52 protein-coding genes, 1 tRNA gene and 1 pseudogene (1 of these 54 running past the window's edge) are annotated in these 55310 nt (G+C 72.4%); 18 read left to right on the forward strand and 36 right to left on the reverse strand.

Features of this window, described 5'->3' with window-relative positions:
- Window positions 1-17 precede the first annotated feature (17 nt).
- The 3 genes from mqnP to ACSNN7_RS05675 form a co-directional block, all read right to left on the reverse strand.
- Entirely contained in the window at window positions 18-929 is a 912-nt protein-coding gene (mqnP, locus tag ACSNN7_RS05665) for a menaquinone biosynthesis prenyltransferase MqnP (protein ID WP_436679568.1), read from the reverse strand.
- Entirely contained in the window at window positions 929-2389 is a 1461-nt protein-coding gene (locus ACSNN7_RS05670; protein ID WP_436679569.1) for a menaquinone biosynthesis decarboxylase, read from the reverse strand. The genes mqnP and ACSNN7_RS05670 overlap by 1 nt, the downstream gene beginning before the upstream one ends.
- 119 nt (window positions 2390-2508) lie before the next feature.
- Entirely contained in the window at window positions 2509-3090 is a 582-nt protein-coding gene (locus ACSNN7_RS05675) for a carboxymuconolactone decarboxylase family protein (RefSeq protein ID WP_436679570.1), read from the reverse strand.
- A 35-nt stretch (window positions 3091-3125) separates the two neighbouring features.
- On the opposite strand from ACSNN7_RS05675, the gene ACSNN7_RS05680 reads away from it, so the two are divergent.
- Complete coding sequence (locus ACSNN7_RS05680; RefSeq protein ID WP_436679571.1) at window positions 3126-3602, forward strand: MarR family winged helix-turn-helix transcriptional regulator; 477 nt, start codon at window positions 3126-3128, stop codon at window positions 3600-3602.
- 84 nt (window positions 3603-3686) lie between these two features.
- Here ACSNN7_RS05680 and ccsB read toward each other — a convergent pair whose 3' ends face one another.
- From ccsB to hemL, 6 genes are read right to left on the reverse strand one after another with little or no spacing between them, the layout of a single operon-like run.
- On the reverse strand, window positions 3687-4664 hold the full coding sequence (gene ccsB, locus ACSNN7_RS05685; RefSeq protein WP_436679572.1) for a c-type cytochrome biogenesis protein CcsB: 978 nt from the start codon (window positions 4662-4664) through the stop codon (window positions 3687-3689).
- A complete protein-coding gene (resB, locus tag ACSNN7_RS05690) occupies window positions 4664-6343 on the reverse strand; it encodes a cytochrome c biogenesis protein ResB (protein ID WP_436679573.1) in 1680 nt (559 codons plus the stop codon). The genes ccsB and resB overlap by 1 nt, the downstream gene beginning before the upstream one ends.
- Complete coding sequence (locus ACSNN7_RS05695; RefSeq protein ID WP_436679574.1) at window positions 6343-7188, reverse strand: cytochrome c biogenesis CcdA family protein; 846 nt, start codon at window positions 7186-7188, stop codon at window positions 6343-6345. The genes resB and ACSNN7_RS05695 overlap by 1 nt, the downstream gene beginning before the upstream one ends.
- On the reverse strand, window positions 7188-7760 hold the full coding sequence (locus ACSNN7_RS05700; RefSeq protein WP_436679575.1) for a TlpA family protein disulfide reductase: 573 nt from the start codon (window positions 7758-7760) through the stop codon (window positions 7188-7190). The genes ACSNN7_RS05695 and ACSNN7_RS05700 overlap by 1 nt, the downstream gene beginning before the upstream one ends.
- Window positions 7760-8407 (reverse strand): histidine phosphatase family protein, encoded by a 648-nt coding sequence (locus tag ACSNN7_RS05705; RefSeq protein ID WP_436679576.1) that lies wholly within the window; start codon window positions 8405-8407, stop codon window positions 7760-7762. Before ACSNN7_RS05705 ends, ACSNN7_RS05700 begins: the two co-directional genes overlap by 1 nt.
- 5 nt (window positions 8408-8412) lie before the next feature.
- A complete protein-coding gene (gene hemL / locus ACSNN7_RS05710; RefSeq protein ID WP_436679577.1) occupies window positions 8413-9750 on the reverse strand; it encodes a glutamate-1-semialdehyde 2,1-aminomutase in 1338 nt (445 codons plus the stop codon).
- Between the two features lie 141 nt (window positions 9751-9891).
- Between hemL and ACSNN7_RS05715 the strand changes: the two genes are divergently transcribed.
- Window positions 9892-10224: an STAS domain-containing protein gene (locus ACSNN7_RS05715; protein WP_436679578.1), complete on the forward strand. Its 333-nt coding sequence runs from the start codon at window positions 9892-9894 to the stop codon at window positions 10222-10224.
- 55 nt (window positions 10225-10279) lie between these two features.
- Here the strand turns inward: ACSNN7_RS05715 and ACSNN7_RS05720 are convergent, their stop codons facing one another.
- Window positions 10280-11872, reverse strand: a complete 1593-nt coding sequence (locus ACSNN7_RS05720) for an ABC transporter permease (RefSeq protein ID WP_436679579.1) — start codon at window positions 11870-11872, stop codon at window positions 10280-10282.
- Window positions 11869-12777 carry an ABC transporter ATP-binding protein gene (locus tag ACSNN7_RS05725; protein ID WP_436679580.1) on the reverse strand — a complete coding sequence of 303 codons (909 nt, stop codon included), beginning with the start codon at window positions 12775-12777 and terminating at the stop codon, window positions 11869-11871. Before ACSNN7_RS05725 ends, ACSNN7_RS05720 begins: the two co-directional genes overlap by 4 nt.
- Before the next feature lie 92 nt (window positions 12778-12869).
- Here ACSNN7_RS05725 and ACSNN7_RS05730 point away from each other — a divergent pair, with 92 nt between their 5' ends.
- Window positions 12870-13376: a GbsR/MarR family transcriptional regulator gene (locus ACSNN7_RS05730; protein WP_436679581.1), complete on the forward strand. Its 507-nt coding sequence runs from the start codon at window positions 12870-12872 to the stop codon at window positions 13374-13376.
- An 80-nt stretch (window positions 13377-13456) separates the two neighbouring features.
- Here ACSNN7_RS05730 and ACSNN7_RS05735 read toward each other — a convergent pair whose 3' ends face one another.
- On the reverse strand, window positions 13457-14017 hold the full coding sequence (locus ACSNN7_RS05735; protein ID WP_334452057.1) for a response regulator: 561 nt from the start codon (window positions 14015-14017) through the stop codon (window positions 13457-13459).
- Complete coding sequence (locus ACSNN7_RS05740) at window positions 14014-18384, reverse strand: HAMP domain-containing protein (RefSeq protein WP_436679582.1); 4371 nt, start codon at window positions 18382-18384, stop codon at window positions 14014-14016. Before ACSNN7_RS05740 ends, ACSNN7_RS05735 begins: the two co-directional genes overlap by 4 nt.
- A gap of 171 nt (window positions 18385-18555) precedes the next feature.
- On the opposite strand from ACSNN7_RS05740, the gene ACSNN7_RS05745 reads away from it, so the two are divergent.
- Window positions 18556-20625, forward strand: coding sequence for a SpoIIE family protein phosphatase (locus ACSNN7_RS05745; protein ID WP_436679583.1), 2070 nt, complete (start codon window positions 18556-18558; stop codon window positions 20623-20625).
- A 117-nt stretch (window positions 20626-20742) separates the two neighbouring features.
- On the opposite strand, the gene ACSNN7_RS05750 is transcribed toward ACSNN7_RS05745, so the two are convergent.
- Window positions 20743-22119 carry an FAD-binding oxidoreductase gene (locus tag ACSNN7_RS05750; protein ID WP_436679584.1) on the reverse strand — a complete coding sequence of 459 codons (1377 nt, stop codon included), beginning with the start codon at window positions 22117-22119 and terminating at the stop codon, window positions 20743-20745.
- A gap of 92 nt (window positions 22120-22211) precedes the next feature.
- Here ACSNN7_RS05750 and ACSNN7_RS05755 point away from each other — a divergent pair, with 92 nt between their 5' ends.
- Entirely contained in the window at window positions 22212-24308 is a 2097-nt protein-coding gene (locus ACSNN7_RS05755) for a S9 family peptidase (RefSeq protein WP_436679585.1), read from the forward strand.
- An 11-nt stretch (window positions 24309-24319) separates the two neighbouring features.
- Window positions 24320-24559 (forward strand): hypothetical protein, encoded by a 240-nt coding sequence (locus ACSNN7_RS05760; RefSeq protein WP_436679586.1) that lies wholly within the window; start codon window positions 24320-24322, stop codon window positions 24557-24559.
- 26 nt (window positions 24560-24585) lie between these two features.
- On the opposite strand, the gene ACSNN7_RS05765 is transcribed toward ACSNN7_RS05760, so the two are convergent.
- The 6 genes from ACSNN7_RS05765 to ACSNN7_RS05790 form a co-directional block, all read right to left on the reverse strand.
- Window positions 24586-26712: a bifunctional polysaccharide deacetylase/glycosyltransferase family 2 protein gene (locus ACSNN7_RS05765; RefSeq protein ID WP_436679587.1), complete on the reverse strand. Its 2127-nt coding sequence runs from the start codon at window positions 26710-26712 to the stop codon at window positions 24586-24588.
- 2 nt (window positions 26713-26714) lie between these two features.
- Complete coding sequence (locus ACSNN7_RS05770) at window positions 26715-27134, reverse strand: hypothetical protein (protein WP_436679588.1); 420 nt, start codon at window positions 27132-27134, stop codon at window positions 26715-26717.
- A 92-nt stretch (window positions 27135-27226) separates the two neighbouring features.
- Entirely contained in the window at window positions 27227-28747 is a 1521-nt protein-coding gene (locus ACSNN7_RS05775; protein WP_436679589.1) for an FtsX-like permease family protein, read from the reverse strand.
- A complete protein-coding gene (locus ACSNN7_RS05780; RefSeq protein ID WP_436679590.1) occupies window positions 28744-29445 on the reverse strand; it encodes an ABC transporter ATP-binding protein in 702 nt (233 codons plus the stop codon). The genes ACSNN7_RS05775 and ACSNN7_RS05780 overlap by 4 nt, the downstream gene beginning before the upstream one ends.
- A complete protein-coding gene (locus ACSNN7_RS05785) occupies window positions 29442-29978 on the reverse strand; it encodes a PadR family transcriptional regulator (RefSeq protein WP_436679591.1) in 537 nt (178 codons plus the stop codon). Before ACSNN7_RS05785 ends, ACSNN7_RS05780 begins: the two co-directional genes overlap by 4 nt.
- 52 nt (window positions 29979-30030) lie before the next feature.
- Complete coding sequence (locus ACSNN7_RS05790) at window positions 30031-30597, reverse strand: TIGR03086 family metal-binding protein (RefSeq protein WP_436679592.1); 567 nt, start codon at window positions 30595-30597, stop codon at window positions 30031-30033.
- A 31-nt stretch (window positions 30598-30628) separates the two neighbouring features.
- Between ACSNN7_RS05790 and ACSNN7_RS05795 the strand changes: the two genes are divergently transcribed.
- Window positions 30629-31444, forward strand: a complete 816-nt coding sequence (locus tag ACSNN7_RS05795) for an AraC family transcriptional regulator (RefSeq protein WP_436679593.1) — start codon at window positions 30629-30631, stop codon at window positions 31442-31444.
- 364 nt (window positions 31445-31808) lie between these two features.
- On the opposite strand, the gene ACSNN7_RS05800 is transcribed toward ACSNN7_RS05795, so the two are convergent.
- From ACSNN7_RS05800 to ACSNN7_RS05825, 6 genes are read right to left on the reverse strand one after another with little or no spacing between them, the layout of a single operon-like run.
- The gene (locus ACSNN7_RS05800; RefSeq protein ID WP_436679594.1) at window positions 31809-33356 is read right to left on the reverse strand and encodes a SpoIIE family protein phosphatase; all 1548 of its coding nucleotides are present in this window, start codon (window positions 33354-33356) and stop codon (window positions 31809-31811) included.
- Window positions 33353-34678 carry an ATP-binding protein gene (locus ACSNN7_RS05805; RefSeq protein WP_436679656.1) on the reverse strand — a complete coding sequence of 442 codons (1326 nt, stop codon included), beginning with the start codon at window positions 34676-34678 and terminating at the stop codon, window positions 33353-33355. The genes ACSNN7_RS05800 and ACSNN7_RS05805 overlap by 4 nt, the downstream gene beginning before the upstream one ends.
- A gap of 23 nt (window positions 34679-34701) precedes the next feature.
- Window positions 34702-35727, reverse strand: coding sequence for a SpoIIE family protein phosphatase (locus tag ACSNN7_RS05810; RefSeq protein WP_436679595.1), 1026 nt, complete (start codon window positions 35725-35727; stop codon window positions 34702-34704).
- Window positions 35715-36131, reverse strand: a complete 417-nt coding sequence (locus ACSNN7_RS05815; protein ID WP_436679596.1) for an ATP-binding protein — start codon at window positions 36129-36131, stop codon at window positions 35715-35717. The genes ACSNN7_RS05810 and ACSNN7_RS05815 overlap by 13 nt, the downstream gene beginning before the upstream one ends.
- Window positions 36128-36553: an STAS domain-containing protein gene (locus ACSNN7_RS05820; protein WP_436679597.1), complete on the reverse strand. Its 426-nt coding sequence runs from the start codon at window positions 36551-36553 to the stop codon at window positions 36128-36130. Before ACSNN7_RS05820 ends, ACSNN7_RS05815 begins: the two co-directional genes overlap by 4 nt.
- Window positions 36553-37413 carry an STAS domain-containing protein gene (locus ACSNN7_RS05825; RefSeq protein ID WP_436679598.1) on the reverse strand — a complete coding sequence of 287 codons (861 nt, stop codon included), beginning with the start codon at window positions 37411-37413 and terminating at the stop codon, window positions 36553-36555. Before ACSNN7_RS05825 ends, ACSNN7_RS05820 begins: the two co-directional genes overlap by 1 nt.
- Before the next feature lie 159 nt (window positions 37414-37572).
- On the opposite strand from ACSNN7_RS05825, the gene ACSNN7_RS05830 reads away from it, so the two are divergent.
- Window positions 37573-37929, forward strand: a complete 357-nt coding sequence (locus tag ACSNN7_RS05830) for an STAS domain-containing protein (RefSeq protein WP_334452031.1) — start codon at window positions 37573-37575, stop codon at window positions 37927-37929.
- A gap of 10 nt (window positions 37930-37939) precedes the next feature.
- On the opposite strand, the gene ACSNN7_RS05835 is transcribed toward ACSNN7_RS05830, so the two are convergent.
- Window positions 37940-39181: an MFS transporter gene (locus ACSNN7_RS05835; protein ID WP_436679657.1), complete on the reverse strand. Its 1242-nt coding sequence runs from the start codon at window positions 39179-39181 to the stop codon at window positions 37940-37942.
- A gap of 133 nt (window positions 39182-39314) precedes the next feature.
- Between ACSNN7_RS05835 and ACSNN7_RS05840 the strand changes: the two genes are divergently transcribed.
- The 4 genes from ACSNN7_RS05840 to ACSNN7_RS05855 all read left to right on the forward strand — a co-directional run bounded on the left by ACSNN7_RS05840 (window position 39315) and on the right by ACSNN7_RS05855 (window position 41269).
- Window positions 39315-39998: a FadR/GntR family transcriptional regulator gene (locus ACSNN7_RS05840; RefSeq protein WP_436679599.1), complete on the forward strand. Its 684-nt coding sequence runs from the start codon at window positions 39315-39317 to the stop codon at window positions 39996-39998.
- 39 nt (window positions 39999-40037) lie between these two features.
- Window positions 40038-40511 (forward strand): large conductance mechanosensitive channel protein MscL, encoded by a 474-nt coding sequence (gene mscL, locus ACSNN7_RS05845; protein WP_436679600.1) that lies wholly within the window; start codon window positions 40038-40040, stop codon window positions 40509-40511.
- 81 nt (window positions 40512-40592) lie between these two features.
- A complete protein-coding gene (locus ACSNN7_RS05850) occupies window positions 40593-40865 on the forward strand; it encodes a hypothetical protein (RefSeq protein WP_436679601.1) in 273 nt (90 codons plus the stop codon).
- 29 nt (window positions 40866-40894) lie between these two features.
- Entirely contained in the window at window positions 40895-41269 is a 375-nt protein-coding gene (locus ACSNN7_RS05855; RefSeq protein WP_436679602.1) for a hypothetical protein, read from the forward strand.
- A 296-nt stretch (window positions 41270-41565) separates the two neighbouring features.
- Here ACSNN7_RS05855 and ACSNN7_RS05860 read toward each other — a convergent pair whose 3' ends face one another.
- Both ACSNN7_RS05860 and ACSNN7_RS05865 read right to left on the reverse strand, forming a co-directional pair.
- The gene (locus ACSNN7_RS05860) at window positions 41566-42816 is read right to left on the reverse strand and encodes a benzoate/H(+) symporter BenE family transporter (protein ID WP_436679603.1); all 1251 of its coding nucleotides are present in this window, start codon (window positions 42814-42816) and stop codon (window positions 41566-41568) included.
- A 54-nt stretch (window positions 42817-42870) separates the two neighbouring features.
- Window positions 42871-43896, reverse strand: a complete 1026-nt coding sequence (locus ACSNN7_RS05865; RefSeq protein WP_436679604.1) for a LuxR C-terminal-related transcriptional regulator — start codon at window positions 43894-43896, stop codon at window positions 42871-42873.
- Between the two features lie 63 nt (window positions 43897-43959).
- On the opposite strand from ACSNN7_RS05865, the gene ACSNN7_RS05870 reads away from it, so the two are divergent.
- From ACSNN7_RS05870 to ACSNN7_RS05885, 4 genes are all read left to right on the forward strand, one after another.
- The gene (locus tag ACSNN7_RS05870; RefSeq protein ID WP_436679605.1) at window positions 43960-44679 is read left to right on the forward strand and encodes a PP2C family protein-serine/threonine phosphatase; all 720 of its coding nucleotides are present in this window, start codon (window positions 43960-43962) and stop codon (window positions 44677-44679) included.
- Window positions 44680-44729: 50 nt separating this feature from the next.
- Entirely contained in the window at window positions 44730-45914 is a 1185-nt protein-coding gene (locus tag ACSNN7_RS05875; RefSeq protein WP_436679606.1) for a GNAT family N-acetyltransferase, read from the forward strand.
- The gene (locus tag ACSNN7_RS05880; RefSeq protein ID WP_436679607.1) at window positions 45914-46666 is read left to right on the forward strand and encodes a ZIP family metal transporter; all 753 of its coding nucleotides are present in this window, start codon (window positions 45914-45916) and stop codon (window positions 46664-46666) included. The genes ACSNN7_RS05875 and ACSNN7_RS05880 overlap by 1 nt, the downstream gene beginning before the upstream one ends.
- A gap of 166 nt (window positions 46667-46832) precedes the next feature.
- Window positions 46833-48023 (forward strand): hypothetical protein, encoded by a 1191-nt coding sequence (locus ACSNN7_RS05885; RefSeq protein ID WP_436679608.1) that lies wholly within the window; start codon window positions 46833-46835, stop codon window positions 48021-48023.
- 9 nt (window positions 48024-48032) lie between these two features.
- Here the strand turns inward: ACSNN7_RS05885 and ACSNN7_RS05890 are convergent, their stop codons facing one another.
- From ACSNN7_RS05890 to ACSNN7_RS05900, 3 genes are read right to left on the reverse strand one after another with little or no spacing between them, the layout of a single operon-like run.
- Entirely contained in the window at window positions 48033-49115 is a 1083-nt protein-coding gene (locus ACSNN7_RS05890) for an NAD-dependent epimerase/dehydratase family protein (protein WP_436679609.1), read from the reverse strand.
- A 45-nt stretch (window positions 49116-49160) separates the two neighbouring features.
- The gene (locus ACSNN7_RS05895; RefSeq protein ID WP_436679610.1) at window positions 49161-49460 is read right to left on the reverse strand and encodes a hypothetical protein; all 300 of its coding nucleotides are present in this window, start codon (window positions 49458-49460) and stop codon (window positions 49161-49163) included.
- A gap of 45 nt (window positions 49461-49505) precedes the next feature.
- A complete protein-coding gene (locus tag ACSNN7_RS05900; protein WP_436679611.1) occupies window positions 49506-49985 on the reverse strand; it encodes a DUF1772 domain-containing protein in 480 nt (159 codons plus the stop codon).
- 146 nt (window positions 49986-50131) lie between these two features.
- Between ACSNN7_RS05900 and ACSNN7_RS05905 the strand changes: the two genes are divergently transcribed.
- Window positions 50132-50203 (forward strand) — tRNA-Lys (locus ACSNN7_RS05905).
- Between the two features lie 85 nt (window positions 50204-50288).
- On the opposite strand, the pseudogene ACSNN7_RS05910 reads toward ACSNN7_RS05905, so the two are convergent.
- From ACSNN7_RS05910 to ACSNN7_RS05925, 4 genes and pseudogenes are all read right to left on the reverse strand, one after another.
- A pseudogene (locus ACSNN7_RS05910) lies at window positions 50289-50719 on the reverse strand (tyrosine-type recombinase/integrase); the annotation flags it as partial.
- 155 nt (window positions 50720-50874) lie between these two features.
- Window positions 50875-52575 (reverse strand): ABC-three component system protein, encoded by a 1701-nt coding sequence (locus ACSNN7_RS05915; protein ID WP_436679612.1) that lies wholly within the window; start codon window positions 52573-52575, stop codon window positions 50875-50877.
- Window positions 52565-52816 carry an ABC-three component system middle component 6 gene (locus ACSNN7_RS05920; protein ID WP_436679613.1) on the reverse strand — a complete coding sequence of 84 codons (252 nt, stop codon included), beginning with the start codon at window positions 52814-52816 and terminating at the stop codon, window positions 52565-52567. The genes ACSNN7_RS05915 and ACSNN7_RS05920 overlap by 11 nt, the downstream gene beginning before the upstream one ends.
- The gene (locus tag ACSNN7_RS05925; protein ID WP_436679614.1) at window positions 52800-53744 is read right to left on the reverse strand and encodes an ABC-three component system protein; all 945 of its coding nucleotides are present in this window, start codon (window positions 53742-53744) and stop codon (window positions 52800-52802) included. The genes ACSNN7_RS05920 and ACSNN7_RS05925 overlap by 17 nt, the downstream gene beginning before the upstream one ends.
- 775 nt (window positions 53745-54519) lie before the next feature.
- Here ACSNN7_RS05925 and ACSNN7_RS05930 point away from each other — a divergent pair.
- Window positions 54520-55310 carry the 5' portion of a TIGR02391 family protein gene (locus ACSNN7_RS05930; protein WP_436679615.1) on the forward strand. 307 nt of this gene lie beyond the right edge of the window, so 791 of the gene's 1098 nt are visible here — the first part of the coding sequence; it begins with the start codon at window positions 54520-54522; its stop codon lies beyond the right edge, outside the window.

A 55310-nucleotide genomic window follows, 5' to 3' on the forward strand; every position in this document is an offset into this window, starting at 1 on the left:
GTCAAGGTCGGGTGGGGTTAGGGGTGGAGGTTGAGGCGGAGGGTCAGGTCGAGGAGAGCGAAGAGAAAGAGGGCGATGCCGACGAAGCCGTTCGCGGTGAAGAAGGCGCGGTTGACCTTGCTCAGATCGGTGGGGGTGACCACCACGTGCTGGTAGCCGAAGGCGACGGCGGTCAGCGCCAGGCCGATCCACCAGAGCCAGCCGAAGCCGATCAGCGCGCCGAACCAGATGAACAGCGCGAAGGTGATCACGTGCGCCACCGTGGAGGCGTGCAGCGCGAAGCGCAGGCCGTAGCGGGCCGGGACGCTGTGCACCCCGATCTCCCGGTCGACGTCGGCGTCCTGGCAGGCGTAGATCAGGTCGAAGCCGCCGATCCAGAGCCCCACCGCCGCGCCGAGCAGCCAGGCCGGCCAGGAGCCGTCCAGGGTGCCGGTGACCGCGAGCCAGGCGCCGACCGGGCCGACCGCCTGGGCGATCGCCAGGATGGCGTGCGGCCAGTTGGTGAACCGCTTGCCGTACGGGTAGACGACCAGCGGGATCACGGCCAGCGGCGCGAGCACCAGGCAGAGCGGGTTGAGCAGGGCGGCGGCGGCCAGGAAGACCACCAGCGCGACGGCCGCGCCGGTCCAGGCCGTGCGCACGCTCACCGCCCCGGTGACCAGCTCCCGGTTCGCGGTACGCGGGTTCCGGGCGTCGATCCGCCGGTCGAGGATCCGGTTGGCGGCCATCGCGAACGTCCGCGCCCCGACCATCGCCACGGTGATCAGTAGCAGGTCGAGCCAGCGCACCCGCCCGCCGTCGACCTGCATCGCGGTCAGCGCCGACAGGTACGCGAACGGCAGCGCGAAGACGGAGTGCTCGATCGCGACCAGCTTGAGGAAGGACTTGATCCGGCCCGGCTTCTCGGCCGGCGCGTCGAGGACCGCCATCAGATCCCGTACTCCTTCCAGCGCTTGTCGACCAGCGAAGCGACCTCCGGCGACATGGTCATCTCCTCCGGCCAGCCCCGGGTGTAGCCCTCGGCGGGCAGCTTGCGGGTGGCGTCGACGCCGGCCTTGCCACCCCAGAACTGCTGGTACGACGAGTGGTCCAGGTGGTCCACCGGGCCCTCGGTGAGCAGCAGGTCGCGGGCGTAGTCGACGTTGCCGAAGGCGCGGAAGGCGACCTCGTTGTAGTCGTGCACGTCGCAGTCCTCGTCGACGATCACGATCAGCTTGGTGAGCGACATCAGGTGCGCGCCCCAGATCGCGTTCATCACCTTCTGCGCGTGCTTCGGGTAGCGCTTGCGGATCGACACGATCGCGCAGTTGTGGAACACCCCGGCGGCCGGCAGGTCGTAGTCGACGATGTCCGGGATCAGCAGCTTGAGCAGCGGCTGGAAGATCCGCTCGGTGGCCTTGCCCAGGCCGTGGTCCTCCTGCGGGGGCTTGGAGGTGATGATCGAGTGGTAGACCGGGTCGCGCTGCATGGTCATCGTCTCGATGTGCAGCACTGGGAACGGCTCGACGGGCGTGTAGTAGCCGGTGTGGTCGCCGAACGGCCCCTCGGGCAGCCGCTCGCCGGGCTCCAGGTAACCCTCCAGCACCACCTGCGCGTGCGCGGGCACCTGCAACGGCACGGTGAGGCAGTCGACCATCTCGACCCGCTCGCCGCGCAGGAAGCCGGCGAACAGGTACTCGTCGATGTCGCCGGGGAGCGGGGCGCTCGCCGCGTAGCTGACCACCGGGTCGCAGCCGATGGCGACGGCCACCGGCAGCCGCTGGCCGAGCCGCTCGGCGACGGCGTGGTGCGCGGTCGAGTCCTTGTGGATCTGCCAGTGCATGCCCAGCGTGTTGCGGCTGTGCTGCTGGAGGCGGTAGAGGCCGAGGTTGCGCTTGCCGGTCTCCGGGTGCTTGGTGTGGGTCAGCCCGTAGTTGTGGAAGATCCCGCCGTCGCCGGGCCAGACCTGGAGACCGGGCAGCCGGTTCAGGTCGACGTCGTCGCCGCGGTAGACCACCTGCTGGCAGGGGGCGGTCTTCACCTTGCGCGGGGGCACCGACTTGAGCTGCATGACCTTGCCCAGGCCCTCGCGGATGCCGGACCAGCCGACCGGCAGCTCCGGCTTGACCAGCGCGCCGATCCGGTCGCCGATCTCGTCCAGCGACTCGACGCCGAGCGCCATCGCCATCCGCTTCTCGGTGCCGAAGAGGTTGATCGCCACCGGCATCTCGCCCCGGGTGGGCCGCTCGAAGAGCAGCGCCGGCCCGCCCGCACGGACGGTCCGGGTGACCACCTCGCTGATCTCCAGCGTGGGGTCGACCGGGACCTTGACCCGCCGCAGCTCGCCCGCGCGCTCCAGCGCCGCGAGGAAGTCCTTGAGATCGGTGTACGGGAAGCCACGAGCCGCCATGCGGCCAGTCTCCCGCACCCCGGGACGCACCGCCCACGCCGGGTGTCCCCCGGGCGGTGTGCGTCTCCCCACGCATCCGGCGCGGTCCCCCGGTCGCGCCGCCTCGCGCGCGGCGGGGATCAGGCGGCCGGCTCCCAGGCGTACCCGGCCAGGGCCGGGTCGAGCGGCGCGTCCGTGAGCCGGTTGGCGAAGGTGGAGATCGTGTACGTGCCGACGCCGAGCACCACGTCGAGGGCGTGTCGGGGACGCCAGCCGGCGGCGAGGAACGCGTGCAGCTCGCCGTCGGGCACCGCTCCCCGGTGGTCGAGGACGGCGACGGTGAACCGGCGCAGCGCCTCCAGCCGCGCGTCGGCCAGCGGCGCACCGGTCCGCAGGGCGGCGATCAGCTCCGGGCCGGCGCCGTGCCGGGTGAGGGTGGCGGTGTGCATCGCCACGCAGACGTGGCACTCGTTGCGGGTGGCGACCGTCAGCACCACGACCTCGCGTTCGACCGGGTCGAGGTCGGTGGACTCGAAGGTGGCGTTGGCGGTGAGGAACCCCTTGAGCAGTTCGGGCGACTCGGCCATCAGGGCGACGGCCGGTGGGAGGTGGCCGAGCTTGCGGTGCACGCCGGCCATGGTGGGACGGGCGGCGGCGGGCGCGGTCTCGGACGTGTGGGCGGTGAAGACGGACAAGGCGATCCCCTCGGGTAGGATGGTCAACGTGGTTGACCAAATAGTAAACCGGGTTGTCGAACGTGGCAACGCCTGACCCGGAACGCCCCGGCTTCGTGCTGCCCCTGCTGCTGCTGGCCGGCTTCCGTATCCTCATCGACGATCTGCACGCCGAACTGGCCCGGCAGGGGCACCCGGACCTGCGGCCCCTGCACGGCTTCGTCCTCCAGGCCGTCGGCGCCGACGGCACCACCGCCGGCGAGCTGGGCCAGCGCCTCGGCGTCTCGAAGCAGGCGGCCGGGAAGACCGTCGACCGGCTGGTCGCGCTCGGCTATCTGGAACGCGCCGACGACCCCACCGACGCCCGGCGCAAGCTGGTCCGGCCGACCCAGCGGGGCGTCGACGGGCTGCGCCGCTCGGCGGTGGTCTTCGACGAGCTGCGCGCACGCTGGGCGGCGACCCTCGGCGCGGACCGGGTGGACGCGATGGAGGACGACCTGCGGCGGGTCACCCCGGCCCAGTTCTTCCGCCTCGACGTCCCCGGCTGGTTCGGCGGCTGACCCGCCCCGCCCCGTACCCCGGCCAGGAATGTCAGCGGCGCTGAGCCGGTGCCGCCGAACGGCCGTGGAGGAGACGCCGCGGAATCAGTCGAGGCCGCCGTAGGAGTGCAGGCCCTCGAAGAAGATGTTCACCCCGAACAGGTTCATCAGCACGGTGAGGAAGCCGAGCACGGCGAGCCAGGCCACCACGTTGCGCTTCACGCTCGGCGTGGCCCGGGCGTGCAGGTAGCCGGCGTAGACCACCCAGGAGATGAACGCCCAGGTCTCCTTCGGGTCCCAGCCCCAGGGCCGGCCCCAGGCCGCCTCGGCCCAGATCGCCCCGGCGATCACCGCGAAGGTGAAGATCGGGAACGCGAAGGCGTGCAGCACGAAGGTCAGCCGTTCCAGGGCCGCCGCCGCAGGCATCCGCTTCGCCAGGGTGTACGGGAAGCTGCGCTTGCCCTGCTCGTAGCCGGCCCGCATCAGATACGCCACCGCCGGCACCACGCCGAGCAGCAGGATTCCGGAGGAGAAGACGATGGTCGAGACGTGGACGACGAACCAGTACGAGTTGAGCGCCGGCACCAGCGGCACGATCGGGGTGTAGAGCACCAACTCGGCGGTCGCCACCAGCAGCACCATCACCAGGGTGAGGAAGAGCCCGAGGCGGCGCAGCGACGGCCGCTTCCAGAGCACCACCAGCCAGCCGGTGACGCCGATCCAGGAGACCGTCAGCACGAACTCGTACATGTTGCCCCAGGGCATCCGGTCGGCGGCGAGGCCGCGGGTGACCAGGGCGCCGAGGTGCAGCAGGGCGCCGAGCGCGGTGGCGACGACGGCGATCAGACCGGCCAGCCGGGCGCGCCGGGCGGTGCGTTCGGCCGCCGCCGCACCGGGTGCCGCAGGTGGCTGCGGGGTCAGGCCCCCGGATCCGCCGACACCGGCGCCGACCAACTCCCGGGCGGGGACCGCCGCGGTGCGGGGGCGGGCGTTGCCGAGCGCGTACTCGACGGCGTGGCTGATCATCGCGACCAGGAACGCCAGGATCGTGAACGTGACCAGCTGGTCGGAGAGTGCGGACATCACTCGGCTCCTTCTCGCGCTCCGGCCGGGTCGCTCTCCTCGCGCTCCCGGTCGGCCCGCCCGTCACCACTGACCGCGGCGACGAGCTGCGCGAACTCGTCGGCGAACCCTGGATGGTCGGTGCGCGGCAACCCACCAGCCTCGACCAAGCTACTACCGCTCGTCGGAGATCCACCCGCGGGGTCGGCGGCACCGGCCGCGGGCGCGTCCCCGGCACCCGCCGGGAGCACCCGGAAGAAGACCCGACGACGTCGGCCGAACAGCGAACCCATCAGCCCGACCAGCAGGAATCCGGAGCTGACCAGCAGCAGCGCCTGGCCGGGGTCGTACCGCACGGAGAGGGTGATGTACGGCTCGGTGCCGAGGAACTCGAGCTTGGTGCCGTCGTCCAGCGTCCAGGTCTCGCCCGGCTTCAGCAGCTTGGTGCCGGCCTCCTTGAGCTTGCCGGCGCGCACCTGCCGCTGGTCCAGCGCGTAGACGGAGCCGGGGATGCCGGCGTCCAGCCCCAGGTTGCCCCGGTAGGCGGTCAGGTTGAGTGCCGGGTTGCGCTCGGTCGGGTACTCGGAACGCACGAAGGGGGCCGTCTGCGGGGCGGTCGGCAGGTAGAGGCCGGTGAACGCCATCTGGAGGCCCGGATCGCGCCGGCCGGTGGCCGGGTCGACGTTGGCGTCCGGGAAGGCGGCCAGGCCCTCGCTGGTCAGCCCGGCGTCGCCGGTGGTCAGGAACGGCACGGTGCTGGTCTGGCTGCGGCCGTACCGGTCGGTGTACCGGATCACCGGGGCGTAGCCGTGGCCCAGCAGGTAGACGCCGGCGCCGTCGATCCGCAGCGGCGAGTTGACCGAGAACTCGGCCGGCCGCCGCTCGCCGCCGGGCTCGTCGACGGTCACCGCGGCGTTGAAGAACTCCGGCTGCCCGGACTCCAGGAACCGGGCCTGGAAATCGTCGAGCCGAAGGCAGAAGCCGGGCAGGTCCTCGCTGCCCACCCGCGGGCCGAGCTTGGCTTCGGCGTACTGCTGGCGGGTGTTGCAGAACGCGTTCTCCTCGCCGGCCACGAGCAGCCGGTTGCCGCTCCAGCCGTACCAGGACCCCAGCGCGACGCCGACCAGCACGACCAGCATCGAGCTGTGGAAGAGCAGGTTGCCGGTCTCCTTGAGGTAGCCCTTCTCGGCGGAGACCTCGTCGCCGCGGACCACCACGCGCCAGCGGCGCCGGCGCAGCGTCTCGGCGATCGCCGCCGCCCCGCCGGCCGGCATGGGCAGCACCGCGTGCTGCGGCAGCCGGTCCAGCCGCTTCGGCGCGACCGGCGGCTTCGACCGCAGCGCCCGGAAGTGGTCGCGCAGCCGAGGGGTGATGCACCCGATCAGCGAGGTGAAGAGCAGCAGGTAGATCGCGGAGAACCAGACCGAGCCGAACGCCTCGAAGGCGCCGATCCGGTCGAGCACCGGGGCCAGGTCGGGATGTGCGGTGAAGTAGTCCCGCACGTCCTCCGGGTTGACTCCGCGCTGGGGCAGCACCGAGCCGGGGATGGCGGCGATCGCGAGCAGGAAGAGCAGCACCAGGGCGGTACGCATGCTGGTGAGCTGCCGCCATGAGTTGCGCAGCAGGGCCAGCAGCGGGTGGAACCGCCGCCGGGGCGCCTCGGCCGGTGGAGTGGCGTGCCGGTCGTCCACGGTCGTCATCAGATGCTCACCTCGCCCACGCCCACGGTGGTCTGCAACCAGATCACGAAGTTCTGCCACCCGCCGGTGACCAGCGCCAGGCCGATCAGGATCAGCAGGGCCCCGCCGATGCGGGTGACCCAGCGGCTGTTGCGCCGGACGGCGCGGAAGACCCCGAGCAGACGGTGGAAGCCCAGCCCGAAGACGACGAACGGCACCCCCAGCCCGAAGCAGTAGGCCACGGCCAGCACCACGGCCCGGTCGGTCTTGCCGGCCGCCGTGGCCATGCCGAGCACCGCGCCCAGGGTCGGACCGGTGCAGGGCAGCCAGCTCAGCGCGAAGACCGCCCCGAGGACCGGCGCCCCGAGCAGCCCGGCGGCGGGCAGCCGGTGGATGCGGAACTCGCGCTGCATGCCCGGCACCACGCCCAGGTAGCTCAGCCCGAGCACCACGACCAGCGCGCCGATGACGATCTCCAGCGTCCGCTCGTGGTCGAAGAACACCCGGCCGAAGCCGGCGAAGAGGATCGCGGTGGCGGTGAAGACCACGGTGAAACCGGCGATGAAGAGCAGCGTCCCGGCGAGCACCCGTCCCTTGACCGCGGCCACCGGCCGGGCGGTCACGGGTGCCGCGACAGCCACCGCGCCGTCGCCACCGGGTGGGGCCGCACCGCCGGCCGGCGGCTGCTCGGCCCGCGCCCGCCCCTCCAGGTCCGCGCCGGCGAGCCCGGTCACGTACGACAGGTAGCCGGGCATCAGCGGCAGCACGCACGGAGACAGGAAGCTGACCAGCCCGGCGAGTGCCGCCGCGCCGATGGCCAGCAGCAGGGGACCCGACTCGGCGACCTGGCGGAACGTCTCGCCCATCAGCGGGGACCGGCGGCCGGCTGCTCGGCAGCGATCCGCTCGACGATCGGTTGCAGGCCGTCCTGCTTGACGGCCGCCCGGATCACGGTGGCGACCCGGCCGTCGCGGTCGAGCACAACGGTGGCCGGGACGGTGTTCGGCGGGATCTCCAGGGCCAGCGCCAGCCGGCTCGGCGGGTCGAAGAGGCTCGGGTAGGTGACCCGGCCCTCCTCGAAGGCGATCGCCTTGTCCCGGCTGTCCTGCACGTTGATGCCGAGGAAGGTCACCCCGGAGGCCTTGGTGGCCTGGTAGGTGGCCTCCAGGTCGTCGGCCTCGGCCCGGCAGGGCGCGCACCACGAGCCCCAGAAGTTGAGCACGACCACCTGGCCGCGCGCCTCGGAGACGTCGTACCGGCCGCCGGTGAGCAGCTCACCGGCGATCTTCGGGGCGCTCGAGCGCTGGTCCGGCGCGCAGGCGACGATGCCGCCGTCGTTGGCGCAGCGGCTCTCCCCGCTCTCGGAGGAGCAGCCGACCAGCGCCGTCACGGCGGTGACGGCGGCGAGCAGGGCGGCGATCGGCCTCCGGGAACGCATCAGGCCCCCTTGGCCGTCCGGGCTGTCGTCGACATCGCGATCAGGTGCGCGGCGGGCTCGGAGTAGCCGATACCGGTGACCTTCGCACCGTCGAAGTGGAACGAGGTGAGGCTGGCCAGGCCGCACTGGCGGCGGCGCGGGTCGTGCCAGAGCCGCTTGCGCTCGACGTGGCGCCGCAGCGTCCAGATGGGCAGCTGGTGGGAGACGAGCACGGCCTCGCGCCCCTCGGCGGCCACCCGGGCGGCGTGCAGCGCGGCGAACATCCGCTCGGCGATGACCCGGTATGCCTCGCCCCAGGAGGGGGTGACCGGGTCGCGCAGCACCCACCAGTTGCGCGGATCGCGGAACGAGCCGTCGCCCGGCGAGACCTTCTTGCCCTCGAACCAGTTGGCGCTCTCGATCAGCCGCTCGTCCACCCCGACGGGGAGCCCGAACTGGGCGGCGATCGGCTCGGCGGTCTGCTGTGCCCGCTCCAGCGGACTCGCCACCACGTGCACGATCTCCCGCTCGGCGAGCGCCTGCGCGGCCGCCTTGGCCATCTGGACGCCCAGCTCCGACAGGCGGAAGCCGGGCAGCCGTCCGTACAGGATCTGGTCCGGGTTGTGCACCTCGCCGTGCCGCAGCACGTGGACAACCGTTGCGCTCACGTCCGTTACCCCCCCGTGCCCGCCGCTGCCGCCGCGTTCGCCGCCGTCGGCAGCGCGGCGGCGATCTGCTCCAGTGCGGCGTCGTCGATCGCCGCCGAGACGAACCACGACTCGAACGCGCTCGGCGGCAGGTAGACGCCGGCGGCGAGCATCGCGTGGAAGAACGCCTTGAAGGCGGGCACCTGCTGCGTGCGCGCGCTGTCGTAGTCACGCACCTCGGCGTCGGTGAAGAAGATCGAGAACATGTTGCCCGCGTACGACAGCCGGTGCGGGACGCCGGCGGCGGTCAGCGCGTCGGTGGCGAGCCGGCCCACGGCGGCGGCCGTGGCGTCCAGCTTGCGGTAGAGCGCGTCATCGGCCAGCCGGAGGGTGGCCAGGCCGGCGGCGCAGGCCAGCGGGTTACCGGAGAGCGTGCCGGCTTGGTAGACCGGGCCGGCCGGGGCCAGCCGGGCCATGATCTCGGCCCGCCCGCCGAACGCGGCGGCGGGCAGCCCGCCACCCATGACCTTCCCGTACGTCCAGAGGTCGGCGTCGGACGGGTCGAGGCCGTGCCAGCCGGCGCGGGAGACCCGGAAGCCGGTCATCACCTCGTCGACGATGAGCAGCGCCCCGTCGGCGTGGGCGATCGAGGCGAGCCGCTGGTTGAAGTTGTCCTGCGGGGCTACCACGCCCATGTTGCCGGCGGCGGCCTCGGTGATCACCGCGGCGATGTGCCGGCCCTCCTCGGCGAAGACCTTCTCCACCGCCGCCAGGTCGTTGTACGGCAGCACGATGGTGTCGCCCGCCGCCGCGCCGGTCACGCCGGGCGAGTCGGGCAGGCCGAGGGTCGCCACGCCGGAGCCGGCGGCGGCGAGCAGGCCGTCGGAGTGCCCGTGGTAGCAGCCGGAGAACTTGATGATCTTCGAGCGGCCGGTGAAGCCGCGGGCCAGCCGGATCGCCGACATCGTGGCCTCGGTGCCGGAGTTGACCAGCCGGACCTGCTCGACCGGGGTGCGGTCGACGATCTCGGCGGCCAGCTCGACCTCGCCCGGGGTCGGGGTGCCGAAGCTGGTGCCCTTGCCGGCGGCCTCCCGGACGGCCTCGACCACCTCGGGGTGGGCGTGGCCGAGGATCAGCGGCCCCCACGAGCAGACCAGGTCGACGTAGCGCCGGCCGTCGGCGTCGTGCAGCCAGGGACCCTCTCCCCGCACCATGAATCGCGGGGTGCCGCCGACGGCGCGGAAGGCGCGCACGGGGGAGTTCACCCCGCCCGGCACGATGGCCTTGGCGCGGTCGAACAGGGCCTCGGAGGCCGGTGCGTCGGCCGGGTAGCGGCCGGATCCGGCGGAAAAGATGTCGGTCACGATGCGGCCATTGTGTCAGCGCTGGAGCGGGAATCGGCAGCCACCCCGGGGCGGGGTTACCAGGCTCACCCCGGTGCGCGCGCCCGACGACCGAACAAGTCTCACCGGGCCGCTCGGTCGAGATCGCGATAGGCTGACCGGGTGGATCGTGCCGAACTGTCCATCACGATAGACCGGACAGGCGATGAAGCGCTGCTTCGCCTCGCCGGTGAGATCGACATGCTCACGGCCGGCCAGCTGTCGACCGTCGTCAACGAGGTGCTGGCCGATCCCCCGCCGCGCATCGTGCTCGACATGGGCGGTGTCACGTTCTGTGACTCCCAGGGCCTCGGCACGCTGGTCGTGCTCAGCCGCAAGGCCAGTCACGCCCAGACCCTCCTGGTGCTCAGCAACGTCGGCGACTTCCTGCTGCGCGTCCTGGACATCACCGGCCTGCGCTCCGCGCTGATGATCCGCAACGAGACCGCCCCCTGACCGTCGGCTCGACCGTGAGGTGGACGGCTCAGCCGCCGCCCACCTCACGACCTGATCAGGTGGTGGGGACGTCGCGGCGGCGGAAGCCCGCCAGGCCGGCCGCCGCGAGCAGGAGAGCCAGGGCGGTGAGGGCGATCAGCGGGGTGGCGGTCCACGAGTCGCCGAGCACCTGCGGGGTGTGCGTGAACGGGGACACGTCCAGCAGCCACCGGCTCAGCTCCAGCACCGCGCCGAGCTGGCCGAGCAGCACGCAGAGCACGAGCACCCCCCAGGCCACCGGGGCGTACCGGGGCAGCAGCCCGTAGAGCAGCACCGCCAGGCCGGCCAGCACCCAGGCCGCCGGCACCTGCGCCAGGCCCGCGCCGAGCATCCGGGACAGCTGGCCCGGCACGTCGCCCACGCTGATGCCGTAGGTGAGCCCGGTGGCGAGCCCGGCGACGGCCAGCACCACCACCGGCCCGGCCAGGGCGAAGAGCAGGTGCGAGGCGAGCCAGCGGGACCGGTGCACCCCGGTGGCCAGCAGCGGCTCCGCCCGTCCGGCGGCCTCCTCCGTACGCATCCGCAGCGCGGCGGCGATGCCGTAGCCCGCGGCGGCCAGCCCGACGAAGGCGAGCGTGCTGCCCAGGTACGCCTCGGCGAGCGCGGACGTACCGCCCAGCCGGCCCATGATCTCCTCCAGCTGGGCGTTGCCCTCGACCGACCGCCCGGCGGCCTCCGCCGCGCCGCCCAGGATCAGCCCGAGCAGCCCGAACCCGACCGACCAGCCGAGCAGCGCACCCCGGTGCAGCCGCCAGGCCAGCCCGAGCGGCCCGGACAGGCCCCGCCCGGCGTGGGCCGGCCCGAGCCGGGGCGGCAGCAGCCCGGCGCCGAGGTCGCGGCGCACCGACAGCGGGTACGCGAACGCGGCGAGCAGCACGGTCAACGCCACCGGCAGCGCCACCAGCCACCAGCGCTCCCCCTCGTAGGCCCGGATGCGCGGGGCCCAGCCCAGCGGCGAGAGCCAGCTCGGCCAGTCCCGCTCGGCGGTGTCCCCGGCGAGCCGGAGCGCGAAGGCCAGGCCGAGCAGCCCGACAGCGATCCCCCGCGCGCCGCCGGCCGCCTCGGTGAGCTGGGCGGCGAGACCACCCACGGTGGCGAAGACGATCCCCACCAGCGCGGTCGACAGCCCGTAGCCGAGCGAGCCGGCCATCGGCAGGCCGGTGGCGGCCAGGCCGGCCGCGGTGAGCAGGCCGAGCAGCAGGTTGGCCGCGTACGTGACCAGCAGCGCGGCGGTCAGGCCCGCGTACCGGCCGAGCACGGTGGCCCCGAGCAGTTCCCGGCGACCGTCCTCCTCCTCGGTGCGGGTGTGCCGGATGACGGTGAGCAGGCTGACCAGCCCGACGATCAGGGTGAGGAAGCCGCCCCGCTGGGCGGTGAGGGCGCCGACGCTGTCGCCGTAGACCGGCCCGAGCAGGGCGACGATCGAGGGGTTCGTCGCGGTGCCGGTGACGTACGCGGCCCGCTCGGCGGCGGTGGGGAAGAGCTCGAAGAAGCTCGTCGCGTACGTCATCGGCAGGACGGCCAGCACCAGCACCCAGAGCGGCAGCAGGACGCGGTCCCGGCGCAGGATCAGCCGGACCAGGTGGCGGGTGCCGGTGAGGGTGCTCATCGGTCCGCCCCGGCCGGCTCGTCGATCGTGCCGTAGTGCCGCAGGAACAGCTCCTCCAGCGTCGGCGGCTGGCTGACCAGGCTCCGTACGCCCAGCTCGGCCAGCCGGCGCAGCGCGGCGTCCAGCGCCGGGTTGTCCACGTCGAAGCGCACCCGGTTGCCCTCCACCCGCAGGTCGTGCACGCCCGGGAGGTCGGCCAGCCCGTCCAGCGGGGCGGCGATCTCGGCGTCGATGGAGGTGCGGTGCAGGTGGCGCAGTTCGGTCAGCGTCCCGGTCTCCACGTTCCGCCCGTTGCGGATGATGGTGACGCGGTCGCAGAGCGCCTCCACCTCGGCGAGGATGTGGCTGGAGAGCAGCACGGTCCGGCCGTCCTGGCGGGCCCGGCGCACCCACTGCTGGAAGACCTCCTCCATCAGCGGGTCCAGCCCCGAGGTCGGCTCGTCGAGGATGAGCAGTTCGACGTCGGAGGCGAGGGCGGCGACCAGGCCGACCTTCTGCCGGTTGCCCTTGGAGTAGGCCCGCCCCTTCTTGCGCGGGTCCAGCTCGAACGACTCCAGCAGCTCGGCGCGCCGCTTCGGGTCGAGCCCGCCGCGCATCCGGCCGAGCAGGTCGATCACCTCTCCGCCGGAGAGGTTGGGCCAGAGGGTCACGTCGCCCGGGACGTACGCCAGCCGGCGGTGCAGCGCGACCGCGTCGCGCCACGGGTCGCCGCCGAGCAGGCGGACGGCCCCCGCGTCCGCCCGCAGCAAACCGAGCAGCACCCGGATGGTGGTCGACTTGCCGGCCCCGTTGGGGCCGAGGAAGCCGTGCACCTCTCCGGCGCGGACGCTGAGGTCGAGGCCGTCGAGCGCCCGGGTCCGGCCGAAGGTCTTGACCAGGCCGGTCACCGCAATGGGAGTTTCCATACGTCAGAAGCTACACTCGTTTCACAAATTCGTGAATACTCTGAGAGCTGAGGCATAGTCGTTGTCCGACCCACAGTGAGGAGCACCCGCCGATGGCCGACGACCACCATCCGACCCCGGACGCCGAGGAGGTCCACCTCTTCGTCGAACGGATGGCGATGGCCTTCGCCGAGGTCGGGTTCCCCCGGATGGCCGCCCGGGTGCTGTTCACGGTGATGAGCGCCGACGAACCGCTGACCGCCGCCGAGATCGGCGAACGCCTCGGGGTCAGCGCGGCGGCGGTCTCCGGCGCCGTCCGCTACCTCACCCAGTTCGGCATGCTGCTGCGGGAGCCGGTGCCCCGTTCCCGCCGGGACCGCTACCGGGTGCCGGACAACCCCTGGTACGAGGCCACCGTCACCAAGACCGGCCTCTACAAGAACTTCATCGACATCGCCGCTGCCGGCGTCGACGCGCTGCACGGCCCGGCCACCCCGGGCGGCGAGCGGGTCGCCGAGATGCGCGACTTCTTCGTCTTCGTCCAGGAGGAGATCGACGCCCTCGGCGAACGCTGGCGCGCCCGCCGCGCCGCGACCGGCCACCCACCGCGCTCCGACTGACCCGCACCTACCGAGAAAGAGTGGCCATCCGCGCGGGAATGGCCACTCTTTCTCGGTAACTGCGGGGTCTTCGCCAGGGGTCAGGGGGTGGTGCTGCCCCAGCGGGCCTGTTCGAGGAGGTCGACGGCGCGGTCGCGGGTGTCGAGGTCGTCGTTGCCGCGCAGCAGGGAGGTGGCCTCGTCGACGGCGTCGGTGAGCACCCGCCACTGGGCGTCCCGCTCCCGCACCAGGTCGGACTGGGCGGCCAGCTGCCGGGTCTTCACCCACAGCTCCACGAAGACCGACACCTTCGCCCGCAGCACCCACGGGTCGAAGGGCTTGGTGAGGTAGTCCACCGCGCCCACCGCGTAGCCGCGCAGGGCGAGCTGCGCGTCCTTGTCGGCGGCGGTGAGGAAGATGATCGGCACGTGCCGGGTCCGCTCCCGCCGCTTGATGTGGCTGGCGGTCTCGAAGCCGTCCATGTCCGGCATCTGGGCGTCCAGCAGGATCACCGCGAAGTCGTCCACCAGCAACTGCTTCAGCGCCGCCTCGCCACTCTCCACGGCCACCGACTGCACCGGAAGCCCCTGGAGGATCGCCTCCAGGGCCATCAGGTTCTCCCGCCGGTCGTCCACCAGCAGCGCCTTGGCTGTCTGTGTCACGAATTCTCCTCGCCTCGGCGGCCGCCGATCCACGACGCCATCCGCTCAATCAGCTCGTCCAGGTCGACCGGCTTGGTGATGTAGTCACTGCCCCCGGCCGCGAGCGCCGACTCGCGGTCACCCGGCATCGCCTTCGCCGTCAGGAAGACGATCGGCAGATCCGCGAAGCGGTGGTTGCGGCGAATCTGCCTCGTGGTCTCGTACCCGTCCTGGTCCGGCATCATCGCATCCATCAACACGATGTCCACCTCCGGATGCTCGGCCAGCAGGCGGACACCGTCCGCCCCGTTGTCCGAGTACAGCACGGTCATGCCGTGCAGCTCCAACGCGGAGGTCAGCGCGAACACGTTCCGCACGTCGTCGTCGACGATCAGCACGGTGGCGCCGTCGAGCTGCCGGGTGGCCGGCGCCTCCGGCGGCTCGGGCAGCAGCTCCATCGGCGGCATCAGCAACGACGAGGGCAGGCCCGCGCGCTGCGGGGACGGGGGCTGCGGCGCCACCACCGCGTCCGGAGCCAGCACATCGGGTACGAAGAGGGTGAAGGTCGAGCCCTGACCGGGCGCCGACGTGACGGTGATCGTGCCGCCCAGCAGCCGCGCCAGGTCCCGGCTGATCGACAACCCCAGCCCGGTGCCGCCGTAGCGGCGGCTGGTGGTGCCGTCGGCCTGCTGGAACGCCTCGAAGATCAGCGACAGCTTGTCGTCCGAGACGCCGATGCCGGTGTCGATCACGGTGAACGCGATCACCTGCCGGGCGTTGGTCAGCGCCGGCACGTCGAAGACGGCGTTCTCCGGCGCCGGCGCGATCCGCAACGTCACCGCGCCGTTGTCGGTGAACTTGATCGCGTTGGAGAGCAGGTTGCGCAGGACCTGCTGCAACCGCTGGGCGTCGGTGACCAGCGCCGGCGGCAGCTCCTTGGCCACCCGTACCTGGAAGTCCAGGCCCTTCTCCTCGGCCTGCGGGGCGAACGCCTGCTCGACGTACCCGCGGATCTCGTCGAACCGGATCTCGGTCGGCTGGACGTCCATCCGGCCCGCCTCGATCTTGGACAGGTCCAGGATGTCGTCGATCAGGGAGAGCAGGTCGGAGCCGGCGCTGTGGATGGTGCGGGCGAACTCGATCTGCTTGCGGCTCAGGTTCTGCTCCGAGTTCTCGGCCAGCAGCCGGGCCAGCAGCAGCAGCGAGTTCAGCGGGGTCCGCAGCTCGTGGCTCATGTTGGCCAGGAACTCCGACTTGTACGCCGAGGCCCGGGTGAGCTGCTGCGCCTTCTCCTCCAGGCCGAGCCGGGCCAGTTCGATCTCCCGGTTCTTGGTCTCGATGTTGCCCTTCTGCTCGGAGAGCAGCTTGGCCTTGTCCTCCAGCTCGGCGTTGGTGCGCTGCAACTCGGCCGACTGGTCCTGCAGCTCCAGGGCCAGCCGCTGCGACTGCGCCAGCAGCTCCTCGGTACGCCGGTTGGCCTGGATGGTGTTGACCGCGATGCCGGTGGTCAGCACCAGCCGCTCCAGGAACGCCAGGTGCAGCTCGGAGAAGCGCGCCACGCTGGCGAACTCGATCACGCCGAGCAGCTCGCCCTCGAAGAGGACCGGGAGCACGACCAGGTCGGCCGGGGGCGTCTCGGCCAGCCCGGAGCGCAGGGTGAGCCGCCCGTCGGGCAACGCGTTCACCCGGATCGTGCGGCGCGACAGTGCCGCCTGACCGACCAGCCCCTCCCCGGGCCCGAAGGTCACGTCGTGGCCCCGGGCCACGTAGCCGTACGAGGCGGTCAGCCGCAGCCGCATCACGCCGTCGGAGGTGTCCGCCAGGAAGAACGCGCCGAGCTGCGCGTCGACCAGCGGGGTCACCTCCATCATGATCATGCGGCAGACCTCGCCGAGGTCGCGCTGGCCCTGGAGCAGCCCGCCGATGCGGGCCAGGTTGGAGTCGAGCCAGCCCTGTTCGGCGTTCTTCTTGGTCGTCTCCCGGAGGGTGACGATCATCTGGTTGATGTTGTCCTTCAGCTCGGCGACCTCGCCCTGCGCCTTGACCGCGATCCGCTGGGTCAGGTCGCCCCGAGTCACCGAGGTGGACACCTGGGCGATCGCCCGCAGCTGAGTGGTGAGCGTCGAGGCGAGCTGGTTGACGTTCTCCGTCAGGTCACGCCAGGTGCCGGAGACGCCCTTCACCTGGGCCTGACCACCCAGCTTGCCCTCGATGCCGACCTCGCGGGCCACCCGGGTCACCTCGTCGGCGAACGACGAGAGCTGGTCCACCATCGTGTTCACGGTCGACTTCAGCTCCAGGATCTCGCCCTGCGCGTCCACCGTGATCTTCTGCGACAGGTCACCCTTCGCCACCGCCGTGGTGACCGAGGCGATGTTGCGGACCTGGCTGGTCAGGTTCGACGCCATCGAGTTCACGTTGTCGGTCAGGTCCCGCCACGTACCCGAGACGCCCTTGACCTGGGCCTGACCACCCAGCTTGCCCTCGGTACCCACCTCGCGGGCCACCCGCGTCACCTCGTCGGCGAACGACGAGAGCTGGTCCACCATCGTGTTCACGGTCGACTTCAGCTCCAGGATCTCGCCCTGCGCGTCCACCGTGATCTTCTGCGACAGGTCACCCTTGGCGACGGCGGTGGAGACCTGGGCGATGTTGCGGACCTGGGCGGTCAGGTTCGACGCCATCGAGTTCACGTTGTCGGTCAGGTCCCGCCAGGTGCCGGCCACGCCGCGCACCTGGGCCTGGCCGCCGAGTTTGCCCTCGGTGCCCACCTCGCGGGCCACCCGGGTCACCTCGTCGGCGAACGACGAGAGCTGGTCCACCATCGTGTTGACCGTGGACTTCAGCTCCAGGATCTCGCCCCGGGCGTCCACCGTGATCTTCTGCGACAGGTCACCCTTCGCCACCGCCGTGGTGACCGAGGCGATGTTGCGGACCTGGCTGGTCAGGTTCGACGCCATCGAGTTCACGTTGTCGGTCAGGTCCCGCCACGTACCCAGGACGCCCTTGACCTGGGCCTGACCACCCAGCTTGCCCTCGGTACCCACCTCGCGGGCCACCCGGGTCACCTCGTCGGCGAACGACGACAGCTGATCCACCATCGTGTTGACGGTGTTCTTCAGCTCCAGGATCTCGCCCTGCGCGTCGACGGTGATCTTCTGGCTCAGGTCGCCCTTCGCCACCGCCGTGGAGACCTGCGAGATGTTGCGGACCTGGCTGGTCAGGTTGCCGGCGAGCTGGTTGACGTTCTCCGTCAGGTCACGCCAGGTGCCGGAGACCCCACGCACCTGCGCCTGACCACCCAGCTTGCCCTCGATGCCCACCTCACGGGCCACCCGGGTCACCTCGTCGGCGAACGACGACAGCTGATCCACCATCGTGTTGACGGTGTCCTTGAGCTCCAGGATCTCGCCCTGCGCGGCCACGGTGATCTTCTGCGACAGGTCACCCCGGGCCACCGCGGTGGAGACCTGGGCGATGTTGCGCACCTGCGAGGTCAGGTTCGACGCCATCGAGTTGACGCTGTCGGTCAGGTCCTTCCAGGTGCCGGCGACGTTCGGCACCTCCGCCTGGCCGCCCAGCTTGCCCTCGGTGCCCACCTCGCGGGCCACCCGGGTCACCTGCTCGGCGAAGAGCCGCAGGGTGTCGGTGAGCGAGTTCATCGTGTCGGCCAGCTCGGCGACCTCGCCGCGCGCCCCGACCGTGATCTTCTGCGACAGGTCGCCCTTGGCCACCGCCGTCGCCACCTGTGAGATCGATCGCACCTGGCCGGTCAGGTTCGACGCCATGGTGTTCACCGAGTCGGTGAGGTCCTTCCAGGTGCCGGCGACGCCCCGCACGTCGGCCTGCCCACCGAGCTTGCCCTCGGTGCCCACCTCGCGGGCCACCCGGGTCACCTCGTTGGAGAAGGACGACAGCTGGTCGACCATCGTGTTGACCGTGCGGCCGATGCGCAGGTACTCGCCGCGCAGCGGGCGGCCGTCGATCTCCAGCGCCATGTGCTGGGAGAGGTCACCGTCGGCCACCGCCACGATCACCCGGGCGATCTCGGTGGTCGGCCGCCCCAGGTCGTCGATCAGCGAGTTGATCGCCCGCTGCCCCTCCGCCCAGGAACCGTCGAACCCCTCCTCGTCCAGGCGTTCGGTGAGCCGGCCGTCCCGGCCGACGATCCGGCTGATCCGGCGCAGGTCCAGGTGCTGCCGCTCCTGGATCGACACCACGTCGTTGAAGGCGTCCGCGACCTCACCGGCCGCACCCGCCCGCCGGGGCAGCCGGACCTTGAAGTCGCCGCCCCGCACCCGGCGCAGCGCCTCCGTCAGCTCGACGAGAAGCGCCGAGTGCTCGGAAGCGGACGGATCCGCGGTCACCGACTGTTTCGCGCTCATCATTCCTCGCTCAGCTCGGGGCCTCCGGCGCTTGCCGACACGCCGCCATCCCATCATTGTGCCCGCGTAAGTGTCGATGCCACGGACGCGAAGTGCGCGCCACGCCCGGTGTGGCACCGTCCGTGCTCGGGGGTCCGGGTTGGCACCCGGCCGACGGCGGTGGAGGATACGAGGGTGTCAGCGGAGACGGGGCCCGCGACGAACGGGGGCCGGGACGAGCACGTCCGGCGCGTCCGGCTGCCCGCCGACCGGCGTACGCCGGCCGCGGCCCGGGCGCTGGTCCGTTCCGTGCTGGCCGAGGCCGACCTCGACGACCTGCTCAACGAGGCGCTGCTGCTGACCACCGAACTCTCCACCAACGCGGTGGAGCACGCCCGCACCGAACTGGACATCGAGGTCGTCGCCGACCCGGCCGGGCTCACGGTGACCGTCTCCGACTTCGCCACCGGGCCGGTGGACGAGCTGGTGGTCGGCACCCGCACCGACACCGAGGACATCAGCGAGGTCTCCGAGCGCGGCCGCGGCCTGCTGCTGGTCGACCACTTCGCCAGCCGCTGGGGGACGACCTACCTGCGCACCGGCAAGGGGGTCTGGTTCCGGCTGGACCGCCCCGGCGTCACGCCGGCCGGCCCGACGGCGATGGACCACGTCCCCGCCGGCGGCGGGGAGGGCACCGTCCCGGTGAATTCCGCGCCGAGCGCCGCCGCGATGAGCGAGCTGACCCAGACCAGTCCCGACCCGAACGCCGACGACCCGCTGCCCGACTTCGCCGCCGACCTGCTGACCCGGGTCGCCGAGATGGTGGGCGCCGCCGGCGGCGTGGTCCGGCTGGACCGGGGCGACGGGCAGGGCGTCCAGCCGCTGGCCCGGTACGGCCGCCAACCCCGCCCCGGCAACGATCTGCTCCAGGTGCCGTTGGCGGTGCACCGCCCGTACGCCGGGGAGCTGGAGCTGGACGCGGCACCCTCGGCGTACGCGCGACCGCTCGCCGTGCTCGCCGCCGAGCGGCTGTCGCTGCACCTGGAGAACGACCGGCTGCGCCGGGCGGACGTCCGCCGGCAGGCGTGGCTGACCTTCCTCGCCGAGGCCAGCGAGCTGCTCGCCCAGTCGCTGGACGTCGAGCTGACGATGGCGCTGATCCCGCAGCTGGTGGTGCCCCGGCTCGGCCAGTGGTGCGCGGTGCACACCACCGACGAGTGGGGACGGCTGCGGCTGGCCGCCTCCAGCCACGCCGACGAGTCGATGCTGCCGCAGCTGCACAAGGTGCTCGAGGAGATCGGCCCGGACTCGGTCCAGGCCCGGCTGCGGGAAGCGTCCCGCAGCGGCACGCAGGCGCCGCTGGGCCCCCCGATGGAGGGCTTCGCCGTGCCGTTGATCGCCCGTGGTCAGCGGCTGGGCACCCTGGCCGTGGGGCGGCACCTGCGGCACCGGCACGACCCGGACGAGGTCGCCGTCCTGGAGGACGTGGCCCGCCGGGCCGCCCTCGCCATCGAGAACGCCCGCATCCACGCCGAGCGGCGCCGGGTGGCCCAGACCCTCCAGCAGTCGCTGCTGCCGCCGGTGCTGCCGGTGGTGGAGGGGATCGGCTTCGCCGCCGAGTACGTCCCCACCGGCGACGACGCCGAGGTCGGCGGCGACTTCTACGACGTGCTGCCGCTGCCCGACGGGCGCTGGCTGGTGGTGGTCGGCGACGTCTCGGGCAAGGGCGTGCAGGCGGCGGCCGTCACCGGCCTGGTGCGGGACGTGATCCGGGTGCTGGTCGGCGACGGCAAGCCGCTGCCCGAGGTGCTGTCCCGGCTGAACGAGACGCTGGTGGAGCGCGGCGGCGGGCGCTACTGCACGCTCGCGCTGGCCGCCGTCGGGCCGGGCCGGTACGGGCAGCTCGACGTCGCGCTGCACCTGGCCGGCCACGACCGGCCGGTGCTGCTGCGCGGCACGGGTGGCGCCTCCTTCGTGGGCGCCGGCGGCACCGCGCTGGGCCTGATCGACACGATCACCTCGCCGACGGCGGAGATCCCCCTCGGGCCCGGCGACTCGCTGGTCTTCTACACCGACGGGGTGACCGAGCGCCGGCGTGGCCGGGAGCTGTTCGGCGTCGACCGCCTCCGGGACGCCGCCGCCCCGCTCGCCGGGTACTCGGCCGACGTGGTCGCCGCCCGGCTGCGCGCCACCGCGATCAACTTCTCGGTGGAGGCACCTCGGGACGACATCGCCATCCTGGTGCTGCGCAACGACAATCTCTGACGGTCGCGCCCGCCCGGAGACCCGGTTTGCGGCGAGTCGGGGTGTCCCGGCGGCCGGAAGCCCGACTCGCCGCAAACCGGGGGTCGAGCACCGCTCGCGCTGACCGTGCCGCGCCGCTCAGAGGCCGCCCGGCAGGCGGCCCGGGGCGAGCCGCCGGTGCGGGTCGAGATGGTCCTTCGCCGCGCGGAGCCGTGGAATCACCGCCGCCTCACCCCACACGTCGACGGCCTGCCGTACGGGCGCGGGGGCGCTGACCACCACGCACCGCCCCCGCCGGGCGAGCAGCACCCCGCGCACGGCGGCGAGGATCGAGGCGACCCGCTCGCCGGGCAGCGCCCCGGGCAGGGCCGCGTGCACCACCCCCAGGCCGGCGGAGCCGCGTACCGGGACGGGGGCACCGGCCGCGTCGCGCAGCGCGTAGACGGCGGCGTGCAGGTCGGTGATCGGCACCTCGAGGCGCAGCGCGGTGTCGCCGGGCCCGAACGGGTAGCGCCGCCACCACGGCGGAGCCGCGTCGTGCACGCTGGCCTGGCCCTCGAAGAGGGCCAGCAGCCGCTCGGTCCGCTCGGTGACGTCGGCCGGGCCTCCCTCGATCAGGACCGCCAGGGTGCCGGCGCCGCCCCGGGCCGCCGACACCCCGCCCGGCCGGCCGGCCATCGAGGGGTGGTTGGCGCGGGCTGCCGCCAGCGACGGGTGCGCCGGCCGCTGCGACCGGGAGCCGACGGCGGGCAGGTCGAGCTCGACGGCGGCCGGGTCGAGGCGGGCGGCGAGCACCGCGCGCACCAGATCGTGCACCTCCAGCGGCGTCCACACCGGCCGGGTCACCCAGACCCGGCTGGCCGGGTCGGCCTGCACCCGCATGGTGGCCGAGACCAGCACCCCGAGCCCGCCGTGTGAGCCGCAGAGCAGCCGGCCCACGTCGAGCCCGACCGGGGCGGGCCCGGCCGGCGGCTCCGCCGGGCCGGCGCTGACCAGCTCGCCGTCGGCGTCCAGCCAGCGCAGTCCGACGAGCTGCTCGCAGGCGGTGCCGTAGCGGTGGCGCAGCGGGCCGGCCTCGTCGGCGGCGAGCACCCCGCCGACGGTGGCGCCGGGCGAGGGCGGATCCAGCGGCAGCCGCCGGCCGGTGCGCTCCAGGATGGACTGCACCGCGCGCAGCGGGGTGCCGGCGCCGATCTCGGCGACCGGCGAGCCGACCGGCTGATGACCGAGGCCGGCGAGCCGGCCGGTGTCGAGCATGACGTCGACCCGCTCCGGGGCGGCACCCCAGTCGATCTTCGTGCCGGCGCCCCGGGGCACCACGCTCAGGTCGTGCCGGGCGGCCAGCCGCAGCACCTCGGCGGCGCCCTCGGCACCCCCGGGCACCGCCACCCAACGGGCCGCTCGCCCGGCGACCTCGTCGGCCGCGCCCGCGAAGCGGGCGAAGGAGGGACCGCAGATCGCGGTGAGCCGTCGGGTGATCTCCATTGCGCCGGTGGATCGTGCCGCTGCCGCCATGCCGGTCATCGTACACATGTTCGAAAGACCTGGCGGCGGGTCGGGCGACGAGGCCGGGCCACGGGCGGCGCCCGGCCGGTAACGTGACGCCCGTGACCAAGAAGACCGCCGCGCCCGTCGCGAACCGGGTGCCCGCCGAGCGCACCCACCACGGCGACACCGTCATCGACGAGTACGCCTGGCTCGCCGTCAAGGACGACCCGGCGACGATCGCCCACCTGACCGCCGAGAACGCGTACACCGAGGCCCGCACGGCGCACCTGGAGGGGCTGCGCGCGGAGCTGTTCGAGGAGACCCGCCGGCGCACCCAGGAGACCGACCTGTCGGTGCCCAGCCGCAAGGGCGGCTACTGGTACTACACCCGCACCGTCGAGGGCCAGCAGTACGGCGTGCACTGCCGCCGGGCGGTCCGCGACGGCGAGACCACCCCGCCGGTCAGCGCGGACGGCGCCCCGCTCGACGGCGAGGAGGTGCTGCTCGACGGCAACCTGCTCGCCGAGGGGCAGGACTTCTTCGCCCTCGGCGCGTTCGACGTCAGTCCCGACGGGCGCTGGCTGGCGTACTCGACGGACTTCTCCGGCGACGAGCGGTTCACCCTGCGCATCAAGGACCTGACCACCGGCGAGCTCCTCGCCGACGAGGTGCCCGGCACCTTCTACGGCACCGCCTGGTCGGCGGACGCCTCGGTGCTCTTCTACGTCACGGTGGACGAGGCGTGGCGGCCCGACCGGGTGTGGCGGCACGTCGTCGGCACCCCGTCGGGCGAGGACGTGGTGGTGCACGCCGAGGACGACGAGCGGTTCTGGGTCGGCGTCGACCTGACCCGCTCCGAGCGCTTCGTGGTCATCGACATCCACAGCAAGGTCACCAGCGAGGTCCGGGTGATCCCGGCGGGCAACCCCACCGGTGAGCCGGCCGTGATCGCCCCGCGCCGGCAGGGTGTCGAGTACACCGTGGAGCACCACGGGCACCGCTTCCTGATCCTGCACAACGACGGCGCGGAGGACTTCGCGCTGGCGTACACCTCGGCCGACGCGCCGGGCGACTGGGTGCCGCTGATCGAGCACTCCCCCGGCACCCGGCTGGAGTCGGTCGACGCCTTCTCCGACCACCTCGTCGTCTCGCTGCGCAGCAACGGCCTCACCGGGCTGCGGGTCATCCCGGTCGGCGACGGCGACGCGCACGACATCGACTTCCCGGAGCCGATCTACAGCGTCGGGCTGGACGCCAACCCGGAGTACCGCACCCGGGAGATCCGGCTGCGCTACACCTCGCTGGTCACCCCCGACTCCGTGTACGACTACGACCTGGTCACCCGGCAGATGGTGCTGCGCCGGCGCAAGCCGGTCCGGCCGGGACCGGACGGGCGGGCGTACGACCCGGCCGACTACGAGCAGCACCGCGACTGGGCGCTCGCCGACGACGGCACCCGGGTGCCGATCTCGCTGGTCTGCCGGGCCGGCACGCCGAAGGACGGCTCCGCCCCCTGCGTGATCTACGGGTACGGCTCCTACGAGGCCAGCATGGACCCGTGGTTCTCCATCGCCCGGCTCTCCCTGCTCGACCGGGGCGTCGTCTTCGCCGTGGCGCACATCCGCGGCGGCGGTGAGCTGGGCCGGCGCTGGTACGACGAGGGCAAGCTGCTCGCCAAGAAGAACACCTTCACCGACTTCGTCGCCTGCGCCCGGCACCTGGTCAAGGCCGGCTGGACGGCCACCGACCGGCTGGTCGCCCGGGGCGCCTCGGCCGGTGGGCTGCTGATGGGCGCGGTGGCCAACCTGGCCCCCGACGCGTTCGCCGGGATCGTCGCGCAGGTGCCCTTCGTGGACGCGCTCACCTCGATCCTCGACCCGTCCCTGCCGCTGACCGTCACCGAGTGGGAGGAGTGGGGCAACCCGCTGGCCGACCCGGAGGTGTACGCGTACATGAAGTCGTACACCCCGTACGAGAACGTCGCGGCCGTCGACTATCCGGCAATTCTTGCGGTGACCAGCCTCAACGACACCCGGGTGCTCTACCACGAGCCGGCGAAGTGGATCGCCCGGCTGCGGGCGCTCGCCCCGCAGGGCGACTACCTGCTCAAGACCGAGATGGGCGCCGGGCACGGCGGCCCCAGCGGCCGGTACGACGCCTGGCGCGAGGAGGCGTTCATCAACGCCTGGGTCCTCGACAAGCTCGGCCGCGCCTGAGGCCGCCCGGGTTGACCAGCCACGACCAGGGCCGGGCGGACGAGGAGCCGCCCGGCCCGGACGTACCCTCGCCGGAAGCGGAACCGGACGCGGAGGCGGAGGCGGAACCGGAACCGGAACCGGGTGCGGCCCGGCGCGGGCCGGCCTGGCTGATCGTCGGCGTGGTCGCCGGCGCCCTGCTGGTCTGCTGCTGCTCGGCGGTGCTCGGCCTGGCCCTCTCCTGGTCCGCCGGCCTCTTCGGCCCGCGCTGACCCGCCGACCTGAAGTCCCCGGCCGGTCAGCGCGGGTGGCCGGGCGGGGCCGCGCCGACCAGCGCCGCCGCCTCGCCGGTGCGGACCATCCGCTGCCACCGCAGCCGGTTGCCGATCACCGCGGTGACCGTCGACTGCACCACCACCAGGTACATCACCTGCCGGTAGACCAGCTGCTGCAGGGGCAGCGCCCAGAGCGGACCGAAGCGCTCCCGATCCAGCCGCAGCGCGTACGCGGCGGTCAGCGCCTGGAGCAGCAGCAGCCCCAGCCAGGCCAGCACCAGCGTCGACCAGGGCAGGAAGAGCAGCCCGTAGACGGCGTACACGTCGACCGCGGGGGCGGCCAGCGGCAGCACGATCTGGAACACCGTCAGGTACGGCAGGCCCCGCCGGCCCAGCTTGCCCCCGGCCCCCGGCTCGCGCAACGCGTGCCGGTGCTTCCACATCGCCTGCATGGTGCCGTAGCACCAGCGGTACCGCTGCCGCCAGAGCTGCCGCAGCGAGGAGGGCGCCTCGGTCCAGGCGATCGCCGCCTCCTCGTACACCACCCGCCAGCCGGCCCGGAGCACCTGCATGGTGAGGTCGGTGTCCTCGGCGAGCGTGTCCGAGGGGACACCGCCGACGGCGAGCAGCACCTCGCGGCGGAACGCGCCGATCGCGCCGGGAATGGTCGGCATGCACTCCAGCACGTCGTACATGCGGCGGTCGAGGTTGAAGCCGATCACGTACTCCAGGTGCTGCCAGCGGCCCAGCAGTCGGCGCCGGTTGGCGACCTTGGTGTTGCCGGAGATCGCCCCGACGCCCGGGTCGGCGAAGCCCTGCACCAGCCGGTGCACGGTGTCCGGCTGGAAGACGGTGTCCCCGTCGACCAGCACCAGCAGGCCGGCGCGCGCGACCCGGATGCCGGTGTTCAGCGCAGCCGGCTTGCCGGCGTTGGCCTGCCGGACGACCCGTACCCCGCGCAGGCCCATCCGCTCGACGATGTCGGCGGTGCCGTCGGTGGAGCCGTCGTCCACGACGATCACCTCCAGCGCCGGGTACGCGCTGGCGACCAGCGACCGGACCGTCGCCGCGATGTTCGCCGCCTCGTTGTACGCGGGCACGATCACCGAGACCGGCGCGGTGATCGGCGGCCGGGGGTGCCGGGGGCGGCGTACCCGGCGGACGTGCAGTTGCGCGCAGGTCACCTGCACGGCGAGCCGGGCGATGCCGAACACCAGCGCGACGGCGAGCAGGCCGTTCATCGCGGTGGCCGCCCACTCCGCCCCGGTCTGGGTCCAGCGCAGCGCGTGGCCACTCAGCCGGGTGCCGACGCCGGCCGCAACGGTGGACGGCGGTGCGTCGACGCCCGCGGAGACGGTGGTGAACCGGTAGCCCTGCTTCGACAGCCGGGTGAGCAGCTGGTCCACGGCCGCCACGGTCTGGGCCCGGTCACCGCCGCCGTCGTGCATGAGCACCACCGCGCCCCGTCCCGGCTGCGGAGTCGCCGACCGGACGATCGCGGGTACGCCGGGACGCTGCCAGTCCTTGGTGTCGAGGTCGGCGAGCACGGCCACGTGCCCGCTGCCGGCGGCGGCACGCAGCGCGTCGTACCCGGCGGCGGTCAGCGTCGGGGTGGTGGACGAGAAGGGAGGCCGGAGCAGGGTGACCTCCCGGCCGGTGGCCGCGGCGATCGCCTTGCGGGTCAGCGACAGCTCCAGCTCCGCCCGCCACCCGGGGACCGTGGCGAGGTCGGCGTGGGTGTAGGTGTGCGAGCCCAGCTCGTGCCCCTCGTCGAGGATCCGCCGCACCAGCTCGGGGTGCTCGTTGACCCGGGAGCCGACCACGAAGAAGGTGGCGTGCGCCCCGTGCCGGCGCAGCACGTCGAGCAGCTCGGGGGTCCACCGCGGGTCCGGCCCGTCGTCGAAGGTGAGCGCCACCGTGCGGTCGGGCATCCGCCGGCTGACCGGCTCCGGCTGGTCCAGCCGCACCACCGGCCCGCCGTCGGTGACCGTCCTCGGGCCGGGCGCGTCCGGGGCGGCGGACCGCCCCGAGCCGCCGCTGAGCCCGGTGACCAGCCCGTTGACGGTGAGCGCGGCGAGCAGCAGGAGCAGGCCGAGCAGGAGCAGCACCCAGTGGGCCCGCGGGTCTCGGCGGGCGACGTGGCGCGCCACGGTCAGCGGGGCTTGCCGGGCGAGCGGCCGGGCTTGGCGGTACGCCGCTCGTCACCCTGGCCGGGCACGTCGGCGGACGGCTGGGATCCCGGGCGGGCGGTCGTGGCAACGGACGGACCGGCCGTCCGGGTGGGCGTCGGAGCGGTGCTGGTCACGGTAGACGGTCGCGACGAGGGCGTCGGGCCGGCCGGCTGGCCCAGTTCCTCCGGGGCGTCCACGCCCGCTTCGACCGGTGGCCGCGCCCGGGGGTCGGTCCAGCCCGGCAGCGGCACGGTGCTGCCGCCGAAGATCCCGGCCGCGATCAGCCCGATGCTGGTGAGCAGGCCGAGCCCCATCGCGGTGCCGGCGATCGTCATGAGGCGGCGCCGCTTCCCGGTCCGGTCGACGAACACCGGCGGCGCGCCGCCCGGCTGGTTGTGCATCTGGTGATCTCCCTGCGCCGCCGCCCGCGGTTACACCCCGCCGGCGGGCTTCCGGAGTCACAAGCGCCGCGACCACACCCGGCGTTACGCCCTCAGGCCGTACGCAGCTCCTCGACCGCCGTGCCGGCGCGCAGGAAGAGCAGGCCGACCCCGACGGTGACCAGCACCGCGGCCAGGGCGCCGGCGCCGACCAGGGCCAACTGCCCCAGCGGTACGTCCGCCGTGACCGTCACCTCGGGCACCCACTCGGTCCGCAGGTACTGCGCCCGGGTCGCCGGGTCCGCGCAGAGCGGCCCGGCCGCGTCGCAGACCTCGGTGGAGTAGCCACCGGCGGTCGCGGTGCGACCTGCGACGCCCCGGCTGAGCAGCAGGCCCACGGTGAGCGCGAGCCCGACCGCCGGCACCGCCGGGGCCAGCGCCTGCCAGGCGATCGACCGGCCGAGGGTGCCCCGGGGCACCCCGGTGGCGACCAGCGCCGCGTACGCCCGGCGCCGCGCGACGATCCCCTCGACCAGGGCGACGATCAGGCCGCCGGCGGCGATCGCCATGGCCACGCCGACCGCCAGGTCGACCAGGCCGATGGTGCGCAGGTAGAAGTCGTCGCCGCCGGCGAAGCCCTGGCCGGTGCGGCGTTCGAGCTCAGCGTGTGCCCGGTAGGTCGCCCGCATCCCGGCCGCGCCGCCGCCCACGATCACCGTCGCCAGCAGGGCGGCGAAGGTACGGCTGCCGGCCCACGGGTCGCTGGTCAACCGGCGGGACGCCAGCAGCGCGGCCGGCCGCCGGGCGTACCGGTGCAGCAACCGGCCGGCGGTGTACGACAGCCAGCCGGTGCCGACCACCACCCCGATGATCGCGGCGAGCGCGCCCCCCAGCAGCAGCAGGGGCAGCAGCGCCGGCGGTTCCCGGTGCCGCTCCTGGTACCAGTCGAGCACCGGGTCGAACGCGGCGAAGGCGGCGAGGCCGGCGACGATCAGCACGCCGGCCCACGGACCGGGGGCACGCTCGCGGCGGACCTTGCGCACCACGCCGAAGGGGGTGGCGGTGACCCGGCGCAGCAGCACCGCGCCGACCAGCGCCGCAACCAGCGGCAGCCCGAGCACCACCGCCACGATCACGCCGGTGTCCGGGAGCACGTCGGTGGGGAGCGCGAGCCGGCCCCGCGCGTCCGGCCGATGGAGCACCTGCCGTCCGGCGAGGAAGACGGCCAGCCCGAGCAGGGTGCCGAGGAGGCCGGCCAGGCCGGTCTCCAGCACCGCGAGCCGGGTGACCTGCCCGGGGGTGGCCCCGGCCAGGCGCAGCGCGGCGAGCCGCCGGTCCCGGGCGGGGGCCCCGAGCCGGGCGCACTGCCCGGCCAGCGCGAGCACCGGCACGGTGAGCAGGAGCAGCGCGATCGCCGTGCCGCCGCGCAGGCCGGGCTCGCGGAGCAGGGCGTTGCCGTACTGCTCGGAGAGGTTTTGACCGTCGCAGCAGCGCGGCGTCGGGATGGCCAGCACGGTGAGCGCGGCCAGGCCGGCGAGGGTCGCCAGGGCGGCGCTGAGCGCGGTCAGCGCCACCCGGGCGGTGTCGGTGCGGTTGCCGGCCAGGGCGAGCCGGAGCAGGACGACCGGCCTCACCGGGTGCCACCGGCGAGCGGCAGGTCGAGCCCGAGCCCGCTGCCGTCGACGGTGCCGTCGCGGAGCATCACCTCCCGGTCGGCGTACGCGGCGATCCGCGGCTCGTGGGTGACCAGCACGACGCTGGTGCGCTGCTGGCGGGCGAGCCGGACCAGCTGGGTGAGCACCTGCTCGCCGCTGAGCGTGTCCAGCGCGCCGGTCGGCTCGTCGGCGAAGAGCACGCGGGGCTCGGTGACCAGGGCGCGGGCGGTGGCGCAACGCTGCTGCTGCCCGCCGGACATCTCGCCGGGCCGGACGTCGGCCACCTCGGCCACGCCGAGCCGGTCCAGCCAGCCGAGGGCCGCCACCCGCGCTTCTCGCCGCCCCGTGCCGGCGAGAAGCAGCGGGAGGGCGACGTTCTCCGCCGCGGTCAGCTCGGCGACGAGCTGCCCGAACTGGAAGAGCACCCCGAACTCGGTACGCCGCAGCCGGGACCGGGCCGCCTCCGACCAGGTGTCGATCCGCTCGCCGCGCCAGGTGACCTGGCCGGCGTCCGGTCGCAGGATCCCGGCCAGGCAGTGCAGCAGGGTGGACTTGCCGCAGCCGCTGGGGCCGGTGACGGCGACGATCTCGCCCTCGGCGACGTCGAGGGTGACGCCGCGCAGGGCGGGTGTCGGCCCGTACGCCTTCACCACGCCGCGTGCCTGGAGTTGCGTCACGAGTGCACCTCCCGGTGCCAGTCGGCGACCCGGTCCAGGGTGGTCCGCAGCCACCTCAGATCGGCGTCGAGGTGGGCGATGGCGTAGTCGGCCGAGACGACGTCGTCGAGAGTGGCCGAGGGCGCCGTCTTGACGGCGGTGAGTTCGCGCAGCCGGTCGGTGTGCGCCCGCCCCTGCGCCACCAGGTACGACCGGGCGGTGCCCACGTCGGCGACCAGCAGCGCCACCACCACCTTCGCGAAGAGGGTGCTGGTGACGTACGGCGCGGGTGGCTCGACGGCGCCGAGCCACCGGTCGAGCGCCTCGCGGCCCTGACCGGTGAGCGCGTAGGACGTCCGCTCCGGGCCGGCCTCGCGCTCCTGCCCGGTGGCCACCACCAGGCCGTCGCGCGCCAACCGGGCCAGCGTTGCGTAGACCTGCCCGAACGCCAGCGGCTTCGCCCGGGGCAGCCGGGTGTCGTGGGCACGCTTCAGCTCGTACCCGTGCCGGTTGCCGGCGGCAAGCAGCCCGAGCAGGACGTGCGAGGTGGACACCGCCCCACTATTCACTCGATGAATAGCTGGCGTCAAGCATCGTCGATGCGGTTCACCGGCTCCAGGCCGGGTCACGGCCGGCGCGGCCGAGCAGGCGGTCCAGCTCGGTGCGGTGCGGGCCAGTCTCCACCTCCGGCCCGAAGGCGCCCATCTGGCGACCCATCGGGCCCATCTCGTCCAGGAACCGGTGCCCGGCGGCGGTGACCTCGGGCGCCGGACGGTACGGCTGCCCGGTGGCCCGGGCCAGGTCCCAGCCGTGTACGGCCAGGTCGATGACCCCCATCAGACCGACCGTCTGCTGTGGCAGCCCCATGCCGGCTGAGACGCCCTCCTCGGCGGCCGGGTCGGCCCACGCCTCGACCAGCCGGCCAGTCTCCTCGGCGAACCGGTCCCGCCACCCCTCGGTCAGGTGGTCCGTCTTCGCCGACCAGTCCACCTCCCGCCGCAGGGCCAGCGTCTGGAAGTTGACCACCACGTCGTACAGGTGGTTGGCGAGGTCCCGGACGGTGTAGTCCGGGCAGGGCGTGGGCAGGTCCAGCTGATCGTCGGTGATCGCCCGGACCACCGCCACGGTGTGCGGTGCGGCGGCGGCCAGCAGATCGCTAGTCTTCGTTCCCATAGGGCCAGCGTACGAAGGTGGTCTTGAAGGAATGCGACAGCCACGCGGGGACAACCGGGGCATCCTCGACCCGGAGCGGTTGCGCCGCGAGGTGCGGTTCCGCCGGCTCCTGCCCGCCCCGGCGCTGCGCACCTGGGTGGAGCACTACTGGCTGGTCGACTGGGCGCTGAGCGAGCCGTTCGCGCAGCGTGTGGTGCCGCACCCGGCGGTCAACGTGGTCTTCCGGCAGGCCGAGGACGGCCCGGAGACCGCCGAGATCGCCGGCGTCGGACAGCGACTCTTCTCGATCACCCTGACCGGCACCGGCCGGGTCAGCGGAATCCAGTTCCGCCCGGGCGGGTTCCGGCCGTTCTGGCGACGCCCGGTCGCCGAGCTGACCGGCGAGCGCCGCCCGCTGGCCGAGTCTCCCGACGCCGCCCGGGCCGCCGCCGGCTCCGCGGGACGCGGGGGCCACTGCGCGGGTACGGACACGGAGCGCCGCCTCGCCCTGGACGCCTTCCTCACCGCCTGGGCGCCGGAGCCGGACCCGGCGGCGGCCGAGGCGATGGCGCTGGCCGAGGCGATCCGCGCCGACCGCAGCGTGCTGCGGGTGGGCGACCTCGCACGCCGGCACGGTATCTCCGTCCGGCGGTTGCAGCGCCTGTTCCTGGATCATGTGGGGGTCGGTCCGAAGTGGGTGATCCGCCGCTACCGGCTGCAGGAGGCGATCGAGCGGGCCACCGAGGGCCCGCCCGACTGGGCCGCGCTCGCCGCCGACCTCGGCTACAGCGACCAGGCCCATCTGGTCCGCGAGTTCACCGCCGTCACCGGCGTCTCCCCCACGGCCTACCTCCGCTCCCTGCACTGAGGCGGCGGCCGGCTTCTCACCTTCACCCACCGTTACTTCGCTGCCCCCTCCACCACCCCTCATCGCATCCTTTGCTCTGCTGCCGCCGAGGCGACAGGAGCGGAGCGTGACCAGCCCGCTGCGCGCACAGCTGCAACAATCTGCCGTATCGGCTGCTCACGGCGGTGTCGCCGATACGGCAGCAGAGCAAAGGGATGTGAAGGGGTGGTGCGCCGGCCCGGCCACGTGACTCTGCGCAAGGATGCCCGGAATTGACTCTCCGTGCATACGGGGTGGGCTTCAGGGAAAGAACTCGTCGCCCTGCCGGCGTCCGCGCCGGTGAAGATCCGTGACCCCGAGTGGGCGACACCCGGACAGTGTGCGGTCAGCGGCGGCGGACGGCCACCACGGCGACGTCGTCCTGGATCTCCGGCGGGGCCAGCTCGACCAGCAGGCGCTGGCAGAACTGGTCCAGGTCGTCGTCCACCCGGGCGGCCGACGCGGCCAGCGCCGCCAGCCCCTCGTCGATGGTGGCGTCCCGGCGCTCGATCAGGCCGTCGGTGTAGAGCACCAGCGTCGCGCCGGCCGGCAGGACGAACTCCAGGTCGTCGGGGCGCGGGGCGCGCACGCCGAGCAGGGGCGCCGACTGCTGGACGAAGTCCACCCGGCCGTCCGCGCTCACCAACGCCGGCAGGTGCCCGGCGCTGGCCAGCCGGATGCGACCGGTCGGCGGGTGCAGCAGCAGGATGCAGAGGGTGGCCAGCTCGTTGCGGAGCAGCGTGCGCATCAGCTCGTTGAGCCGGTCCAGGATCACCCCCGGCTGGTGCCCCTCCACCGCGTACGCCCGCACGGCGTGGCGCAGCTCGGCCATCACCGTGGCGGCGTGCAGCGAGTGACCGGCCACGTCCCCGATCGCCACCAGCAGGTGGCCGTCGAGCATCACCAGCTCGTAGAAGTCGCCGCCTACCTCGGTCTGCGCGCTGGCCGGTTCGTAGCGCACGGCCAGGTCCAGGCCGGCCACCTCGGGCAGCCGGCGGGGCAGCAGGCTCCGTTGCAGGGTGACGGCGATCCGGTGCTCCTCGTCGAAGGACCGCTGCGCCTCCACGGCAGAGGCGACCGCCTGGGCAAGCTGCACCAGCACCGGCGTCCGGGCGGTCTGGGTCGCCGTCGGCACCACCACGTAGAGCGGGGCGCGGTCCTCCCGCAGCCGGGCCGCGGCCACGGTCACCGTGTCCCCGGCCGGCCAGGGGACCAGGCCCCACCCGTCCGGCTCGTTGACCCGCACGGTGGCCCCGGTCGGTACGCCGGTGTCGTCCACCACCCAGGGCACGATCGCCGGCCGCGCGCCCGGTCCGGCGGCGATCCCGGCCAGGCACTCGCCGTCGAAGGTCTCGGCGATCACCGCCGCCGGGCTCTTGAATATCTCGGCCGCGCCCGCCGCCGCCGTCTCCAGCAGGCGGACGAAGTTCGGGGCGGCGTGCACCGCGACGGTGGTGTCGGCCAGCCCGGTGAGCCGCTCGGCGAGCAGCTCCGCCCGCTGCCGCGCCTGGTAGTAGCGCAGCACCGCGTGCGCCGTGGCGACCAGTTCCTCCGGCTCGATCGGCTCGGTCAGGTAGGCGTCCGCGCCCCGGGTCAGCCCCTGTGCCCGGTCCACCACGTCGACCGCGTGCGCGGAGACGTGGATCACCGGCAGCGCCGGATGGTCCGCCTTGATCCGCTCGCAGACCTCGAAGCCGCTGAGGTCGGGCAGTCGTACGTCGAGCACCACCAGGTCGATCGTCGGGTCGACGCCGACCCGTTCCAGCGCCTCCGTGCCGGTCTCCGCCTCCCGGACCGTGAAGCCGGCCCGGGTCAGCCAGCTCACCAGCAGGTAGCGCTTGGTGCGGCTGTCGTCGACCACCAGCACCGTCGCCTGGTCGCCGACCACCGTCACGCTCCGCTCGCCGGTAGGACGACGGTGAAGGTGCTGCCCCGGCCGAGCTCGCTGGTCAGCTCCAGCGTGCCGCCGAGCAGGGTCACCAACCGCCGCGCGTACGGCAGTCCGAGGCCGGTGCCGCCCACCCGGTTGGCCCCCGGCACCTGGTAGAACTCCTCGAAGATCCGCTCGCGCAGCTCGGGGGCGATGCCGACCCCGGTGTCGGAGACCGACAGGCGCCACCGCCCGTCGTCGCGCTGCGCGGTCATCCGCACCTCGCCGTGCTCGGTGAACTTGAGCGCGTTGTGCAGCAGGTTGCGCAGCACCTGGGAGAGCAGCACCTCGTCCGAGCGGAGCACGGCCGGCGCGGGCGGTTCCTCCACCACCAGCTCGACGGTCGACCGGTTGGCCAGCGCCCGCAGCGTGCCGCGCAACTGGCCGAAGACCGCCCGCAGGTCGACGTCGGCCCACTCCGGCTCGAGCCGCCCCGACTCCGCCTTGGCCAGGTCGAGCAGCGCGTTGACCAGGGAGAGCAGGTCGGCCGCCGAGGAGCGGATCAGCTCCACCTGCTCGGACTGCTCGGCGGTGAGCGGGTCGGAGGCGGAGTCGGTGAGCAGCCGCCCCAACCCGATGATCGCGGTCACCGGGGCCCGCAGCTCGTGGCTGACGTTGGCCAGGAAACGGCTCTTCGCCTCGCTCGCCGCCCGCAGCTGCGCCGACTTCTCCTCCAGCTCGGCGTAGAGCGCCACCACGCCGCGATTGGTCTCCTCCAGCTCCTCGGAGAGCTGGGTGTAGAGCGCCATCACACCCCGGTTGGTCTCCTCCAGCTCGGCGTTGAGCACGGCCAGCTCGTCGCGCTGGCTGCGGACCTCGTCCAGGGCGGCGATGAGCTGCTCGTTCTGCATGGCGAGCTCGTCCAGCGCGGTGCCGGGCGCGCTGTGCCCGAGCTCGGCGCGGAGCTCGGCCAGCCGCGCCTCGGTCAGCGCCTGGGCGGCGGCCGGAACACGTCGGGACATCCTCACGACCGTATCCCCCTCCTCGCTGGTCACGCCCAGGGTGTCCACCAGACGCGCCACCGCGCCCGACTGCGGCTCGTACCGGTCGTCCGGCAGGGGACGGACCGGAGTCAGGTCGACACGCAGGGCACTGCGGCCGTCCGGACCCTGCACCACGTGGAAGGCGACGTCGGCGCCGTCGACGGTACGCAACAGGTCGCGGGCGACCTCACTGAGCGCGGTGGCGAGCCGGACCTGGTCCTGGTGCTCCAGACCGACGGCGGCGGCGACCTCCCGCCCCCGCTGCCGGACGAGGAAGATGTCCTGCTCCACCCGCAGGGCCATCTGCAGCAACGGCTCGCCGGCGGTCACGACGGTGTCCTGGCGACCAGGACGCAGGCGTCGTCGCGGCGGATACCGGCGTCGCGCAGCAGGGTCGCGGCGAGCACCAGCGGCGACCGGGTGGTGAGGCCGGGATAGTCGCCGATGCGCCACCGGTCGACCACGCCGTCGCTGTGCATGACCAGGGTCGCGCCCGCCGGGAAGGCGTATTCGTACTCCCGCACCGTCGGTCGCTGGTGCCCGGCGATGCCGGGCAGCGAGACCAGGCCCCGCCGCTCGTCGGCCGGCCCGAGCACGACGCCGGCGATGTTGCCCAGCCCGGCGTACCGGAGCAGCCCGGCCGACGGGTCCAGCTCGGCCACGGCCAGGGCCGCGCCCCGGGTGTGCGTCATCGCGCGGTGCAGGTGCTGCACCACCGTGGCGGGCGGGGCGGCCGGCGCGACCCGGAAGGCGGCCAGCGCGGTGTCGGCGGCCGCCCCGGCCAGGGACCCGTGCCCGAGGCCGTCGCAGACCAGCACCTGGTGCCGGCCGTCGGCCACCCGGACGGCGTGGCCGTCGCCGCTGATCTGCTCGCCGCTGATCGGCCGGGTCAGCCCGGCCGCCCAGGCGGGGTGCGCCGGCGCGTCCTTCGGCCAGACCTGTACGGCGAGGACGGTGCCCTTCCCCGGCCAGGACCAGGCGTCGTACCAGCTCGCCTGCCGGGTGATCGCACCCAGGCCGATGCCGAGGGTGCCGGTGGTGGAGTGGCCGTCGCGCGAGGAGACGGTCAGGTCGACCATGCCGGGGCCGGAGTCGATGGCGACCAGTTCCACGCCGGCCTCGCCGCCGTCCCGGACGGGCCGCAGCAGCAGCAGCCCCTCCTGGGCGTGCTTGACCAGGTTGCTGGTCAGCTCGGCGGCGACGATGGCGAGTTCGGCGATCCGGTTGTCGTCGAGGCCGAGCCGGCCGCCGAGGCGTTCGGCGGCGCGCCGCACCGAGCTGGCGGCGCTGCTGTTCTCGACCCGGAACCAGCTGCCCGGGTCGGGAACGGCGTCGGTGTTCACCGGGACCACTTGGTCACGGTGATCCGGGTGCCCTCGCCGACGGCGGTCTGGATGTCGAAGTCGTCGACCAGGCGCCGGGCCCCGCTGAGGCCCAGCCCGAGTCCGCCGCCGGTGGTGTAGCCGTCGGTCAGCGCGAGCTCCAGGTCGGGGATGCCCGGACCGGAGTCGGCGAAGACCACCCGTACGCCTCGGCGCCGGCCGTCCTCCACCACCGTCACCTCGGCGCCGCCGCCCCCGCCGTAGATCAGCGTGTTGCGGGCCAGTTCGCTGGCGGCGGTGACCAGCTTGGTCTGGTCGACCAGGGAGAGCTTGGCGGCCACCGCGACCGTGCGCACCAACTGCCGGACCCGGACGACGTCCTCGTCGCTGCCGATCGCCTGCGCCTTCGGGCCCAGGTCGACGCCCGCGGTCATGCTGATGTCGCCGCCGTCCCTGGCTCCACAACCTCCGGATCGTCCTCGTCGAACCCGAAGGCGTCGTCCGCGCGGGTCGCCGCGATCAGCTCCATGCCGCGCTCGACGTTCAGCGCGGTCCGGATGCCGTTGAGCGACAGGCCCAGCTCGACCAGCGTGATGGCGACCGCCGGACGCATCCCGACGACCACCGTCTCGGCGTCGAGCACCTTGGAGATCGAGGCGATGGTGGAGAGCATCCGCCCGACGAAGGAGTCGACGATGTCCAGCGCCGTGATGTCGATGATCACGCCATGCGCGCCGGTGGCCACGATCCGCTCGGCCAGGTCCTCCTGGAGGGCGACGGCCGTCTGGTCGGACATGTCGATCTGGATGGAGACCAGCAGGATGTCGCCGATCTTGAGGATCGGCACCCGCTCCATCACGCCTCCCGACGCGGGTGGCGGCGCGCCGTCTCGACGCCGGTGAGGCGCAGCACGTGCCGCAGCGCATCGGCGAGGCTGGCCTTGGTGGCGATGTCCCCGAACTCGATGCCGAGGGCGACGATGGTCTGGGCGATCTGCGGCCGGATGCCGGAGATGATGCAGTCGGCACCCATCAGCCGGGCGGCCACCACCGTCTTCAGGATGTGCTGGGCGACCTGGGTGTCGACCGCCGGCACGCCGGTGATGTCGATGATCGCGTACGGCGAGCCGGTGTCGACCAGGGTCTGGAGCAGCCGCTCCATCACCACCTGGGCGCGGGCCGAGTCGAGCGTGCCGACCAGCGGCACGGCGACCACGCCGTCCCAGATCTTGACCACCGGGGTGGAGAGTTCGAGCAGCTGCTCGGCCTGGTCGGCGATCAGGCCCTCGCGGGCCTGCACGTAGGTCTCGAAGGTGGAGAGGCCCATCTGGTCGACCACGCCGGTGAAGGCGACGACGTCGCGCAGGGCCAGCTTGGCCTCGCCGGCGTCGGCCAGCTCGATCAGCACGTCCTTGAGGGCGTAGATGCTGATCGCGGTCTCGGTGGCGGAGAAGCCCTGCCGGGCCCGGTTACGGGACAGCTCGCCGAGTACGGCCCGCAGCTCGGCGGCGGGTTCCGTGGTGATGTCGGCGAGGCCGCGACCACCGGCGTTGATCATGCTACGGTGCAGCTCCTGCACCTGGAGACGCAGTTCGGCCTGACTGAGCCGCCCGCGCAGCGAGGCGGTCACCAGCTCGGTCCAGCGCTGGACGATCTGCTCGGCGTGCTCGGTGAGCAGGTCGACGAACCGGTCGCCTTCCTCCGCGGTCATCGCCATGGTTACCTCCTCTGAGCTGGACCGGCCGGACTCTATCACCGCAGACCGGCCCGGTAGTTGCCACGAGGCAAAGGAATGATCAGGCACACCGGATGCCGCTCCCGTTCTGCGTGTTCCGCCGTTCGTGGGATACCGTTCCACCGATAACAGGAGGTCCGAATGTCCTTGACGGTGCACACGGAACAGCGCGGCGACGTGGTCGTCGTCTCGGTCGCGGGCGAGCTCGACATGGCGACCGCACCGCAGCTCCAGGACCAGATCACCGATCTGCTCGACAAGGGCCGCAGCCGTCTCGTCTTCGACCTGGCCGACGTGTCGTTCTGCGACTCGACCGGGCTGTCGGTCTTCGTGCGCGCGAAGAACAGCTCCGACGAGGCCGGTGGCGTGGTCCGGCTGGCCGCCCCGCAGCGCGGCGTGCTGCGCATCCTCGAGGTCAGCGGTCTGGTCGAGGTGCTGCACACGTACCCGACGGTCGAGCAGGCCGTCGCGGGCGACCCGACGCCGGCCTCCTCCTGACCGGTTCTCCTCAGCGCTCGTCCTCGATGAAGCGGGGACGAGCGATCACCATGCCCGCGGTCGTCTGCACGGCCAGCGCGCCGATCAGGAAGCCCAGCGGGGCGGTCCAGCCCCCGGTCGCCTCGTAGAGGACGCCGACCAGCAGCGGCCCGAGGGCCGCGATCACGTACCCGGTGCTCTGCGCGAAGGCGGACAGCGCCACCGTGCCCTCGGCGGTGCGGGCGCGCAGGCCGATGGTCGTCAGGATCATCGGGAACGCCCCCTGCCCCAGGGCGAGCAGCAGCACCCAGAGCGGCGCCAGGCCGTCCGGCGCGAGGGCGAGACCGACGTACGCCGCGGTGGACGCCGCGGTCAGCGCCAGCACCAGCGGCCGTAGCGTGCGCAGCCGGCCGGCCAGGGTGGGCATCACCAGCGCGACCGGCACGCCGAGCGCGGTCACCCCGGCGAGCAGCAGCCCGGCGGTCTCGGCGCGGTAGCCGGCGTCCCGGAAGAGCTGCGCCAACCACCCCATGATCGCGTACCCGCTGAGCGACTGGGCGCCGAAGTAGACCGCCATCGCCCAGCCGAGCCGGGTGCGTTCCGGCCGGATCCGCACCCGCGCGGCGGGGGCCGCCGTCGTGGTCGCGGCCCGCCGGGCGGCGCGGGCCCGCAGCGCCAGCGGCACCCACGGGAGTACGGCCACCGCGGCCAGCCCGGCCCAGACGCCGAGCCCGGCCCGCCAGGAGCCGAAGGCGTGCGCGACCGGCACCGCGGAGGCGGCGGCCACCGTCGTGCCCACCGTCAGGGCCATCGTGTACGCCCCGGTGACCAGCCCGGTGCGGTGCGGGAAGTGCTGCTTGACCAGCATCGGCAGCAGGATGTTCGCCACCGCGATGCCGGCCAGCGCGAGCGCGCTGGTGAGCACGAAGACCAGCGCGGAGTCGGTGGCCACCCGGAGCAGCTGCCCCACGGTGAGCGCGAGCATCGCCACCACGAGCATCCGGGCTGGCGGGTGGCGCCGGACCAGCCACGGGGTGAGCGCGCCGAGACCGGCGAAGGCGATCGTCGGCAGGGTGGTGACGAAACCGGCCATCGTGCCGGAGAGCGCCAGTCCGGTGCGTACCTCGTCGAGGAGGGCACCGAGGCTGGTCACCGCGGCGCGCAGGTTCAGCGCGACCAGCAGCATGCCGACCAGCACCAGCGCGCCGCCCCGGACCGCCGACGGCCGGCCGGCCGGGGGCGCGACGGCGGCCGGGGCGGGCCCGGGCGTCACGTCGGCGGTGGGCGCGGCCAGGTAGGCGGCGGACCGGTCGACGGCGCGGGCCTCGGCCTCGGCGGTGGTGGGTGGCGGGGTCATGACCTCGAACCTACAATCATGGGATGAATTTTGGCAGGAGGTGTAACCGGTGACACCCGTCGTCGATTCCGTCGCCGTGCCCCCGCGCGGCCATCGGGTACGCCAGACGATCGCGCAGCTCAGGGAGCGGATCCTCGGTGGCGAGTGGCCGGTCGGCGGGCGGATCCCGACGGAGCCGCAACTGGTGGCGGCGCTCGGGGTGGGGCGCAACACGGTCCGCGAGGCGGTCCGCGCGCTGGTGCACGCCGGGGTGCTGGAGTGCCGGCAGGGCTCCGGGACGTACGTGGTCTCCACCGATGAGCTGGCTCCGGTGGTGGCCCGCCGGCTCACCGACGACCGGATGGCCGAGGTGGTCGAGGTCCGGCGCGCCTTCGAGGTGGAGGCGGCCCGGCTGGCCGCGCTGCGGCGTACCCCTGCCGACCTGGCGGCGCTCGACGACGCCCTCGCCACCCGGGAGGCCGCCTGGCGCTCGGGCCGGGTGGCGGAGTTCGTGGAGGCCGACGCGGCGCTGCACACCGCGGTGGTGGCGGCCGCCCACAACGGCATGCTCGCCGAGCTCTACGCCTCGGTCGGCGCGGCCCTGCGCAGCACCGTCGCGCAGGCCATGGGAGACGCGCTGGAGCCCGAGCGGTACGTCGACCACGGTCGACTCGTCGCCGCCATCCGAGACGGCGATCCGGCGCGGGCGGCGATCGAGGCCGGTGCTTTTCTGGAGCCGCCTTCCGGGGCATAGGTTGTCCCGGACGCAGAATCGGACAGCACGGGAGTACGGATGCTCAAGGGCTTCAAAGACTTCATCATGCGCGGCAACGTCGTCGACCTCGCGGTCGGCGTCGTCATCGGTGCCGCGTTCACGGGCGTGGTCACGCAACTGACCAAGTCGTTCCTCGAACCGTTGATCCGGGTGATCGTGCTGCTGCTCACGGGCAGCGACAAGGGCCTCGCGGGCACTGCTCCCACGTTCCGGGGGATCGCCTTCGACTGGATCGCCTTCATCAATGCCGTGATCACCTTCCTGCTCACCGCGGCGGCGCTCTACTTCCTGGTCGTCTTCCCGATGAACCGGCTCGCCGAGCGGCGCCAGCGGGGCGAGGAGCCGCCGCCGAAGGCGCCGAGCGAGGAGGTCAAGCTGCTCACCGAGATCCGCGACGCCCTCGTCGCCGCCGGGCACACCACCCCCGGGCAGCAGCGGGGCGCGCTGGACGACGTCCTCGGCCAGCGTACGGAGCCCCCGGCGCCGCGCTGACGGGACAGCATGCACATCGGCCCCTGTGGGAATCCCACAGGGGCCGTCCCGTGTCGTACACATGTTCGATAGAGTCCGGCCATGGAACAGCGCAGGCACTGGTGGAACGGCAAATGGGGGCGGCTGGCGCGGCGGGACGTCTTCCTCCGGGTCGACGGCGACCGCTGGCACGTCGAGCAGCGGGCCGGCGGTGCCGAAGGCGTCTCCCAGTTCTACGAGTACGGCAGCGCCGACGAGGCCGAGGAGACCGTCCGCGCCCTGCTGGAGGGGACCGACACGTGGCGGGAACTCTCCCCGCGCCCGCCCAGCGCCTGGGCCCCGCCGAGCGCCGGCGAGAGCCGGCCCGGCGTTTAGCGGCGCGCGGGGCCGGGAACCGCCCGGGAATGGAACAGCAGGGCACCGAGCAGCAGGCGACCATCTCCCGGGTCACCACCGGCATGCGGGTCATCGACACCGTCGGCGTCGAGGTCGGCACCGTCGACCTCGTGCAGCGGGGCGACCCGAACGCGGTGACCGTGCAGGCCCCGACCGTCGACCCGGGCGGCAGCCTCAACGAGCTGATCGAGTCGGCCGCGGTCGACGAGCCGGACGTCCCCGCCGACCTCGCCGCCCGGCTGCTGCGCACCGGCTACCTCAAGGTCTCCACCGAACTGGCCCGCACCGGCGCGGTCTACGTGCCGGCCGACCAGATCGCCGCCGTCACCGACGGCCAGGTACGCCTCGGCGTCGGCGTCGCCGACCTCCCCCCGGAGGAGTGACCGCCAGCGCGACGCCCGGTTGCGGCGACGTGCAGACCCTGCTTCCGGCCGGCTTCGTCGGGCCGACCCGACCACCACAGGGGTGTTCGATGCGCTACAGATCTGATGACGTGAGTGACTCACCGCAGCGGGCTCGCCTCGGTGAGTCATTCACGTCATCAGGTCCGTAGCCCGTAGCAGCGACGCCGGCCAGCCGGGCCCGCCGCACGGGCATGCGGTGCCAGGCCGGGCAGGCGGTGCCCGGCCGGGCAGGCGGTGCCCGCCCCCACTCCGACACGGCACCGGAAGACGTGACCTCAGCGCCGGCTGACCTCGCCCGCCTCGCCCGCCTCGGCCGTTCCGGTCTCCGGCGCCTCGGAAGGCGCCGGCACCGGAACAGCGGAGGCCGCCGGGGGCGATGTGACGCGGCGGCGGAAGAGCACCAGCATCAGCCAGCCGGCGAGCAGGCCCCAGAACGCGCCGGCCACCCCCAGCAGGCTCACCCCGGAGGCGGTGACCACGAAGGTCACCACGGCCGCCTCCCGGCTCTCCGGCTCGGCGACCGCCGCGGCCACCGCCGAGGCCAGCGCGCCGAGCAGTGCCAGCCCGGCCACCGCCTCGATCAGCACCGGTGGCGAGAGCAGCACCAGCGCGGTCGCCACCCCCGCCCCCAGCCCGAGCAGCGCCAGCCCCAGCCCGGCGGTGACCGAGGCGATCCAGCGCCGCTCCGGGTCCGGGTGGGCGTCCGGCCCGGCCGCCAGGGCGGCGCTGATCGCCGCGAGGTTCACCGCGTGCCCGCCGAAGGGCGCGCCCAGCGCGCCGGCCAGCCCGGTCACCCGCAGCGCCGCGTTCAGCGGCGGCCGGTAGCCGTAGCCGCGCAGCACCGCCGTACCGGGGACGTTCTGGGCGGCCATGGTGACCAGGAAGAGCGGCAGCGCCAACCCGACCAGCGCGGGCACGGTGAAGACCGGCGCGGTCAGCTCGACCACCGGCCGGAACCCGCCGACGCCACCGGCGGGCGAGGTGAGCGCGATCGCCACCCCGGCCACCACCAGCGCCGCCGGCACCGCCCAGCGCCGGGCGAACCGGTGCAGCACTAGCCAGGTGACGATCACCGGTACGGCCAGCCGGGGCACCTGCACCAGCGCCCGGACCGGCGCGGTGCAGAGCGGCAGCAGCACCCCGGCCAGCATCGCCGCCCCCACCGGGCCGGGAATCGCGGCGACCGCCCGGCCCAGCACGGGAAAGAGCCCGGCGGCCACGATGAGCACTCCGCAGAGCAGGAACGCGCCGACCGCGGCGGGCCAGCCGTCGGGGACCGGGCCGGTGGCGACCAGCAGCGCCGCGCCCGGGGTCGACCAGGCGATCGCGATCGGCATCCGGTGCCGCAGTCCCAGCCAGAGCGCACAGAGCCCGGACGCGACGCTGACCGCGAGCAGCCCGGAGGCGGCCTGGGCCTCGTCGGCGCCGACCGCCCGGAGCCCGGCCAGCACCACCGTGAACGAGCTGGCGAAGCCGACCAGGGCGGTCACCACGCCGGCCAGCACCGGTTGCAGCCGTCCCGCCATCACCGCACCCCCGGTCTCCGAAGCCGTCTCGCGGCCACCCTAGCCAGGGACGGCTCAGCCCAGCGGGCGGGACGGGACGCGGTGCCGCACCGCCCACAGCGCCGCCTCCGTGCGCGACGCCGAGCCGGTCTTGCGGAGCAGGTTCGACACGTGCACGGTGACCGTGCGGACCGAGATGCCGAGCGCGCGGGCGGCCTGCTTGTTGGACATCCCGGCGACCAGGCAGCCGAGCACCTCCACCTCCCGGCCGGTCAGCTCGGCGTCCGGCGGGGCGGCCGGGCGGGGGGCCGGCAGCCGCAGGTGCTCCGGCAGCGGCCGGTGGACCAGCGCCTCCGGTCCCCGGCCGGCGTGCGCGGCGAGCAGCTCGGTCAGCGCGTACGGGTTGCCGCCGGTGCGCTGCCAGACGGCGCTGGTGATCCGGTCGGCGGGGCGGGTGCCGCCGTACACCTGGGTCAGCACCTCGGCCACCTCCGCGACGCCGAGCGGGCCGAGGTGCTGGCGCACCGCCCCGCGTACCCCGCAGAGCCGGGACAGGACGCGGACGGCGAGGTCCGGCGCGACCGCGTCGGCCGGCGGCCGGCTCGCCACCACCAGCAGGGCCGGCAGGTCCCCGGCGGTGGCCAGCTCGCCGATCAGGTTGAGGCTGGCCGGGTCGAGGGCGTGCAGGTCCTCCACCACCAGCACGGCCGGGCCGGCGCCGACCAGCCCCCGCACGGTGCGCACGGCCAGCCGCAGCAGGGTGCCGGGGGCGTAGCGCTCGCGGGCGGTGGGTTGCTGGGCGAGCCAGGCCAGCGCGTCGGGCGGCAGATCGAGCCCGCTGGTGTCGCGACCACTGAGCACCGCCGCCAACCAGTCGTACGGGGCCGGGTCGTGCAGCCGGGCGGTGCCGGACAGGACCACGGCCGGGCGGGGCGAGAAGCCCTCCACAGCGGCCGCGACCAGCAGACTCTTGCCCACCCCGGCCGCCCCGGTGATCACCGTGACGGCGGGCGAGGGACGGCCGGCGTCGACCACGGTGGACCACGCCCGGTCGAGCTCGGCACGCTCGCCGGCGCGTCCGACCATGGACACCGGCATCATTTCTGCCAGCCTACGCACTAGTGCGTAGAGACGGATCAAGGGTGTTCTTGGCAAGCTTGTCGCATGACGCTCATCCTCCGCTCGGCCATCCTCAACGACGTCGGCCTGGTCCGCACCAACAACGAGGACTCCGCCCTCGCCGGTGATCGCCTGGTGGCGGTCGCGGACGGCATGGGTGGGCTCCCCGCCGGCGAGGTGGCGAGCGAGATCGTCATCCGGATCCTGGACGAGCTGGTCCCGCCGACCGTCGCCGACGAGGCCGCCGAGGCGCTGCGCGCCGTCGTCGCCACCGCCAACCAGCGCATCCGCGCCGCCATCTCCGCCGACCCGGCCCGCGACGGCATGGGTACGACGCTGACCGCCGCCCTGCTCGCCGGGGACACCCTGGTCCTCGCCCAGGTCGGCGACTCGCGCTGCTATCTGCTGCGCGACGGCGAGCTGACCCAGCTCACCCGGGACGACACCTTCGTGCAGGCGCTGGTCGACCAGGGTGCGCTCTCCCCCGACCAGGCCCGGCACCACCCGCAGCGGTCCCTGGTGACCCGGGCGGTGCAGGGCGCGGACGCCGCACCGGCGATCGGGCTGCTGACCATGTTCGTCGGTGACAGGCTGCTGCTGTGCAGCGACGGACTCTCCGACTACGTGGAGGACGCGGCGATCCATGCCGCGCTGACCACGTACGGCGACCGGCAGCTCTGCGGCGAGCAACTGGTCAAGCTCGCCCATCAGGCCGGTGCGCCGGACAACGTCACCGTGGTGGTTTCCGACCTGACGGAGGGCTGAAGGGGACCAATCGGGTTGCGGGGGGCCGCCGGCCGGGTTGGGATGGACGGATGTTCATCCGTCGCCTGGCCGCCGAGGAACGACTGACCACCAGCTTCCCGCTCCAGGCGTACGCCTTCGAGGCGTCCCCGCTCAGCACCGAACGGGTGGAGGCGTTCCACCGGTACCTGCCGTACAACAAGGGCAACCGCACGCTGGTCGTGGAGGAGGACGGGGAGACTCGGGCGGCGGCGAGCGCCATCCCGATGCGGCAGAACCTGCGCGGCCGGGTGCTGCCGATGGCCGGCGTGGCCGGGGTGGCCACCCACCCGCTGGCCCGCCGCCGGGGTCACGTCCGGGCGCTGCTGCACCAGCTCCTCGACGAGATGCGCGACGAGGGGCACCCGCTGACCGCGCTGTACCCGTTCCGGGCCGGCTTCTACGAGCGCTTCGGCTACGTCGGGCTGCCCCGGGCGCGTACGGTCCGGTTCTCTCCCGCCGACCTGGACCCGCTGCTCCGGGCCGAGCTGCCCGGCGAGTTGACCTGGGAACGGATCGGCGCCGGCTACGCCGGATACCGGGCGTTCACCGAGCGCTGCGTGCGGGAGCGGCACGGCTTCGCCATCTTCCCGGAGTTCCGCGCCGTCGGGCTGCGCGACCGCGACGACCGCTGGCTGGTCACCGCCCGGATCGGCGGTACGACCATGGGCGCACTGACGTACCGCATCGAGGACCACGACGGTGAGCTGGTCGGCGACGACCTGCTCGCCACCGACCCGTACGCGCGGGCGTTGCTGTTGCAGTTCCTCGCCCGGCACGTCGACCAGGTCAACCGGATCAGCCTCCAGGTGGCCGCCGACGAGCTGCCCGAGCTCTGGCTGACCGACCTGGACGTGCACGTCGAGGCGCGGGTGTCCCGGTCCGGCTCGCTCGCCCCGATGGCCCGACTGCTGTCGCTGGACGCGCTCGCCGGCCTCCCCGCCGGCCCAGGCCGGGTCCGCGTCGAGCTGGTCGGCGACCGCTGGCTGGCCGGCACCCACCTGCTCGACGGCACCACCGGCCACCTGGAACTCACCGGCGGCGGCCCGGCGCCGGCGGCGACGCTCACCGCCGCCGGGCTCTCCGCGCTCGCGTACGGAGTGCTCGACCCGGCCGAGGTGGCCGTCCGCGGTCTGGGCTCGATCGCCCCGGACGCCGCAGCCGAACTCCGCCGCCTCTTCCCTCGCCACCTCCCCTACCTCTTCGCGGACTTCTGATGCCGGGCTGGTGGGAGGCGGGGGCCTGGGGTCTGCTGGCCGGTTCCGCGCTGGTCATCGGGGCGGCGATCGGGTACTTCGGCCGGGTGCCCCGCAGGGTCATCGCCACCATCATGGCGTTCGGCGCCGGCGTGCTGCTCTCCGCCGTCTCCTTCGAGCTGATCGCCGAGGCGCACGAGCTGGGTGGGCTGATGCCGACCGCGATCGGGGCGGCGAGCGGGGCGCTGGCGTACACCGGGGCGAACGTGCTGCTGGCCCGCCGCGGCGCCCGGCACCGAATGCGCTCGGAGGCGGACATGCAGCCCACCGAGCAGGAGATGCCCGGGTCCGGGTCGGCGATCGCGGTGGGCGCGCTGCTGGACGGCGTACCCGAGTCGGTGGTGATCGGCGCGAGCCTGATCGCCGGCGGCCCGGTCAGCCTGGTCACCGTGGTGGCGGTGTTCCTGAGCAACGTGCCGGAGGGGCTGGCCAGCGCCGCCGGCATGCGGCGGGCCGGCCGCTCCCGGCGGTACGTCTTCCTGCTCTGGTCGGCGATCGCGGTGGCCAGCGGCATCTCCGCGCTGGCCGGCTACCTGCTGCTGGGCGGCGCGTCGCCGGCGGTGATGTCCACCATCACCGCGCTCGCCGCCGGTGGGATCATCGCGATGCTCAGCGACACCATGCTGCCGGAGGCGTACGAGGACGCCCACCTGCTGGTCGGCCTGGCCGCGGTCGTCGGCTTCCTGACCGCCTTCGCCCTCTCCCACGCGTGACCCGCCGTTGCCCCCGTTTGCGGCGTGTCGGGCCGTCCCGGCGCGGGAACACCCCCACCCGCCGCAAACGGGGCCCGCGGGGCGGCGGGGGCCGGTCAGGATTAGGGGCAGATTAAGACTGGTGCGCGGATTGGTGTCCGGGGTGGACGCCTCCTAGCATCGGGCGGTGCGCTTGAAGCCTGTTGCCGTTCTGCTCGTCCTCGGTGTCGCCACCGCCACGCTGCCCGGCTGCGGCGGTGCGGCCGACGAGCGCCCGCCCGTGGCCACCGCCGCCACCGCGACCGCTCCCGCCCCACCGACCGGCACCCCGGGCGCGCGGTCGGGTCTCGGCGGCCCGGGCAAGAGCGCGTCGCCGAAGCCGTCGGCGTCGGCCGGCGCACTGCTCAAGGCGGGGAACCCGAACGGCGGTGCCGCGGTCCCGGCCGAGGCGCGGGCGGTGGACACCTCCCGTCCGACCCGGACGGTCGGCACGGGCACCCCGGCGAGCTGCACCTCGGACGCGGTGGTGCGGGCGGTCGCGGCCGGAGGGATCATCACCTTCGACTGCGGCCCCGACCCGGTGACGATCAAGATGAAGGCCACCGCGAAGGTCCGCAACAAGGTCGGGGCGCGGATCGTGCTCGACGGCGGCGGCAAGGTCACCCTCTCCGGGGGCGGCGAGCGGCGGATCCTCTACATGAACACCTGCGACGCCGCGCAGAACTTCACCACCCCGCACTGCCAGAACCAGGACCACCCGCAGCTCATCGTGCAGAACCTGACCTTCGCCGACGGCAACTCCACCGGTGAGCGGACCGAGGGCGGCGGGGGCGGCGCGATCTTCGTACGCGGCGGCCGGGTCAAGGTGGTCAACTCCCGCTTCACCGGCAACCGGTGCGACCGGACCGGGCCGGACCTGGGCGGCGCGGCGCTGCGGGTGCTCAGCCAGTACGACAACAAGCCGGTGTACGTGGTGAACAGCACCTTCACCGGCGGGGTCTGCGCCAACGGGGCGGCGCTGAGCAGCATCGGCGTCTCCTGGACCGTGCTGAACAGCGTCTTCACCGGCAACAAGGCGGTCGGCAACGGCGCCAACCCGGCCAAGGCGGGCACCCCAGGTGGCGGCAGCGGTGGCGCGATCTACTGCGACGGCAACGACTTCACCGTGCGCATCGCCGGCACCCGCATCGAGAACAACCACGCCAACGAGGGCGGCGGGGCGATCTTCTTCGTCAGCAACGACCGCACCGGCACCATGAAGATCGAGTCCTCGACGCTGCGCCGCAATCCCAGCGACGGCTTCGAGACCGAGGGCCTGCCCGGCATCTTCTTCCTCGGCGCCCGCCCGCCCGCGGTCACCTCCTCGCGACTGAGCTGACCCGCCCGCTCAGTAGGGGTTGCCGTGGCCCGGGGTGCGGGCCTTGAGCAGCCCACCGGGGCGGCCCGGCAGGTCGGGTGCGGCGGACATGGGCGGGCCGGTGGTGCCCGCGCGGGCGGCCATGCCGGCGAAGAGGTCCTTCAGGGCGGTGAGGGCGTCCACCTTCGGGTGCCAGCCGAGTTCGGTCTCGGCGCGCTCGCTGGACATCAGCGGCGCGTTCAGGGCCAGCTCCACCCAACCCGCTTCGACGGGTTGCAGCCGGAACCGCCAGGTTAGCGCGGCGGCGGCGCGCAGCACCGGGGCGGCCACCGGGACCGTCCAGCCCTTGAAGTGCCGGGCCACCAGCTCCGGGGTCAGCACCGGGTCCGCGGCGACGTTGAAGGCGCCGCGCGCGTCACCCAGGACCCCCCTCGCGTACGCGTCGGCGACGTCCTCGGCGTGGACCGCCTGCATCCGCAGCCGACGATTCGCGGGTACGACAGGGATGCGCCCGAAGCGCAGCAGCCGGACCGGGGCGAGCGGCCCGAGGAAGTACCGGGAGATCTCGGTGCCCGCGTCGTGCTGGAAGACCAGGCCGGGGCGCAGCCGTACCACCCGCAGCGCCGGGTGCTCGGCTTCGAGGCGGTCCAGCATCGCCTCCACCTCGGCCTTGTCCCGGCTGTACGGCGAACCGGGCACCCCGGTCGCCGGCCAGCGTTCGCTGATCGGGTGGTCCTTCGGGCCGGGCGCGTACGTGCCGACCGACGAGGCGTACACCAGGGCGGGAACGCCGGCCTGGACGACGCCGTCGCACACCGCGCGGCTGCCGCCGACGTTGGTCCGGTAGAGCGTGCGCCGGTCGTGGCTGGGCTGAATCTGCCAGGCCAGGTGCACGACCGCCTGCGCCCCGGCGAAGACCGCGGCGAGCTTCCCGGCCGCGCCCGGCGCCCCGATGTCGCAGGAGTGCCACTCGACCTGGTCGTAGGGCGCACCGGCGTCCGGGCCGGGCAGCCGCCGGGCCACGCCGACCAGTTCCAGCCCCGGCTCCTGGCCCAGTCGGCGCAGCAGCGCGGTCCCCACGTTGCCGCTGGCACCCACGATGACGATCCGCATACGGGCTGCCGTACCCGTTGAACCGGACTCCAACCCCCGCAGCGGTCAGGGGCGGGGCGACTGGCGTACCCAGGCCTTCTCGCGCTTGCGGCGGCCCTGCGTGGCGGCCAGGCAGCGGGGGCAGACGAAGCCCACCGGGTCGGCCTCGGTCAGCACGTCGGTCGACGTGTAGTCGAACGGCACGTGCGGGAAGCGCCGCAGCCGGGTACGGCTGAGCTGGAGCCCGCAGACGGTCGAGTTCTGGCCGGGCTGCCAGGCGTGCACCTCACCGCCCGGCTCCCGTGCGCCGTCCGGCCCGATCTCCTCGCTCGACGCCGCCACGGCCGGGGTGCTGCTCATCCTCATGCCGTTTCGGTTCCCCGCTGCCGCAATTTCATGTCGGCAGCCCCGTCAGGCGGGCCGGGACACCAGCGCGGCCACCAGGCAGGCGAAGGCGGCGACGTTGGTGACCGTGCGGGCCAGGTTCCACCGCACCCAGGTCGCCTCGAAGCTCCCCCGCACCGCCGCCAGGTCGGCGATCCGGTCCACCGGCCCGGCCGCGTCCAGCCGGTCGTTGAGCGGCACGCTGCACCGCATGGTGATCAGCAGCGTCGCGCCGTAGAGCACCAGCGCCGCGACCGTCCAGGCCAGCACCCGGCCGCCGACGGTGAGGTGCAGCGCCACCGCCAGGCCGATCAGCACCGCCGCGCCGAGGAAGGCCGCCAGGAACCAGCCGTTCAGGATCCGCCGGTTGATCGACTGCATGGTCCCGACGAAGGCGCGGTCGTCGACTGCGGCCAGGCCCGGCATGACCGAGCAGGAGTACGCGAAGAAGAGTCCCGCCATGAGTCCGGTGACTCCGGTGGCGGCGGCGAGGGCGATCGTTCTCATGCCTGCCAGACTCGCCTGGTGCGACCCTGTTGACCATGGTCGAGGGGCTCGGGGGCATGCGCGGGCGTCTGGGGTGTGCGGGGCATCGACGGACGGCTGGAAGCCGGAACGCCTCGCCGGGCGAGGTCCGGTAGCCTGAGGGCACGGGGCCGCTAGCTCAATGGCAGAGCTGTGGACTTTTAATCCATAGGTTCAGGGTTCGAGTCCCTGGCGGCCCACTCCTCTGCAGGTCAGCGGCCCTTTATGGGTCCGCCGTCCGTGTGCGCGTGGCGCGTACAGCAGCGAAGTACAGCAGTAGCCGCCTCACCGGTCCAGTGCGCTGCCGAGTCGCTTGAGCGCGTCGCGGGTGGCCGCCGAGGACACCACCGTGTAGATCTCCATGGTGATCGCGAACTGCGCATGCCGGAGGATCTGCATCGCCACTCGGGGATGCACGTCCAGGTCAGCCAGGAGTGAGGCGCAGGTACGCCGGCGTCCCGGGCGGTGATCCGCCGGACCCCAGCCGCGTCGCAGCGCAGATCCCAGAACCGGTTGAAGTTGCGCGGCTCGACCGACCGGCCGTAGCGGGTGGTGAAGATCAGGTCGGAGAGCTGCCAGGCCGGGCCAGCGGCGTCCCGGACGGCGGTCTGCGCGGCGCGACGGCGGTCGAGCGCCACAGTGCAGATGTCCGGCAGCGGCAGGGTGGCGTCCGAGGCGGCCGTCTTTGTCTCCCGATGCAACAACTCGGCACCGACCTACGCGCGCCGCATCCCCACCACGGCCTCCTCGGTTGGCCCGCGCGGCAGCTCGCATCGGACGTCAAGCTCAGTTGACGGAGGGGCAGGAAATCGAAGCGCACTACTAGGGTGAGCAGGTTCCTAAGGCGGCGGCAGCGGCAGCGGCAGATTCATCAGTTGAAGCGGATGCCAAAGAGCCCGCCCTCCTCGTATTCATCCGTCATTTCTGCGCACTGATGGAAGCGCAGTTTGGGATCCTCGCGCTGGGCCTTCTCGAGGTCGTCTGAATTCATCGTGGCGATATACTGCATGCCTTCTCGCTCCGTGACGTCAGAAGCTAGATTCAGTGCCCCTGCTACTTGCCTGGCTTCCACGCCGTCGTACAGGTGGCTGTCGTGGACAAGAAAATTTGGTCCTCGTCCGGCCCGGTGGGCAATGACCGCCATGGTCAAATCAAAGCAGAAAAGGGCCATGCTCCGGACGCCTTCACTCGCGTCCCCGCCAATTTTTGGGAAGAATCTGTAACCAGTCCGAGATGCTTCTATTGTTAGCGAAGCCGGACGACGGCTGCCGTATAGCACGTAGGCGAATGACGCATACATCTCGGCGATCTCATCCACCTGTAGTCGCCGCTCCTGGAGATCCGTGCTGACCAGCAGTTCAAGCTCAGCCGAACGGAGCTGCAAATGCCGGTTAGCGTTTTCCCACCGATCAACGGTCAGGCGACGTTCGGTCAACTCCGCCAATCTTCCGCCAACCTCGCCGAGCTGCCGCTGTAGTTCGTTGTACGTTTCGAGTGCCCCGCCAGCCTCCAATAGACGCATCAACTGAGATCGTTCGGCGTCTAATTCCGACAACGCTTGCCGATCATCGCTGATTAGCTGCACTAGGCGGCCGTGCTCTGACTCAAGATAGCGGCGTCGATTGTTCACGACCGATCTGTGGAAGGCTTCCACCTCTTCGAAGCGACGCACGACCATGTCCGGCAAGACGATACCCACCTGGTCGTACACGTCTCGAAGGTAGTCGTGGTCTGGCTGCGCTTCATCCTCTCGGTCTATGGCCGCTTCTAGATCGCCGAGCCGGCGTTCTAGAAGCACCAGCCGGTCGTTAATCTTGCGGATCTTTCGGCTCAACTCATCGGCATCCGCCCGATGCTCCGAATAGCGGTCAACTACACGGAATGAGGATAGCTGGGCCGAGAGCCGTTCTTCCTGAATGCGTAGGGTTCGAATCTCTGCATCCAGATCTTGGACTCTTCCGAGCGTCATCCCTAAGATCGGGTCCTGCGCCGCTTTCTTAAGTTCTCGCAGACTCTTGTCGGCGTCGGCAATCTCACGAACCTTGGCTACAAGCCCCGTGTCCAAGCCAAAGAGATATGCAAGAGGCGGTTGTGTTTCGAAAACGCTCTGCTTCCTATGCGTCTCGGTGGGATTTAGAAACGCCCCGTTCGACACACTTCTGAGATAGAAAGCTACGAGTGCGCGGTAAGTCGGCTCCTCTGGGGAGCCAGTCAATCCAAATAGCTCGGCCCCGAGCTGCTGCCGCCAAGCTTGCAGCCGCACCAGCCGGCCGTTGATCTGCAGGTAGCCTGGATTGATGCCACTGCGAGTGACGTTCGTGGGGCCAGCCGTTAGGTCTAGGACGAGTCTAAAGGTGGCATCAGCAAGTTCCGGCTGTCGGAGGATGTGGCTTGGTGGAGCGGATTGGCCGAGCAAAAAGTCTAATGTGCTAACAAAGCTCGTCTTACCTACGGCGTTCCGCGTGTCTTGGGCGCGGGCCACCTGGGTCCTGTGCGCTAAAACGACGTTTACACCCGGCTCGAACCGGGCGACCTTAAACCGTGGCAGGTCAGAGTCGAGGCTACGCAGCACGGCGGATCCTCGTTAGCTCGCCATTGTGCAACTCAACGGCACCGATTGCGAAAAGAGTGTCAAGCGATAACGCGAACCACCAGAAGGGCAGCGAAGATCGCATATTGCGCTGTTCGCGCCACTCTAGCAACCGGCTCCAGACGGCACTAACAGTCCCGGGCCTATCGAGTTGTAGTAGCACTTGAGCGCCGACAGACATGAGGGCCTGATCTGTTGCTATCGCCTTAGACGGTAGGAGCATAGCCAACCTCCTCAGGCGATTCGAAAATCTCGCAGATCTCGAAAAAGTGCGTTACAACCATCATGGCCGCGCTTCGCTGCTGCTCGGCGTCGCCGTATCCTTCACTGTTGGCGAACGCCTCTTGGACCAAGCTATCGCACAACGCATGAAATACCGCATCCGAGTTTCCCAGAAGCGCCCGGTATTTGTCAAATCGCACTCGCAGCATCTGCGACGCCTGTGACTGTTCGCCCGGAGTAGATTGGCTGAAGTAGTAGCGCACATGACTAGTCTGGGTCTGGAATTTTTTAATCAGCTCGGCAACTTCCTCGCCGAACTCGTTGTGCTCTATTTTGCCGTAGGGGACCTCCGACACTTCCTCTAGGTCGGCGGGAAGCCTTGTGCGGGCCAGCGTTTCAACGCAGCGTGCGATATAACTCATCCCAGCAGGGTGATCCGACGGTGGTGCCCCAAGAATAGAAGCAAGCTTGCTTCGCGGTAGGTCGCTACAGCAGTAATCCCAGAGAACCTGAGGCGGCCATGCCTCTATTTGCACCTCTGTCTTCCCCTTCACCTCGCGGCGAAGTTCCACAATCCCCATAACGGCCATGGTGGGAAGTCCGACTGCGTCGTTGTGCACGAAAGCCCATCGCTCCATGTCGGAGCCCCAATGAGTGAGGGCCGTCGTGAAGTCGTCCTTAATCTTCTTCGTAACGTATGCCTGATTGGGGTTACTGGCCCCGTAGCAAGCTAGCATCAAGCCGTCGATCCATCCGTCGCAGCCTTTGTCTCCTCGCCCTGATGGGTTGACTTGCAGAAACTGCCCCCCATGCTTGGCGTACATCAGGTCTGTGACGAAACTCTGCCAGTCGAATCCAGTCTTGCGCACACAAAGAGCCATAAAGTGACTCTGAAACCATGCCCGATCCTGGTCGTTCAGTAGAGTCACAGGCACCTCGCAGCGGATCGTTTTCCCGGCTTGGTAATGCCTTGCTTAGCTTAGCCGCCCACAAGGGACTGATCTAGCTCCCGGGCGGCAACACGCCTGTTGGGCAGGCCCTGAACATCACTCTGTACCATCCGACGATCTTGCGGAATGCATGGTCGCCTTCCCGACTCGATGGTTGCATCTGCCCGTAGCGCACCCCACCGGCCACCGTGACGGCCGAGCCGATCCGTGGCCGGGGCACGATCGAGACCGGCTGCTAGCACTGCAACACACGGAGGGGTGCCGCGGCAGCACAGCGGTAACACGATGCCAGCACGAGCCTCTGGGCATCCGGTCGCGGCGAGGCAGCGAGGAAGCAGCAAACGCTTCGATAGAAGGCGACAACGTAGGTCACGGCATGGCGAGCCCCACGTGTAGAGGCAGAGCGGTGACACCATCTGGCGACGGTCGACAAGGATCGTCCGGCTCCCCTCAGCGGGGGTCGCCGCTGATGTTGGAACATGGGCAGCGAACGATGGGCTGGCAAGATCGTCGGGCATAAGCCGGGCACAACCGACGCCGGCAAGGGCTGTCAGCCGCTGTAAGGCAACGAGAGACCTCGCCCAGGTCAGGACGCCGATCCGCCCGATCTGAGATGATCCACAGACCGCCGGACGGGTTCAGGGTTCGAGTGCCTGGGTCGTAGGTGGTCGACTCTCGGGGCCGGCGCCGAATGACCCTTGGTCATGTCCGCCGTGATCGGTCGTACGACGACCTGTGGTTTACGGTCGACGGCATGCAGCAGCAGGTGAGTGAGACGAGTGCAGTTCCATCACCCGGAGGTGACCGTGCGGCGTCCCTGATCGCCGCCCTCTGGGCACACTTCTGCGCCCGCCAGGTCTGGCCGACCTGGGCCGAGGTCGACCAGGAGCTCTATCTGGCCGGCACGCGATTCGAGCACGCGCGGGACGAGTTGACGCCTGGTCTCGTCTGCGGCATCGATTCCCGGGGTCGCATGCTGCCGGCACCTGAACAACGCCTCCGCTTGAGCATCGGTGGTGTCGCCAACTGCCGGACCGGTGGCGACCATGTCAGGACCTTCATGCTGCTCGTGCAGTACGCGGTAATGCTGGAACGGGGGTGGGATTACACGTCCGGTGAGCAGCCGTGGTTCTCGTTCGACGAGGCTCGACGTGCGGTAGCCGTGCCTCCCGGCGCTCACGGCCTCACGGTGCTGCGGCAGGTCCTTTCCGTGGTCGACGTCGAGCCGTGGTGCGGGGGATACAGCGGCGAGGCAGACGAGCGCAAAGTCTTCGTGACCCGCTCGATCCGGGAGTTCGCTGGCATGAAGTCAATTTCGGCGTACTGGGAGGTGCGGGATCGGTTGACTCGCCCGACTGACGTAGGCATCCCCGTTCCTGTCTTTCCCGTACAGGGGCCGACGCAGGACTCGGCCCGTGCCGCAGTCGAGGGATTACGCGTGGAGATCCACCCGCTGCTGCATGACGCGCTGTGGTTATACGAGAACGGCCGCATGGTAGAAGCGGCGGACACGGCGCTACGCGAGGTCGAGGCCCGCGTCGTTGC

Source organism: Micromonospora sp. URMC 105, from assembly GCF_051386295.1.
Lineage (GTDB): Bacteria > Actinomycetota > Actinomycetes > Mycobacteriales > Micromonosporaceae > Micromonospora.

Coding starts and splice junctions, on each gene's coding strand:
- ACSNN7_RS05825 (WP_436679598.1), bottom strand. CDS start 37,413: ATGGCGATGACCGCGGAGGAAGGCGACCGGTTCGTCGACCTGCTCACC.
- ACSNN7_RS05820 (WP_436679597.1), bottom strand. CDS start 36,553: ATGGAGCGGGTGCCGATCCTCAAGATCGGCGACATCCTGCTGGTCTCC.
- ccsB (WP_436679572.1), bottom strand. CDS start 4,664: ATGTCCGCACTCTCCGACCAGCTGGTCACGTTCACGATCCTGGCGTTC.
- ACSNN7_RS05805 (WP_436679656.1), bottom strand. CDS start 34,678: ATGGCCCTGCGGGTGGAGCAGGACATCTTCCTCGTCCGGCAGCGGGGG.
- ACSNN7_RS05850 (WP_436679601.1), top strand. CDS start 40,593: ATGGAACAGCGCAGGCACTGGTGGAACGGCAAATGGGGGCGGCTGGCG.
- ACSNN7_RS05695 (WP_436679574.1), bottom strand. CDS start 7,188: ATGGGCGAGACGTTCCGCCAGGTCGCCGAGTCGGGTCCCCTGCTGCTG.
- ACSNN7_RS05725 (WP_436679580.1), bottom strand. CDS start 12,777: ATGGAAACTCCCATTGCGGTGACCGGCCTGGTCAAGACCTTCGGCCGG.
- ACSNN7_RS05770 (WP_436679588.1), bottom strand. CDS start 27,134: ATGCACAACCAGCCGGGCGGCGCGCCGCCGGTGTTCGTCGACCGGACC.
- ACSNN7_RS05740 (WP_436679582.1), bottom strand. CDS start 18,384: ATGATGAGCGCGAAACAGTCGGTGACCGCGGATCCGTCCGCTTCCGAG.
- ACSNN7_RS05730 (WP_436679581.1), top strand. CDS start 12,870: ATGGCCGACGACCACCATCCGACCCCGGACGCCGAGGAGGTCCACCTC.
- ACSNN7_RS05670 (WP_436679569.1), bottom strand. CDS start 2,389: ATGGCGGCTCGTGGCTTCCCGTACACCGATCTCAAGGACTTCCTCGCG.
- ACSNN7_RS05795 (WP_436679593.1), top strand. CDS start 30,629: ATGCGACAGCCACGCGGGGACAACCGGGGCATCCTCGACCCGGAGCGG.
- ACSNN7_RS05870 (WP_436679605.1), top strand. CDS start 43,960: ATGACGCTCATCCTCCGCTCGGCCATCCTCAACGACGTCGGCCTGGTC.
- ACSNN7_RS05890 (WP_436679609.1), bottom strand. CDS start 49,115: ATGCGGATCGTCATCGTGGGTGCCAGCGGCAACGTGGGGACCGCGCTG.
- mqnP (WP_436679568.1), bottom strand. CDS start 929: ATGGCGGTCCTCGACGCGCCGGCCGAGAAGCCGGGCCGGATCAAGTCC.
- ACSNN7_RS05880 (WP_436679607.1), top strand. CDS start 45,914: ATGCCGGGCTGGTGGGAGGCGGGGGCCTGGGGTCTGCTGGCCGGTTCC.
- ACSNN7_RS05865 (WP_436679604.1), bottom strand. CDS start 43,896: ATGATGCCGGTGTCCATGGTCGGACGCGCCGGCGAGCGTGCCGAGCTC.
- ACSNN7_RS05895 (WP_436679610.1), bottom strand. CDS start 49,460: ATGAGGATGAGCAGCACCCCGGCCGTGGCGGCGTCGAGCGAGGAGATC.
- ACSNN7_RS05920 (WP_436679613.1), bottom strand. CDS start 52,816: ATGCTCCTACCGTCTAAGGCGATAGCAACAGATCAGGCCCTCATGTCT.
- resB (WP_436679573.1), bottom strand. CDS start 6,343: ATGACGACCGTGGACGACCGGCACGCCACTCCACCGGCCGAGGCGCCC.
- ACSNN7_RS05860 (WP_436679603.1), bottom strand. CDS start 42,816: ATGGCGGGACGGCTGCAACCGGTGCTGGCCGGCGTGGTGACCGCCCTG.
- ACSNN7_RS05875 (WP_436679606.1), top strand. CDS start 44,730: ATGTTCATCCGTCGCCTGGCCGCCGAGGAACGACTGACCACCAGCTTC.
- mscL (WP_436679600.1), top strand. CDS start 40,038: ATGCTCAAGGGCTTCAAAGACTTCATCATGCGCGGCAACGTCGTCGAC.
- ACSNN7_RS05790 (WP_436679592.1), bottom strand. CDS start 30,597: ATGGGAACGAAGACTAGCGATCTGCTGGCCGCCGCCGCACCGCACACC.
- ACSNN7_RS05750 (WP_436679584.1), bottom strand. CDS start 22,119: ATGGCGGCAGCGGCACGATCCACCGGCGCAATGGAGATCACCCGACGG.
- ACSNN7_RS05900 (WP_436679611.1), bottom strand. CDS start 49,985: ATGAGAACGATCGCCCTCGCCGCCGCCACCGGAGTCACCGGACTCATG.
- ACSNN7_RS05700 (WP_436679575.1), bottom strand. CDS start 7,760: ATGCGTTCCCGGAGGCCGATCGCCGCCCTGCTCGCCGCCGTCACCGCC.
- ACSNN7_RS05815 (WP_436679596.1), bottom strand. CDS start 36,131: ATGACCGCGGGCGTCGACCTGGGCCCGAAGGCGCAGGCGATCGGCAGC.
- ACSNN7_RS05830 (WP_334452031.1), top strand. CDS start 37,573: ATGTCCTTGACGGTGCACACGGAACAGCGCGGCGACGTGGTCGTCGTC.
- ACSNN7_RS05720 (WP_436679579.1), bottom strand. CDS start 11,872: ATGAGCACCCTCACCGGCACCCGCCACCTGGTCCGGCTGATCCTGCGC.
- ACSNN7_RS05855 (WP_436679602.1), top strand. CDS start 40,895: ATGGAACAGCAGGGCACCGAGCAGCAGGCGACCATCTCCCGGGTCACC.